Annotated in this window: 42 protein-coding genes and 1 other RNA gene (1 of these 43 running past the window's edge); 27 read left to right on the top strand and 16 right to left on the bottom strand. The window is 45.1% G+C overall.

The features are described from left to right. Nucleotides 1-200, top strand: the 3' end of a protein-coding gene (locus tag QUA83_RS16180) for a DUF2294 domain-containing protein (RefSeq protein WP_333294245.1). It extends 217 nt beyond the left edge of the window; 200 of the gene's 417 nt are visible here — the last part of the coding sequence; its start codon lies off the left edge, out of view; its stop codon occupies nt 198-200. On the opposite strand, the gene QUA83_RS16175 is transcribed toward QUA83_RS16180, so the two are convergent. After that, complete coding sequence (locus QUA83_RS16175; protein ID WP_333294243.1) at nt 169-627, bottom strand: response regulator; 459 nt, start codon at nt 625-627, stop codon at nt 169-171. The genes QUA83_RS16180 and QUA83_RS16175 overlap by 32 nt on opposite strands. 541 nt (nt 628-1168) lie before the next feature. On the opposite strand from QUA83_RS16175, the gene QUA83_RS16170 reads away from it, so the two are divergent. Both QUA83_RS16170 and QUA83_RS16165 read left to right on the top strand, forming a co-directional pair. Beyond that, on the top strand, nt 1169-1972 hold the full coding sequence (locus QUA83_RS16170; protein WP_333294241.1) for a DUF2267 domain-containing protein: 804 nt from the start codon (nt 1169-1171) through the stop codon (nt 1970-1972). A gap of 403 nt (nt 1973-2375) precedes the next feature. Further along, nucleotides 2376-5027 (top strand): EAL domain-containing protein, encoded by a 2652-nt coding sequence (locus tag QUA83_RS16165; protein ID WP_333294239.1) that lies wholly within the window; start codon nt 2376-2378, stop codon nt 5025-5027. A gap of 616 nt (nt 5028-5643) precedes the next feature. On the opposite strand, the gene QUA83_RS16160 is transcribed toward QUA83_RS16165, so the two are convergent. Both QUA83_RS16160 and QUA83_RS16155 read right to left on the bottom strand, forming a co-directional pair. Next, complete coding sequence (locus tag QUA83_RS16160; protein ID WP_333294236.1) at nt 5644-7296, bottom strand: alpha-amylase family glycosyl hydrolase; 1653 nt, start codon at nt 7294-7296, stop codon at nt 5644-5646. Nucleotides 7297-7781: 485 nt separating this feature from the next. Next, on the bottom strand, nt 7782-8501 hold the full coding sequence (locus QUA83_RS16155) for a response regulator transcription factor (protein WP_333294235.1): 720 nt from the start codon (nt 8499-8501) through the stop codon (nt 7782-7784). Between the two features lie 398 nt (nt 8502-8899). Here QUA83_RS16155 and QUA83_RS16150 point away from each other — a divergent pair, with 398 nt between their 5' ends. Further along, on the top strand, nt 8900-10768 hold the full coding sequence (locus tag QUA83_RS16150) for a PAS domain-containing sensor histidine kinase (RefSeq protein WP_333294233.1): 1869 nt from the start codon (nt 8900-8902) through the stop codon (nt 10766-10768). Nucleotides 10769-11142: 374 nt separating this feature from the next. Here the strand turns inward: QUA83_RS16150 and QUA83_RS16145 are convergent, their stop codons facing one another. Next, nucleotides 11143-11670 carry an orange carotenoid protein N-terminal domain-containing protein gene (locus tag QUA83_RS16145; protein ID WP_333294231.1) on the bottom strand — a complete coding sequence of 176 codons (528 nt, stop codon included), beginning with the start codon at nt 11668-11670 and terminating at the stop codon, nt 11143-11145. 327 nt (nt 11671-11997) lie between these two features. Here QUA83_RS16145 and QUA83_RS16140 point away from each other — a divergent pair, with 327 nt between their 5' ends. After that, entirely contained in the window at nt 11998-12363 is a 366-nt protein-coding gene (locus tag QUA83_RS16140; RefSeq protein WP_333294229.1) for a hypothetical protein, read from the top strand. A gap of 187 nt (nt 12364-12550) precedes the next feature. On the opposite strand, the gene QUA83_RS16135 is transcribed toward QUA83_RS16140, so the two are convergent. Together QUA83_RS16135 and QUA83_RS16130 are read right to left on the bottom strand one after the other, a co-directional pair. Further along, nucleotides 12551-13714: a glycerate kinase gene (locus QUA83_RS16135; RefSeq protein ID WP_333294227.1), complete on the bottom strand. Its 1164-nt coding sequence runs from the start codon at nt 13712-13714 to the stop codon at nt 12551-12553. Between the two features lie 96 nt (nt 13715-13810). Then, nucleotides 13811-14143, bottom strand: a complete 333-nt coding sequence (locus tag QUA83_RS16130) for a DUF565 domain-containing protein (protein WP_333294226.1) — start codon at nt 14141-14143, stop codon at nt 13811-13813. 361 nt (nt 14144-14504) lie between these two features. Between QUA83_RS16130 and QUA83_RS16125 the strand changes: the two genes are divergently transcribed. The 13 genes from QUA83_RS16125 (at nt 14505) to nuoK (ending at nt 26493) form a co-directional block, all read left to right on the top strand. Then, on the top strand, nt 14505-15083 hold the full coding sequence (locus tag QUA83_RS16125) for a hypothetical protein (protein ID WP_333294223.1): 579 nt from the start codon (nt 14505-14507) through the stop codon (nt 15081-15083). Nucleotides 15084-15571: 488 nt separating this feature from the next. Beyond that, nucleotides 15572-17578, top strand: coding sequence for a glycosyltransferase family 39 protein (locus QUA83_RS16120; RefSeq protein WP_333294220.1), 2007 nt, complete (start codon nt 15572-15574; stop codon nt 17576-17578). Between the two features lie 42 nt (nt 17579-17620). Then, nucleotides 17621-18148, top strand: a complete 528-nt coding sequence (locus tag QUA83_RS16115; RefSeq protein WP_333294218.1) for a GNAT family N-acetyltransferase — start codon at nt 17621-17623, stop codon at nt 18146-18148. A gap of 137 nt (nt 18149-18285) precedes the next feature. Next, entirely contained in the window at nt 18286-18525 is a 240-nt protein-coding gene (locus QUA83_RS16110) for a hypothetical protein (protein ID WP_333153451.1), read from the top strand. A gap of 222 nt (nt 18526-18747) precedes the next feature. Continuing rightward, nucleotides 18748-19404: a serine protease gene (locus QUA83_RS16105; RefSeq protein WP_333153450.1), complete on the top strand. Its 657-nt coding sequence runs from the start codon at nt 18748-18750 to the stop codon at nt 19402-19404. 2 nt (nt 19405-19406) lie between these two features. Further along, complete coding sequence (locus tag QUA83_RS16100; protein WP_228050324.1) at nt 19407-19985, top strand: type II toxin-antitoxin system Phd/YefM family antitoxin; 579 nt, start codon at nt 19407-19409, stop codon at nt 19983-19985. After that, nucleotides 19979-20245: a Txe/YoeB family addiction module toxin gene (locus tag QUA83_RS16095; RefSeq protein WP_333153449.1), complete on the top strand. Its 267-nt coding sequence runs from the start codon at nt 19979-19981 to the stop codon at nt 20243-20245. Before QUA83_RS16100 ends, QUA83_RS16095 begins: the two co-directional genes overlap by 7 nt. Nucleotides 20246-20361: 116 nt before the next feature. After that, nucleotides 20362-22137 (top strand): protein kinase domain-containing protein, encoded by a 1776-nt coding sequence (locus QUA83_RS16090; RefSeq protein WP_333294213.1) that lies wholly within the window; start codon nt 20362-20364, stop codon nt 22135-22137. Between the two features lie 238 nt (nt 22138-22375). Beyond that, nucleotides 22376-22772, top strand: a transfer-messenger RNA (tmRNA) gene (gene ssrA, locus QUA83_RS16085). A gap of 603 nt (nt 22773-23375) precedes the next feature. After that, nucleotides 23376-24494: an NADH-quinone oxidoreductase subunit NuoH gene (nuoH, locus tag QUA83_RS16080; protein ID WP_333294211.1), complete on the top strand. Its 1119-nt coding sequence runs from the start codon at nt 23376-23378 to the stop codon at nt 24492-24494. 103 nt (nt 24495-24597) lie between these two features. Next, nucleotides 24598-25173 carry an NAD(P)H-quinone oxidoreductase subunit I gene (gene ndhI / locus QUA83_RS16075; RefSeq protein WP_333294208.1) on the top strand — a complete coding sequence of 192 codons (576 nt, stop codon included), beginning with the start codon at nt 24598-24600 and terminating at the stop codon, nt 25171-25173. Nucleotides 25174-25370: 197 nt separating this feature from the next. Continuing rightward, entirely contained in the window at nt 25371-25994 is a 624-nt protein-coding gene (locus QUA83_RS16070) for an NADH-quinone oxidoreductase subunit J (RefSeq protein ID WP_333042048.1), read from the top strand. Nucleotides 25995-26187: 193 nt separating this feature from the next. Continuing rightward, nucleotides 26188-26493 carry an NADH-quinone oxidoreductase subunit NuoK gene (gene nuoK / locus QUA83_RS16065; RefSeq protein WP_228042566.1) on the top strand — a complete coding sequence of 102 codons (306 nt, stop codon included), beginning with the start codon at nt 26188-26190 and terminating at the stop codon, nt 26491-26493. A 105-nt stretch (nt 26494-26598) separates the two neighbouring features. Here the strand turns inward: nuoK and folB are convergent, their stop codons facing one another. Both folB and QUA83_RS16055 read right to left on the bottom strand, forming a co-directional pair. Beyond that, nucleotides 26599-26955, bottom strand: coding sequence for a dihydroneopterin aldolase (folB, locus tag QUA83_RS16060; RefSeq protein ID WP_333294205.1), 357 nt, complete (start codon nt 26953-26955; stop codon nt 26599-26601). Nucleotides 26956-27116: 161 nt separating this feature from the next. Continuing rightward, nucleotides 27117-28484 carry a serine/threonine-protein kinase gene (locus tag QUA83_RS16055; RefSeq protein ID WP_333294204.1) on the bottom strand — a complete coding sequence of 456 codons (1368 nt, stop codon included), beginning with the start codon at nt 28482-28484 and terminating at the stop codon, nt 27117-27119. Nucleotides 28485-29469: 985 nt separating this feature from the next. Between QUA83_RS16055 and QUA83_RS16050 the strand changes: the two genes are divergently transcribed. Continuing rightward, nucleotides 29470-32364 (top strand): ATP-binding protein, encoded by a 2895-nt coding sequence (locus QUA83_RS16050; RefSeq protein ID WP_333294201.1) that lies wholly within the window; start codon nt 29470-29472, stop codon nt 32362-32364. Beyond that, entirely contained in the window at nt 32361-34178 is a 1818-nt protein-coding gene (locus tag QUA83_RS16045; protein ID WP_333294199.1) for an EAL domain-containing protein, read from the top strand. Before QUA83_RS16050 ends, QUA83_RS16045 begins: the two co-directional genes overlap by 4 nt. Before the next feature lie 10 nt (nt 34179-34188). Here QUA83_RS16045 and QUA83_RS16040 read toward each other — a convergent pair whose 3' ends face one another. Continuing rightward, nucleotides 34189-37407, bottom strand: a complete 3219-nt coding sequence (locus QUA83_RS16040) for a PAS domain-containing protein (RefSeq protein WP_333294196.1) — start codon at nt 37405-37407, stop codon at nt 34189-34191. Nucleotides 37408-37767: 360 nt separating this feature from the next. On the opposite strand from QUA83_RS16040, the gene QUA83_RS16035 reads away from it, so the two are divergent. Then, entirely contained in the window at nt 37768-39153 is a 1386-nt protein-coding gene (locus QUA83_RS16035; protein WP_333294194.1) for a response regulator, read from the top strand. Nucleotides 39154-39864: 711 nt separating this feature from the next. Here the strand turns inward: QUA83_RS16035 and QUA83_RS16030 are convergent. Continuing rightward, nucleotides 39865-41148, bottom strand: a complete 1284-nt coding sequence (locus QUA83_RS16030; RefSeq protein WP_333294192.1) for a glutamate-5-semialdehyde dehydrogenase — start codon at nt 41146-41148, stop codon at nt 39865-39867. Between the two features lie 226 nt (nt 41149-41374). Between QUA83_RS16030 and QUA83_RS16025 the strand changes: the two genes are divergently transcribed. Continuing rightward, on the top strand, nt 41375-43099 hold the full coding sequence (locus QUA83_RS16025) for a zinc metalloprotease HtpX (RefSeq protein WP_333294190.1): 1725 nt from the start codon (nt 41375-41377) through the stop codon (nt 43097-43099). Nucleotides 43100-43426: 327 nt separating this feature from the next. On the opposite strand, the gene QUA83_RS16020 is transcribed toward QUA83_RS16025, so the two are convergent. From QUA83_RS16020 to QUA83_RS15995, 6 genes are all read right to left on the bottom strand, one after another. After that, nucleotides 43427-44500, bottom strand: coding sequence for a class I SAM-dependent methyltransferase (locus tag QUA83_RS16020; RefSeq protein WP_333294187.1), 1074 nt, complete (start codon nt 44498-44500; stop codon nt 43427-43429). A gap of 118 nt (nt 44501-44618) precedes the next feature. Beyond that, on the bottom strand, nt 44619-45341 hold the full coding sequence (locus QUA83_RS16015; RefSeq protein WP_333294185.1) for a peptidylprolyl isomerase: 723 nt from the start codon (nt 45339-45341) through the stop codon (nt 44619-44621). A 98-nt stretch (nt 45342-45439) separates the two neighbouring features. Then, entirely contained in the window at nt 45440-46183 is a 744-nt protein-coding gene (locus tag QUA83_RS16010; RefSeq protein WP_333294183.1) for a hypothetical protein, read from the bottom strand. Nucleotides 46184-46334: 151 nt separating this feature from the next. Further along, nucleotides 46335-46856 (bottom strand): DUF4242 domain-containing protein, encoded by a 522-nt coding sequence (locus tag QUA83_RS16005; protein ID WP_333209738.1) that lies wholly within the window; start codon nt 46854-46856, stop codon nt 46335-46337. A 245-nt stretch (nt 46857-47101) separates the two neighbouring features. Further along, nucleotides 47102-48310, bottom strand: coding sequence for a flavin monoamine oxidase family protein (locus QUA83_RS16000; RefSeq protein WP_333294182.1), 1209 nt, complete (start codon nt 48308-48310; stop codon nt 47102-47104). A gap of 194 nt (nt 48311-48504) precedes the next feature. Then, the gene (locus QUA83_RS15995) at nt 48505-51639 is read right to left on the bottom strand and encodes a BTAD domain-containing putative transcriptional regulator (protein WP_333294179.1); all 3135 of its coding nucleotides are present in this window, start codon (nt 51637-51639) and stop codon (nt 48505-48507) included. 401 nt (nt 51640-52040) lie between these two features. On the opposite strand from QUA83_RS15995, the gene QUA83_RS15990 reads away from it, so the two are divergent. From QUA83_RS15990 to QUA83_RS15970, 5 genes are all read left to right on the top strand, one after another. Continuing rightward, complete coding sequence (locus QUA83_RS15990; protein ID WP_333294177.1) at nt 52041-52886, top strand: SMP-30/gluconolactonase/LRE family protein; 846 nt, start codon at nt 52041-52043, stop codon at nt 52884-52886. 124 nt (nt 52887-53010) lie between these two features. Next, nucleotides 53011-54738, top strand: a complete 1728-nt coding sequence (locus tag QUA83_RS15985) for a hypothetical protein (RefSeq protein WP_333294174.1) — start codon at nt 53011-53013, stop codon at nt 54736-54738. Nucleotides 54739-54773: 35 nt separating this feature from the next. After that, nucleotides 54774-54932: a hypothetical protein gene (locus tag QUA83_RS15980; protein WP_333294172.1), complete on the top strand. Its 159-nt coding sequence runs from the start codon at nt 54774-54776 to the stop codon at nt 54930-54932. A 98-nt stretch (nt 54933-55030) separates the two neighbouring features. After that, nucleotides 55031-55627, top strand: a complete 597-nt coding sequence (locus QUA83_RS15975; RefSeq protein ID WP_333294169.1) for a Uma2 family endonuclease — start codon at nt 55031-55033, stop codon at nt 55625-55627. 308 nt (nt 55628-55935) lie between these two features. Continuing rightward, entirely contained in the window at nt 55936-57399 is a 1464-nt protein-coding gene (locus tag QUA83_RS15970; protein ID WP_333294168.1) for a DUF1565 domain-containing protein, read from the top strand. The last annotated feature ends 272 nt before the right edge of the window (nt 57400-57671 follow it).

Here is a 57671-nt window from a genome sequence, read left to right as displayed (position 1 = left end):
GAACACAATTAGAATCGCTTCTGGAATTGCAACTGAAAGAATTAATCCAAAAGGTTTTGGGCGTGGGAGTCACTGATTTGCTCCGCGATGCGACCTTGGAGACAGGCCGCACTGGAACGATCGCAATTTTGGACTCTGCACCTCAATTTCGTGATTCTAACTATAAATCTAAAACTCAACCAAAAGCATTGGAGAGTTAATGTGCTGGCGAATAACTCTTTCTAAATCTTTGATGTTAAAAGGTTTGGAAAGGTATTCCACGCAGCCTGCTTGGAGAATTCGAGCGCGGTCTTCTGGTTTGGCTAGTGCTGTGACAGCAACAATCGGAATATGTCTGATAGCGGGGTTTTGTTGCACGCGCTTTACTACTTCCATACCGTCTATATCCGGCAGGCAAATGTCGAGTACGATTAGGTCGGGTTGTCGATCTAATGCTGCTGAAAGAGCTGCGTACCCGTCAACTGCTCCCACGCACTCGCAGCCGATTAAATCGAGTATTTGTGTCAGCAGCTCTAAGTTGTCCTGATTGTCGTCTACAGCCAACACTAAAGGACGCTTTTCAACCGGGGGTTGACCGCTAATGCAAGACGAGGATTCCAATTTATTGTTCCAATGAGGGTAATTCATAAATGCCGATCGCAACGATCAAAAAAGTTGTTACCGAGGCATTCTTCAAGTGGCGATGCGGCACTTGAAACAGATTGGCTCGATTTGTAGCTCTCCGATGACCAGTTTTTGGTCTAACCCGATACAATATCGCTACACGCTGCGGGCAAAACAACCGCAGTTGATTAACCATTGTATCTGCTTCATTCTACCTCTCCCAGCGGCCATTACCCACTTAGGCGCTCTTTGTGCGTCAGCCTTGGTAAAAATACGCAAAAAATACGGAAAATATTACCAATAAAGCATCCTCGCTTAATAGCATTGAAGAGTGGCGACAGCTTTTTAGGATATTAACCACATTAGACATGGGTTCTCATACAGGGATCTACCTAAAGTAAGATTCTAACCGATACTTAATTTTAATAACTTCCACCTGCTGAGAGATACTTGATTACTCTACTTTATACTTCAATATTTTTAAGTAGTAATCATCACAATTTAAGCCAGTAAAAAATTTCAGTTTTTACATGAGCTTTACCGGATATTAACCTAGGAGGTTTCGATGACAATTGCAATCAGAGACGACCTGACTTACATTTTGCTCAAAAAGATTGGCAGCGGCAACGGCAGGGGAGAGTCAGAAATTAGGAATGCAGCGGAAGAATATGTGGGTCACACGGTGGCGGAAGCGGAATTGCTCGGTCATTTGGACTACCTCAACCAAAGGGAATTTATCAAAGCTCAGTTTAGTGGCGAGCCTTATGGAGGAGCTGAGTTATTGCCGCCTTTAGTGGCATTCCAAGAAGCTGACTTAACAGAAAAAGGCCGCAAACTGTTACACAAAATGGAGACGAATCCTCCGACCTCCCTCCACCAGGAAGGATCGGCAGTTCCTATCGCTTCAAAGGATATGCCGTTTTTGGAAAAAGTGATGGTAAAAGGTCACTTGGAGGATATTTTTGATGCCCGCGACATTACCGAAGTAGTGTACCGGATCATGCGCGATGTGATGACAAAAGAAGCCATCGAGCACGTGGAATCTGAATTGCACAAAGAAGTTTTGCCTACGGATGACAAAACCCTGCAACAAGAAATAGCAGACCTCTGGAAAGATACCAATCCGCTGGTGGGATTGCTCAGCCGGGTGCGTCAACCTTTGACCGGCGCGCCTGCACCTTTGGGGATTGATGGCAATTTGTTTGCACGGAGGGTGGAACTAGAAGGCGCACTTCCTTCGGGAGTAAAACCGGAAACTGCGATCGCGGCTGTATTTTCGGCAACGAAGGATGAGCTGTCCGAGGATCGAATTCAGGAAATAGCTGGCTTTTTGCCGGACAGAATTCGGGGAATTTGGGAGTCGGCTTAATAAGACCTTTTAAGGTATAAATACTTACTAGCCGATTTGAGCAACCAGTATTCTCCCTCCAGAGGGCAGAATACTGGTTGCTCAAATCGGTTTTTCTATACCTTTTGTGTTCTAGCTCTGCAATTGCTTTGTAGTGAGGACTTGAGTCGCGATCGAACTCGATCGGGACTCAAGTCCTCACTAATTGTCAGATCCCTCTTGCCTTGCCTTGTAAGTGCTGTGAAAAACCCGGTTTATCACCCGAATTTGTCTAAAAAGCGGAAATATCCCCAGAAACCGAGTTTCGCGCTCTTGGGTTGGGTCAAGCCCCTAGACGGAGCCAAAGTATTGTAATGTATAATACAGGGCAAGTTAAGACTGTGGCTCGCAAAAATGCTGTCAACAGCCCGGGAGATCAAAAGGCATGACCCGCACCAAAGTTACACAAATGTCACGATCGACTTTAGAACAAGAGATTTTACTCAATCGAATTACCAATCGCATCCGCAACTCTTTAGAACTCCAAGAGATTTTGACGACCACAGCGCGAGAAATCCGCAGCTTTTTAGAGAGCGATCGAGTAAAAGTTTATCGCTTTGAGACCGACGGTAGCGGCGAGGTCATTGCTGAGTCCATCAACGGTGACAATTTGCCATCTATGCTGGGTTTGCGCTTTCCACCAGGCGACATTCCCCATAGTGCTCGGGAAATGTTTCTCAAAGCGCGGCAGCGAGTGATTGTAGATGTGGAATTGAAGCATCAAACAATTAATCGGTTAGATTGTCCCGAAACCGGCAAAACTTTAGCAGTTGAAGATATTAGCTATCGTCCTGTAGACCCCTGTCACGCTGAATATCTGAAGGCTATGGGGGCACGTTCTTCTCTGACGGTGCCGATTTTGCATCAAAATCACCTTTGGGGGCTGTTGGTGTCTCACCATAGCCAACCAAAACGGTTTAGCGATCGAGAATTGAAAATGGTGCAGTTGCTTGTCGATCAACTTTCAATTGCGATCGCCCAATCTTTTCTGCTGAGTCAAGCTAGACAGCAAGCGCGCGACGAAGCCGTTATCAACCAAATTACCAGTTTGCTGCATTCTCCTCTGGAACTAAACGAAATTCGGAAAGCAGTTCTCGAACAAACTGTCAAGCATTTGCGTGGTTCAGGAGGGCGACTCTACATTGCAGCCGAGTTTGGCGATCGGCCCGCTTTGCTTTATACCTGTGGCCAGCAGCCTGCGGACATCGACCTTGAACTTAGCCCGTTTTGGCAGCAGATTATGGGGAGGGCAAACCAAGACGATCGAGCACAAACTGCTAATCATACAAGCCAATTAGGTATTTTTGAAAATCTCTATTCCCAGCATTACAGCTCAATTGACAGCAATGTTTCCAGTTTGATCGTACCGCACTTGTACGCAATTTCTGATATTTCTAAAGAACCTCAACTTAAATCTGTATCTGCCAATTTAGTCGCAGCTTCCATTCGATCATTTTTGGCAGTACCGCTGCAATACCGCCAACAGTGCATCGGGTGTCTCACCGTTTTTCGCAGCCCTATACAAACCGAAATTTTGTGGGCGGGCCGTTGCAGTTCGGACGCGCGGCACGATCGTCCCCGACAGTCATTTGCAGCTTGGAAAGAAATCAAAACCGGCGAAGCTCAAAAGTGGACTAGCGAGGAACAGAAGCTAGCACAATCTTTAGGAACTCACCTGTACATGGCTGCCATGCAGAGGCGTGTCGAGGCGATGATCCGACATCAAGCTTCTCACGACCAATTAACGGGTTTACCTAATAGATTACTGTTTAATGAAAGGCTGTCTTTAGCTTTAGCTAGCGCTCACCAAAATGGAGAAATGCTGGCGGTAATCTTTCTAGATTTGGACAGATTTAAAAATGTTAACGATACTCTCGGTCATCCAGTGGGCGATTTGTTGCTGCAAAGTGTATCTCGGCGTTTGACTAACTGTTTGCGCGTCGGGGATTCGATGGCTCGTTGGGGCGGAGATGAATTTACTGTGCTGCTTTACAATATCAACACCCCGGAGGAAGCAACTAAAATTTGCAAGCTAATTATCCAGAGTTTAAGCAGTCCTTTTAATTTTGAGGGTTTGGAACTTTATATTAAGGCTAGCTTGGGAATTGCTTTGGCTCCTTATGACGGAGAAGATGCAGAAACTTTGCTGAAAAATGCTGATGCTGCGATGTACAAAGCTAAACAGAAAGGTCGCAATAATTATCAGTTTTACACGCAGGCGATCGGCAGTAAAGTCTCAGAAGATCTTAACTTAGAAAATCATCTGTACAAAGCTCTAAATAAATCTGAGTTTGTCCTGCACTATCAACCGCAAATAAATTTAAATACTGGCAAAATAGTGGGGATGGAAGCTCTGATTCGCTGGGAGCATCCCGAACGGGGTTTGATTCCTCCCGATCGATTTATTCCCTTAGCTGAGGAAACAGGATTAATCTGCCAAATTGACGAATGGGTGATGCGGACTGCTTGTTTGCAAAATCGAGCGTGGCAGTTACTGGGATTGCCGCCGATGCGGATAGCAGTGAATTTATCAGCCCGCCAGTTTCTGCAATCTCACACGGTACAAACCATCGCTGAAATTTTATCAGAAACCAAGTTAAATCCCGAATATTTAGAAATAGAAATTACCGAAAGCATTGCCATGACAGATGTGAGCTTTACGGTGTCGGTATTGCAGCAGTTGCAGGACATGGGAATTCACATTTCTCTGGACGATTTTGGCACGGGTTATTCTTCGCTGTGGTCTCTGAAAAACTTTCCCCTCAATAATTTAAAAATAGACAAATCTTTCGTGGCTGATTTGGTGACGGGCAGCAGCGGTGCTACTATTGTGAAACTGGCGATCGCCTTGGGACAGGGCCTGAATTTACAGGTGATTGCTGAGGGAGTGGAAACAGCAGAACAGTTGGCGTTTTTGCGATCGCATCAGTGCGATATGGGCCAGGGTTACTTCTTTAGCAAACCAATACCGGCGGCGGCTATAACCCAATTGTGCTTAGAAAATCAATCTGGGAACAAAAAAGAGCTTCTCTTTTGAGCCATATCTGTAGGGAAACGGCAATGCCGTCTCCGGCGTCCGGATTCGGGACACCGCACCGTGCCTTTCGTCGTGTCAACTTAGCGTTAAACCCGCACTCCGGCAACCCGCCAGGGGTTGAAACCCCTGCCTCAAAGCTGAAGTCCTCTGAAGAGGACTGAAAAACTCATTAGTCTGGACTTCCCCCGTACAAATGTAATAAAATGTCTAAAACATTTACCAATTATAGGTTTCAATTGTTGAGTGAAAAAACTGTACCCAAGTTAAAGCAATAGCCGTTTTGGCGATCGCGCAGAACGCAATAGATTCAATATAATTGGCGTAAGCTTGCAGGCGTGAATAACCTACATGGCTACAGACATTTTACTCAACAATTGAAACTTTTGCAATGATAGGCTTTTGAGCCTATGTAAGTATATTTGCAGGGGGAAGTCCAGATTAGTCCTCTTCAGAGGACTTCAGCTATTAGACAGGGACTTCAGTCCCTGGCGGACTGCCGGGTGGGAGGACTGACGGACTGATAGCTTAAGTTGACACGACGAAAGGCAGTGCCGTTTCCCTACATAATGATTATTTTGGGGTAGGGAAACGGCGAAAGCCTTTGTCCTCGGTTGCCTTACTGCCAAACAAACACTTTCGCTTCGTATTCCGGCAAGTCAATCATAATATTGTCATCGCCCGATTCAATGTCATAATTCCCCGTCCATTCGTGCCAAGTTCCGTTGGCAGGGAAGTGGGGAACGCTGTAACCTGCCAGATAATTTTCCGACATATTCGCCACTACTACAACTCTCGAACCTTCATCGTTCCAGCGAGTGTAAGCAAAAACTTTCGAGTCGGGGTCTTCGTGGAAAAACTCGATGTTTTCTGTGTAAAGTGCTTGGTTATTTTTACGCAGGTGAATCAAGCCTTTGTAGTATTCCCACAAACCTTTATTCAGGTCATTTCCTAGCAGCGTCCAGTCAATTTTAGATTGCTCAATAGTTTTGCCTTTGTATTCGCCAAATTCTTCGCCCATCCAAATCAGCGGCACGCCAACTGCTGTCATTAACAGCACGGTTCCCAACTTCGCCCGCTTGAAGGCGGCTTCATCCAAAATTCCGCGATCGCCCAATTCGGCAAAAACGCGATCATGGTCGTGATTACTCAAATAATTGACTACATTCGTAGCACCCAAGTAACCTTGCCGCTTGCAGTCGATTACCTCTTTGAGCCGTTCTAAATCAAAATTGTCCCCGCACAGTTGTGGAATTATCGAGTGATAGAAACTGTCGTGCCAGCAGCCGTCCATCGGCCCGTCTAGATTAGTGATGCTGGGATCGTCGGGAATGTATTCGGCAACGGTATAAAACGGTTTGGGGCCGGCGACATTTTTGGCTTCTTGAACTACCCAGTGCATGAAATCGTAGTTAGCAATTTGTCGCGCCGCGTCGAAACGAATGCCGTCGAGATGATATTCTTGAATCCAGAAGCGGACTGTATCGCCAGCAAATTGGCGCGCCGGGAAAGTTCCTAAGTTTTCGTCGTAGAATTCGTAGTTAAATTCCGGGCCCCAATTGTTGTCTGGATCGCGGGGTTCGTGGTGATACCAATAATCGTGATCGATTTGAGTGAGGGGGCTCGATGCTTCCGAGTGGTTGTAAATCCCGTCCATGATGACGCGAATCCCGCGCCCGTGACACTCGTCTATCAGGTTTTTGAGTTCTTCTGTGGTTCCGTAGCTGGACTCGGTAGCGAAGAAGTAGCGGGGGTTGTAGCCCCAACTGTAGTCGCCTGGGTATTCTTTGAGGGGCATGAGTTCGATCGCGTTGACGCCGAGTTCGACTAGGTAATCGAGTTTTTCGACGACGTGTTTGTACTGGCCGCGGGCCAGGGGATCGGCTTCACCACCGGAAAAGTCGGCAATGTGCATTTCGTAAATCACTAATTCCCGATCGGCGGGTAGCGGTTTGTCGTCGTGTTTCCAGACGTAGGTATCGACAATGCGATCGCCGTCTTTGATCCGAACAATGCCGTTTTGAGTGGGATTGTCGATGTCAGTCGCGTAGGGATCGACCACATCTACCCACTGATCTGCTTCCAGAAACCAGCTTTTCGACTGAACGCGAAATTTGTATTGATAAACGCCATCCTCCAACTCAACTCGCGTGCGAAAATAACCCTCTTCGTCCTTTTCCATCGGAATCTCTTCCCAATTAGAAAAAGAGCCAATCAAGGCAGCTCCTTTGTTGTAGGGAGCAAATAACTTGAATTCAATTGGGGCGGCCATAATACCTCTTTCTAAAATATTTCAGTAGCAGTTGATACTTTTAATTTCGCAAAACTAAGCGAACTCAGCATCACTCTGCGGATATAATTTATTTAAGGCTTAACTATTCCTAAAAGTATCGTAATCTTGCCGCTGCCTGCGCTTTTTATGAAGTGAAATCGCGCAATATTGGCAGTGCGAGTGAAATTTATCTAACTGGGGATCGCTCAACAATAAGTATTAGTAATAAGATATTTTTTTGGCATCTATCTTAAGGTAGATTGACTGGTTAAAAGATTAAAAAAAATATCTGTACAGGGATAGATGCGGGTTTAAATCTTAGCACTTTTTTAACAATAAACAATTCCTGGGCTGGTGCACACTGCCTACCCTAATTTTTTGGTAACAATTAGTTAGTCGGTGTACACTGCACACCCTTAATCAGTGACCGTAAGGTGCGCTCAGCGCACCCTACTTTTAACTTGATTTTGCCTGATGATAAAGCTTCATCCAACCAAGCCAGAACGCAGGGCGAGAACGGCTGCCTGAGTGCGGTCATCAGCGCACAACTTGTTCAAAATATTTCGGACGTGAGTCTTGACCGTACCGACAGTAATGTAAAGCTTTTCGGCGATTGCAGCATTGCTGTAACCCTGTACGATCAGTTCCAAAACCTCTAATTCCCGCTCGGTTAAAGGATAAGTCTCAATGATGTGACTAAACTCAGGTTCGGCAGCCTTAATTGTGACTCTTTTACCCTCAGCCTTCGGTTCTTCCGGCGCGGGTTCCTGAGTACGAGCTTGTTTCAGGACGATACGGGCGATCGCCGGATCGATCCAAGAGTTACCTTCGTGAGTTACTTTTACTACATCTAATAACTGATCGAAGCTAATATCTTTCATGCAGTAAGAATCAGCTCCGGCGGCAAAAGCTGCCAGAACTTCTTCTTCATTGTCCTGAAAAGTCAGAATCAAAATTTTTGTATCGGGATCGGACTCCGCTACGGATTTTTTGAACTTTTGTGTAAGTTCAATGCCATCAAAATCCGGCAAGCCAATATCTACAATTGCCACGTCAGGTTTTGAAGACTGAAGCAGTTTCAATCCGTCAGTAGCGTTAGCTGCATCGCCGACAACTTCTATGGTGTCACGCTGTTGTAAAGCTGTGCGGATGCCGACTCTTGTCAGGTCATGGTCTTCTACCAAAGCAACGCGAATTTTACTCATCTTTCTTCCAATAGTCCGCTAAACTTTTAAAATATCGTCAACTGACTCAGCTAAACTGAGTAAATTTGAGAATGTGTCCTGATTTAGGGTTTTACAGGCTGCACATCATTTTTAAGCATACTCATGCAGCCGCCAAGAATGCAAGTTAATTTTTAAGTTATTTTGCGGCGATGCCTGCACGAGCCTTCCTCGGGACAGGTAAGCTCTCAATGTTTCAACAGTTTAACTAAATTATCTCATTGTCCGCCCGTTGATAGAGGTAAAGATACCACTACCCCGATAGATTTAAAGTATAAAAAATTTTGATGCACTTGGGCCCTCAAAATCAATAAAGCTAGCAGCACGAGTCTTTAATCGGTGTTAGGGCTCTAGTCCAACGCTTATTTATATAACCTGTTATGACTCAGTATCACGGCAATAAGTCTTTTCCCTCGGAGTTTTCCGACTCGGAAATCTTACACAAAGTATCTGAAATAACATCGCCCCAACCGCAAGTTGGCGAGTGCGAAACTCAGGACGATCGCCTGTGGTCGGCAATTCCTCAGATAGTTTGGAAAACAAATGCCGACGGTTCGGCGACTTATTTCTGTCCGCGCTGGGAGGAGTACACGGGCTTACCAGCAGCAGCAGCTTTGGGTTTCGGCTATCTCGCGCGCGTCCACCCAGAAGACCGCCCTCGTCTATTGGCGAGATCGCACACTTCTAAGTTCCCGCCGCAAAGCTACGAAATTATATTTCGTCTGCAGACGCGAGAGGGCACTTACCGCTGGAACGTGGCCAAAGGAGGGCCCGCTAACCCCGACAGTCAGGAAGTTTTGGAGTGGGTGGGAACCTACACAGATATGGAGCCGATCAAACAAACTCAAGCCGAGGCCCAAGCAGAACAAGAGTTTTGGCGCCATCAAGCGCGATCGGAAGCTAACTTCAAAGATGAAAAATGGTGCGAAGCCCGGACGGTAATAGAGGCTGGGCAGGAGTTACAGGTGATAGAGCAGTTTACAAATATATTGAGCCAGCGGGCGGGTAGCTTGTGCCAGTTGTTGCAAGGCATTGCGGATGCGACTGTACAGGCGATCGCAGGAGCGGAATTTTGCTTAGTTGCTCTCCTGGAGTACGATTGCAGCGGCCTCAAACTCAGCGCTGTCGGGGGCACGGAAAACTTTGGTGAGGGCAAAACCCCGTATGTGCAAAACAAGATGCTGTGGAAAGCATTTGCGACGGGAGAGTCTGTACTGTGGCGGTCAGAGTGCCACCAAGGCTGGCTGCCGGCGGCGGCTTGTGCAGCGGCGATCGACTCCGGGTCAAGCGGGCGTTTGGGTGTGTTGGCCATCGGCAACGGGAAAGACAGCATGGCGATGGACAGGCATACTCAGCAACTGCTGGCGGTGATGGGAAAACAAGCGGCGATCGCAATTAACAACGCGCTGGCGATCGAAAAATTAAAAAAGCAGGAACAGCTTTTAGACTTGCAAAACGAGCTGCTAATTCGCCAGCAGGAAGAACTGGAAAATCAGGCGCGACGCATTCAACAGCAAAAATTGCAACTGCTAGAAGCAGCCAAATTAAAATCGCAATTTTTGGGCATCATGTCCCACGAATTGCGAACTCCCATGAATTCGATTATCGGCTTTTCCCAATTGCTGCTGCGCCAGCACAAACAAATGCTGACCGCCCAGCAAACAGAAATGGTGGGGCGCATTTTAAATAACGGCAAAAATCTGCTACTGCTGATTAACGATATCCTCGACCTCTCCAAAATCGAGAGTGGCCGCACAGAATTAAAAATTGAAAAATTTGATTTAGCGCATTTAGTAATGGATGTCGCCTTGGAATTCGGAAATCAAGCCACCGATAAGAATGTGGCAATGTCCGTCAGCGTGTGCTTGCAGCATCAGTTTATAGTTAATGACAAGTTGCGCCTGCGGCAAATTTTGGTCAATCTCGTTTCCAACGCGGTTAAATTCACACATGAGGGCAGCATCTACATTGAGGTGCGGGAATTAAATTGCGATCGGCTAATTATCACCGTTCGGGATACAGGAATCGGCATCTGTGAAAAGAATCTTCCCTACATTTTTGACAAGTTCCACCAAGGCGACCAAACCACAACTCGCCAATATCCAGGCACCGGTTTAGGACTAGCTATTTGTGCTTCTTTAGTCAAGATGATCGACGGTACAATTACTGCCGAAAGTCAACCCAAAAAAGGTTCGACATTTCGCATGGAATTCCCGCGAAAAGTTTACCCGAAAAAACTCACTTGCTGACTGAAAACCTTTTTGTATTTATCAGAATTGCCGATGTTAAAGGAGCCTCTCATATGTGTAAAAACCCTTCTTCTGGCTCCTTCCTTCTTCCTCTTTCCTCCTGCCTCCTGCTTCAAAACTCCAATTTCTAGCTGGGCTGCAAAAATGAGATGATCCCGGTTTTCACGGCTCCTAGAAAAACTTTCGTCCCTCTTTAAGACACGAAAGAATAAATAGGACTAAGAGCAAAAAAAGGTTTTACCTACTAATTATAGCGGTAGGGTGCGCCGAGACGCACCCTACATATAGAGGTTTTGGGTAATTCCTTTATTCTTGACTCCCTCTCTGCTAGGAGGAGAGTTTGTGTCGGATAGGTTGCAACAGCCGACTCTTATCTAAAGACTAGAAGTTTTCCCTACTTGGGCCTGAGTAGCAATTGGTTTAACATCGGTGTAGCCCATATTATTAGCTACGTCGCGCAGCACCGAAATTTGCTGTTCAAAATCAAGACCTTCAATTTGACCCAACACGCCATTGACAGCCTCAGTTGCCTCATATCCTTCGGGGATATCGACAATTGTTTCTCCCATACCAATAGCCCAAGCATACCAAACCACCAACTGATTGTTAGCAGTTAAAGCTCCATAAGCGTGAGAATACGGCGTGTCGTCGCGGTTGACAATTCCTCGCATTATATTCAGTTGTTCGTCATGGGAAAGCTTGTAAAAATCATCCAGCAACATGGGAGCTAATTCTGGTTCGGCAGCGGCGGGAGCTGCTGGTGTAATTGAATCTCCCATTTTTTCATAAACAAAGTAGAGCAGCGCCAGCTTTTCATCTGTACCCAACCCGTTGATTGTCTGAACGATGTTTTGAGTGTCGTTGGAGAGAGAGTGAGGATTGGTCGCGGCTGGTGAGTTCATAAACAAAGTTCCTTAAAAATGCTTTCAGAATATATAAATATCAAGATTTGTAAGTGCCCGTCACCATCCCCAAGAGGTAATACGATTTTAGATTTTAAATTTGAGATTTTAGATGAAACAATCTGGAATGACAGATGATGTATGGGTTTGAAGCTTGCATATAGTTGGATTAGTTTAGGAAACTCGTGTAATGTTGACCAGCCACATTAGAATAAATCAGCCTTGAGATAGAAGCCCGCGATACATCTACGGGTAGATGAAAAAGCAACGAAATAGAATCACAATAAATACAGTAAATTGTTAAATAAAACTAGAAAGGAGTCGGCTATGTCTCAAATCAATACAGAACCAAATAACACTGAAAGCTTTGACGCTCAGCAGATCACTGAAAGCGCGGAAGCTGGAGAACAAAAGTTGCCGACAGTTGATGTATCAGCAGACTACGAAGCTTCAAAAGAATTCAGCGTTAGTGACATCGATCGCACGGGTGCCGGCGCTCAAGCTGCCGCCGCTGCAACTGCACCTAAGTTTCCTATTCCCGCTGCTAAAGATATCGCAACGCCGGCAGATAAAAGCGGCACTCCCGCTGATTTTCGTTCGATGGCTAAGGAAATTAAGCCCACAGGTACACCGGGCGAAGTTACCGACGATGTGATGCAGAAAGCGATCGATCTTGGTACTCCCGGCAGTTAATTTAGAAATTCTCTATCCTCGACGGAGAACCTCTGTATTCTAGAGTGCTTATGGCGCGCCTTACCCCTCTAATTCGCGCGTCAAACCACTTTTTTTTGCATAAGTCCTGCAAGTGAGTGCACGATAAGCTGCAATACAGTAGGGACACAACCTTGTTGTGTCCTTAAAGCGTTAATTTTAAGTCTCCCTAATCGCTTAATTTTAAGTCGATCGCCCGACAGATTTTGCCGACAGTGCGATCGCCCAAAACTTCAATTACCAAATCCACGCGATCGCCCTCCTCAACCATCGACTTAATAAATAACTCGGGATGCAGCGCTTTCCAGAAATATTCGACAAACCGATTAATTTCGGCCTCTGACATTCCCGACTTCCCCGTCGCCATCATTTCCCGTTCCGCCTGATTGCGCCACACTTGAGAAATGCGATAATCTTGGGGATACAAAACCATCAACCGATCTAATCGGTTCCACAGCGGCAGATAGTCGTGCAGCTTCGCATTCATATCGCGCGCAAACTGACAGTCGCCCTCTGTGGAAATTGGAAACGGTGCACCCGCCAAAAACTCGTTTAATTTGGCATCAACCACCGGATTCACACCGACAAACCAACCTTCAAAAAGTACAATATCCGCACCGGAAATAATTTCGGGTTGACTTCTATCTCCTGCACCTCCATAGGCAGATTTGTCAAACCTAGGAATTTCTATATTTTGATTAATTATATTCGGTTTGAGGGCATCAGATTTGGGATTGTCAACTGCTGCTAATTCGCGAGTTTGAGAACCGCGCAACTTGTCTAAAACTGCTATTCCCAAGTCAATATCGTGAGTGCCGGGGGGGCCGCGCCAAATTAAACGCGGGTCTGCTTTTTGGAGTTGTTGGCGATCGGCATAAGTCTTATAAAGATCGTCTAAAGAAAGGCTGACAGTAGAATATCCCAATTTTCCCAGAATCAGCCTCAAAACTTGGCATAAAGTAGTTTTTCCCGTTCCTTGCCCTCCTAAAATTCCTTGAATTAAAGGACGGTTTAAACTTTGTTTGGCAGTCGATAATTGCATTGCCAGCGGCAGCCAAAGATTCCACAAAGTTTCGAGGAAAACAGTTGACTTTATCGGGAAAGTATGCAGTTCGTCAAGAAGAGAAAAGAATAAATCGGTTTTGCAGCGGACAACATCGGCTACATTGTCGGGAGTAATCCCAAAAGCGCGCGTTAGCGAAGCCCTCGAAGAGGAGCGCACATCATCCGCAAGTTCCCAAAAAGCCAGGTGATGGAAGTCGGGAGCGATCGGGCGATCGCCGGCTTGCCATCGACGTAAAATTTCAACAGGGGTTACAGTCGATCGATCCATATCCTAAAAACTCTCTATACGGGGGCGGGTTTTGTACAAATATTATCCGCAACTGACAAATATTTCATCCTAAGCCCGCGCCGATTCAAAAAGTTTTTAAGAGCCTAGTTTGAAAGCCTCCACAAATAAATTGTAAGTCACGCCAATTTTCAGAGCATTGAGCATATCCACCCAAAAAGAACGGGCTACAGGCCGCGGGCCACCGTAAACCAGCCAGCTAACGAACTCCGTCAACAACACCAACAGCCCGGCGGCGATAATATCCCAATCCGCAGATTGTCCTGCGATCGTCGAAATAGCTGTTCCCAAAAAAGTGCCGAATAGCAGACTAATTAGCAGGAGCGAAATCCGCCGCCAAGGATTGCTCAGCCACCCTCGGAAGCGATCGCCCAGAACATCAATCAATCTGTTAATTCGGGTATTCTGCATAAAAGTTATACCATTTGAGATTTGAGATTTGAGATTTGAGATGCGGAATTACTGATGAATATTGGGGTTGGGAGTACGGGCATAGAGTGGCACTCTTTTTTTCAACTGCTATTAAAAGCTATACCGATAAGTCAACAAATGCCCCTCCCGACCAACTCCAAATCCTTACCGGAGTCAGTATGTCGCCCTCTAAAATCTCAAATTTAACATCTAAGATGGTATTGAGCGATCGGCGACTTATAGCCGAGAACGCTCAAGTAATTAAGTGTAACTGTATCTTGTGGCACAGCAGACCCTGGTTTTACATTAAAAATAGTTAAGACTCATTCCGGGTGCAGTCTATCCTTTAAGCCTAAAATCTATGAATCTTAAAATTTACCAGATCGTAATTGGAGTGTCGATCGTCCTAATTACAGGAATGTTTCTAGGACGTTTTGAAATCACTATCTCCAACGGTTCCCATCAGTCCAGCGATTGGCCCTCACAAGCCACCGCACTCCCCCCAATACCCCCCGTTTCCCCAGTCGCGACAGCTTCTGCAGACACCGCCAGCGAGCCCAAACCCGACTCAACACCAACTCCCCCAGAGTCAGAGGAGGAATTGCTTTCCTCAATCCCTGTAGATGCTAAAGCCTCCGGCCGTTTGCGCGTCAGCAACCGCAGCGAACACCCAGTGCGAGTGGCCCTGCTGTCTAAACGGCAAGCCAAGGAATCCTACGGCAAACCCGCGCACTGGGATTTTGCGCCGGGGGAAGGCGGCGGCAAGGGACTGATGCTATCGCTGCCGGAGGGCAAGTTACAAGTCAAACGGGGAGACATTCTGGTGGTTTTTGCTCAGGATGGTTCTCGCCGCTACTGGGGGCCTTTCGTCGCCGGGGAGACACCCTCGCCGGCTTGGAACAGCACAGCCGGAGAATGGCAATTAATTTTGCAGCCGTGAACGCTTAGCTGCAGGTGCGGAGATTTTGGTCGAGAAAGCCGATTGATCCGGTCTTGTTGAGAAGGGTTCCGCTATGGGAGTTAACCTCAGATAGCAGCATCCTTCTCAAGAACAGGCAAGATGCCTGTTCCACAAAGAGTGAATTTTCTTGTGGGGAGTAGGGGTTGGGCAGGAGAGCCCGAACAGGCAAGATGCCTGTTCCACAGAGAGTGAGTTTTCTTGTGGGGAGTAGGGTTGGGCCGGAGATCCCGCCCATGAAATGCTTGTTGAGAATGGTGCAACATCTGAGTTTAACTGATATCTTGCACCATTGTCAGCAACAGGCTTTCCGGCCTGTTCCACAAAGAGTGAATTTTCTTGTGGGGAGTAGGGGTTGGGCAGGAGAGCCCGCCCATCAAAGCCTTGTTGAGAATGGTGTAACATCTGAGTTTAACCGGATGCGATCGACTGCCTAGTTTCGAGAATGCGAATCTTTCGGTAGACTCTCTATGCGAGTTACAATTTTAAATCTAAAATCGCAGGAAGTTTGGGTGAAGGAAGTTATTAAAAGTTTGTCAAAGTTTAGGAATCGCCCGATCGCACCTTTGCTGCTATCGATTTTATGGCTGTTCGCGATCGCTTGGGTAGGTTTCTTGTGGAATCTCGGTAACATTGGTTTAGTTGACGAAACGGAACCGTTATTTGCCGAAGCTGCACGTCAAATGACGCTGACAGGGGATTGGATCACTCCTTATTTCAACGGCGAAACCAGGTTTGACAAGCCGCCGTTGATTTACTGGCTGATGGCGGTGGCTTACCGCACGCTGGGCGTTAACGAATGGGCCGTGCGTCTTCCGTCGGCTTTGTGTGCGATCGGTCTGACTTGCCTCGGATTTTATACCTTATGGAAGGAAGAAGGAAGAAGGAAGAAGGAAGAAGGAAGAAGGAAGGAGGAAGAAGGAAGAAGAAAGGAGGAAGAAGGGCACGACACGGATTCGGACACGGATACACGGATGAATGTAACTGTCTTTCCTCCCTCACTCCCTCACTCTCCCACTCCCCCACTCTCCCCCTCTCCTAGTATTCCTATTTTTCTTTCTACTCCTTGGATTGGTGCTGCCCTAATAGCTTTAAATCCCCAAACTATTGCCTGGGGACGGACTGGCGTTTCCGATATGCTATTAGTTAGTTGTATGTGTTCGGCACTACTCGCATTTTTTCTCGGTTACACTCTAGAAGAACAGAGAGAAAAAGCAGAATTTTCCCCGGTTTCCGCTTCCCGATTTCCCAATAAGTGGTATCTGACTTTTTACGTACTAATTGCCTTAGCAATTCTGGCTAAAGGGCCTGTGGGAATTGTAGTGCCAGCGCTGATTGTTGGCAGCTTCGGGCTTTATTTGGGAAATTTTCGGCAACTTTGGCGCGAAATGCGTCCGGTATCGGGAATCTTGATTATTCTGGCGATCGCCCTGCCTTGGTACATTTTGGTTATTTTAGACAACGGTCAAACTTATATTGACAGCTTTTTCGGCTATCACAATTTCCAGCGTTTTACTGGAGTAGTCAACAAGCACTCGGCGCCTTGGTATTTTTACTTTTTTGTAGTGCTAGTGGGTTTTGCACCTTGGTCGATTTATTTGCCGGTGGCGATCGCCCGCACCCGTTTTTGGCAGCGCAGTTACTGGCGTCGTCAACCGCGATCGGCTCAGTTGAGTTTATTTGCCCTATTTTGGTTCGGCTGCATCTTTGGCTTTTTTACGATCGCCGTGACCAAATTGCCGAGTTATGTATTGCCTTTAATCCCCGCCGCTGCGATTTTAGTAACGCTGCTGTGGAGCGATATTATTGCAGGCAATGAACCCGAAAACAGGCGGATAAAGTTAGAAAAAAAACCGAATTCTTTACCGCGAGGGCTGTTAGTTACATACATTTTCAATGTCGTATTTTTATTAATTATAGCGGGAGCAACTTTCTACTGCTACAACTGGCTCGGAGACGACCCGGCTATGCCCAATTTTCCCCAAGCAATTCAGCAGTCGGGATTGCTGATTGTCGGCGGTGCGATTTGGATAACTACAGCGCTGGCGATCGCACTTTTACTTTGGCAGCGGCAACAGCGCTGGATTTTGGTTGCTAACCTCATCGGCTTAGTAGCATTTATCATCTTTGGTCTTACTCCCGCCTACAAAGTGGTCGATATCAACCGCCAGTTACCTCTGAGACAGTTAGCGCAGGTTGCCGTTCAACAAAAACTGCCGGGGGAAGAGTTTATTATGGTTGGTTTCTGGAAACCAAGTCTGGTTTTTTATACCCAAGGGCCGGTGACTTACTACCGAGCTGTCACAAAGGCGATCGACTACATTAAGGAATCTAAAAACCCAACTTCTCCCTCTATTTTGTTGCTGGGATATCCAGAGAAATTTGTGCAATTAGGATTGCAGCCAAATCAATATCAATTGTTGGACAGTCGGGGGGCTTACCAACTCGCCAGGGTTCCGAGAACAGCATTTCGATAGTGCCTACAGTGCGATCTCATACTTGTTAAAGAAGGTAGAAAAATGATTAAAACTAACAATCTTCAACTACTTGCCGTCGAAAGGATTCACATAGAAGCTTTATTGCGGAATAAAAGCGAGCTTGCAGCAATTTTAAATGTCGTAGTGCCTAATAGCTGGCCTCATTTCCCGGAAGCATTTTCCCTCCCTGCTGACGAATCTTGCGAATCCAATCCGCCTCCAACTGACTGGGGCAATTACTTCTTTATTCATCCAAAAAATGAAGTGCTTGTCGGCAATGGAGGTTTCAAAGGCTCACCTGATGAGTCGGGAACTATAGAGATAGGTTATGAAATTGCTTCCGAATATTGGAATCGCGGATTTGCAACTGAGGCGGCACAGGGAATGATCGATTATGCTTTCGCTCACGAGGAGGTTAAAGCAGTCATCGCCCACACTTTAGCTGAAAAAAATGCCTCGAATAGGGTGTTGCAAAAAGTGGGAATGAAGTTCATTGCAGAGGTGGACTATCCTGAAGAAGGCAAGATATGGCGATGGCAAATAAGCAGGGATGAATATCATCCGACTTGAACCGTAACGCCGTTTGGCTGTTTAAGCCACTGGTTTTGGGGGTAATTTGAAGGTTCTCGGTTGGAGCATTAAATCTGCCCGATTGAATAAAAGCTATAATCTAGTCACTACCTAAAACCCGAAGCTCGGAGCCTACAATGGTTTCAATTCTCAACAAACCCTCCTCGTTAATCCATGAGATTTGCATTAAAAAAGTCGAGCGGTGGAAGTTGTTAAAATTTAGTGAATCGCTCCAACAGCGCAGGGAACAATTGTTAGAGAAAAAAAAGGCAGATCAACTAATGGCAGAAGAGGTAGCGGAACTCGACGCCATTGGGGAATTAGATCGTATCTTTACCCACATCAATGCAATGATGGCGGCTCAAGATGTCAATTAGCGATCCGACGAGACAGGCGGTTCGAGAAAGAGCGAGCTATTGCTGCGGCAATTGATACTCGGATCAGGTATGATGTTGAAGTTGCGGTACGATTTACTTAACTTAGAAACATAACTTTGGCGAAAGTGCGGTATGATCTATCAATGAGAGTGTTATTATACTGCTGGTGTGGTATAATTAATACTTATATGGCAAGTTCATACTTTAATCGTAAGAAGTCAAATGTCATACTCATCTCTCGCAAACATAGTATTTGCGGTCGGACGAACAGGAGCAAATGGGGTATCGCTGCTTGGTACAGCAACTCTACTAAATAGTCCTGGAAAGTTTGTTACGGCTGCCCATGTTACTAATAAAGATGAGCAGAATCTAGTCGTGGTTGTAAAACCTGATAATTCGAGCATCAATGACTATCAAGATACTTCTGATGATCGAGTTCAGATGATACCGGTTCGCATTGAAGCTATTGATCCTTTCACAGATTTGTGTATTTTGTCGGCTGATATTGATTGGTTCTCTAATATATCGATGGGTAGTACAGATCTTCTAAATTTTGGCAGTGTTGTTGATATTTTTGGTTATCCTCACGCAGATCATGGAAGATTGGTACTCACTCATCAACGAACTGAGATAGGTGCCAGAATCTTAATTAAAAATGGAATAGTCAAAACGAAGCATGTCGTCCTGAACACTCAGGCTCGCCCAGGTCAATCTGGAAGCCCTATATTCTCTGCACAAACTACAGTGCTTGTTGCTATCCTGATTGGGTCATATGCTCCGGGTGGTGGAGGTGGTATTTCATTGGGTGGAGTAGATCCGCATACCCTCCATCAGACTACTCATGCGGTCTCTGTTGAGTACGTTAGGGAAATGTTGTAGATATGGAAAATAAATTAGAACAATTATTTCAGGTTGATAAGGAAGAGTGGCTCACAACGCTGCCTAAATACCAACAAATAAGGATCAAGGAGCTAGTGGATTCCACTAACTCTTACGAAGAGGCAGCAAAACAGTGGCTGAATGCAATGCCAGAGAACACATTCCCATTTGGAGCCGAACAAGCGAGAAATCTATTTATTGAAAAAGTCCGGGATGAAATTGAAAAATTCTTAAGCGGCGATGAAAAATACGCTGATAAACACAAACAGCTAGTTTCTTCGTCAGAGGTACTACAAAAAACTCTTGTGAGTTCTGTTTCAGCAGCAATCGCCCCAGTAATAGGTACAGCAGCAGTCTACATCATGCCTGTTGTTGTTCTTGTATTCATGACAATGACTAAGATTGCGGATCAACCCATTGTTATTGCAGGACAGAGTAGCAATGCAGTGTTATTTTCTGAAGCTGACTCGGCATCGGTGCAAGAAACACTGTATCTTCTCTCAGTGCCAGGGATGCGGGAATCGATTCTGGAAGGAATGGCAACGCCGATCGAGGAGTGCGCTAGGGAGTTGGAGTGGTGAATTGGAATCTGGTATATACCAAACAGGCACAGAAAGATGCCAAAAAGCTCGCTTCTAGCAATTTACGAGACAAAGCGCAAGAGTTACTCGACATCATTCAAACCAATCCGTTTCAGAATCCGCCACCCTATGAGAAATTGGTGGGAGATTTGGAAGGTGCATATTCACGGCGAATCAACATTCAGCATCGTCTGGTGTACGAGGTGATTGAGTCCGAGAATACGGTAAGAATTTTGCGGATGTGGACGCATTATGAGTAGTGTTTCTAACAGGTTAACTAATACAGGGGTAGATCGATCGCCCTTTAGACTGGTAACTTAGCCCACCATACGTGCCATAATCAGCCATATTATCTGGTACGCGATCGCCTGAACCTATGGATGCGCTAATCGGCAAAACTTTACAGGGTGGAAAGTACACCCTCGAACAAGAATTGGGAAGAGGCGGCTTTGGAATAACTTTCAGGGCAAATCACCGCTATTTAGGACAGCCTGTAGTCATTAAAACCCTCAACGAATCTCTGCGGCAGCAACCCAATTTTGCTGAGTTCGATCGCAAGTTTCAAGACGAAGCGAGGCGGTTGGCTTCCTGCGTTCATCCGAATATTGTCCGCGTCAGCGATTTCTTTGTCGAAGACGGGCAGCCTTACATGGTGATGGACTACATAGCCGGTCAGAATTTGGGCGATGTCGTATTCCCAAATCGGCCGCTGCCAGAAGAACTCGCTATTCTCTACATAACTCAAATTGGCGCTGCTTTAAAAGTTGTTCATCAAAAGGGTTTGCTGCACCGAGATATCAAGCCGCAAAACATTCTGCTACGCCAAAACACCCAAGAAGTTGTGCTGATCGATTTTGGCATTGCTCGCGAGTTTACTCCCGGTGCAACCCAAAGTCACACTAATATGGTGTCCGACGGCTACGCGCCCCCTGAACAGTATTTCGCCCAAGGAAAATATACGCCCGCCACAGATGTTTACGGTATGGCGGCGACGCTTTACACTTTACTGACAGCACAAGTGCCAGTGGCTGCAATTTTGCGTACCAGTCAGCCAATGCCTTCACCCCGCGATTTGCAGCCTCAGCTAAGTGCGGCTGTCAGCCAAGCGGTGATGCGGGGGATGACGGTAGAAGCTCAAAATCGCCCTGCTACCGTGGATGAGTGGCTGTCGCTGCTGCACGGGCAGCCTCATGGTGCTGCGTCGCCGAGCACCGGGCCGACGGTGGCGGTGATTCCGGGACACGGGCCTCAGTCGCCGGCGGGTTCCAGAACAGCGCCTGCTGTGGTGTCTTCTGGGGACAACAACCGCAAGGTTTGGTGGATTTTGGGGTTCGTGACGATCGCACTTATTGTTGCAGGTTTGGTCGGTATTGCTAGGGTTTTCTTCAACCGGCCGTCTTCGGAACCCGCACCTGTGGCCCAGGACGATCGCACTTCGACCCCTGCAGATCCAGACGCGCGCTCAAACCCCGCACCAATTCCCGCGCCGACACAAACGCCTTTCTCGCCGACTCCCAGAGAAACTCCGCAGGCTGCTGAAACTCCGCCGCCCAATGCTGAAAATCCAGCGCCTGCTGAAACTCCAGCGCCCGCTGCTGAAACTCCAACACCAGCCCCAACTCCAACACCAGCGCCAACTCCCGAAGCTGTCGAACCCACACCAACAGAAAAACTTGTTGACAAAGAGTTGCCGCCAGATCGATCGCCCGCACCCAGCGAACAACCGGGAACCAGTTATCAGAAGACTCCCACAATCCCTGGGTATGCGGTGGGTACGGCGGAAAGTCAGATTTTAGCCGAATTGGGAGAACCGACTGACTCTCAAGCGCGGGGCTATTGGCCAAATACTCGCACCGCACTTTATGAAATATTGCCAAATCGGATTACTCTCGGCTACATTTACGATCGCGATTCAAGCGAGCTAGTACAAACAGAGGGTTCTTTTGCCCAGTCGGTGGACGATTTGGTGGTGCGAACCGCCTTAAACGGGATGGTGGGCGGCGCCAGCAGGGAGATTTTGCAGGGCTTGCGCGACGTACAGCAGCGCCGGAGTAATCGGTTTACGTTTAGGAAGGGTTCCCTCGAAGGGATGATCGAACGCAACGAGCGCGATCGGATTTACATCGGCGTCTGGGACGAGAACTTGCATTAAACTTGGCAGCGCTGAAATCATGCACCCTTGTCAATAAACCTTGAAAGGGCGGGCAAGATGCCCACCCCACAGGAAAACTCAACTCTTGTGGAACAGGCATCTTGCCTGTTCAAAAAAATGGTGCAAGATGTAAATATTCCCGACTCAGCTTTGTGCCAAAATCGAAAATCTAAAATCCCAAAAAAATCGCTTGACTTGACGCAACACGAAATATTGTCTATAATAAGAGAACACACGAGGGGCTGTAATGGTTTCGACAGGGTGGCGAAAGCTGCTCCGTGATGCAGGTCGAGAGGGAGTCTACTCTCGTTAATATCGGCTCAAACAAAAAAGTAAATGCGAACAACATCGTTCCTTTCGCTCGTGTAAACAAAACTGTTGCTGTAGCCTAAAAACTTCTTAAGCCCAGTTTAGAGCGTCTGCAACCTAACTCCGTTAACGGCAGCAGAACAACCCCCAACGGATGCCCTAGCTAAACGTTTCTAGTCGGCTAGCTAGGAAAGCAATCACTAGAAAATCCCCCCATTTGGGATAAAGATGGTTCCCGCCCCGAGGATTAGAGGGGATAAACCTGTGAACGATCGGAAGGTAAATACCCGCTTTGGACGGCAGTTCGATTCTGCCCAGTTCCATAAAAAAAGTGACGTAAAATCAATGGTTTAAGCCATTTGAAAGCCACTTTACAGTATTAAAAGGGCTCAGAGTTAAATCTGAGCCCTTTTGTTTGGGCTATATCTCGCTTATAGCTGAGTCTAGATACCCCTAAATCCCAGGGCGGTTTCATTCTCAGGAAAATCATGGTTTTGTAGGGGTAGTGCTAAGAGTGCCTACCCCCACCGACGATCGAATGGCCGTTTTAGGCATCGGGGCAACCACGGGGGGTTTGCCCCTACAGATATTGTTTCCCCCTCTTATTCATGGGGCTAGGGGAGATCGATGTTTGAGACAGGAGAGTGCGTAAGTCCAGAGTGATTGCTGACTCAAAATCGATCGACCAATCAACAGTCAACCGTCAACAGTCAACCGTCAACAGTCAACCATAAATTACCCACCCATTAGCTACGCTGCAGGCTCATATAATTAGAACTTCACCCTGTGTGTGCGTTCTTGGAGCCGGTCGGGCGATATACTATTAGGCGGTAAAGCATTAAAAATCTTTACAAAGACCCCGATTTCTAAGCCTACTCCTACAAAGGACGGGTGAAAAATTATATGCTGAGCGCTCAAAAGCTGGAAAAATGAACCCAGGAATTGACTTACAAGGAAGTTTTGTAGAAGCCCTGATGAATTTGGGCTTACCGGCGGACATCGCCCAAGTGCTTTGGCTACCGCTGCCAATGTTGCTGATGATTGTCGCTGCCGTTTTCGGGGTACTCACTAGCGTCTGGCTGGAACGGAAAATTTCCGCCGCCGCTCAACAGCGGGTAGGCCCGGAATTCATCGGCCCTCTGGGAGTGCTAGCACCCGTTGCTGACGGTCTGAAGTTGGTATTCAAAGAAGACATTGTACCGGCCAAAGCTGACGCGCTGCTGTTCACGCTGGGCCCGGTAATTGTGGTGATTCCAGTTTTTCTGTCTTACTTAATCGTGCCCTTCGGAGAGCATATGCTGATCGCCGATATGGGGACAGCAATATTTCTGTGGATTGCTCTGTCTAGCATTCAGCCGATCGGCTTGCTGATGTCCGGCTATGCTTCAAACAACAAATACGCCCTCCTCGGAGGACTCAGAGCCGCCGCTCAATCCCTCAGCTACGAAATTCCCCTTGCTTTGGCAGTATTGGCAGTTGTAATGATGTCCAATAGCCTCAGTACGATCGACATCGTACAGCAGCAAGCCGACTACGGCATTCTCGGCTGGAATATCTGGCGGCAACCAGCAGGTTTCCTGATTTTCTGGATCGCAGCACTAGCAGAATGCGAACGGTTGCCCTTTGACCTCCCGGAAGCAGAAGAAGAATTGGTAGCAGGATATCAGACTGAGTATACAGGCATGAAATTTGCCTTGTACTATATCGCTTCCTACGTTAACCTCGTCCTTTCTTGCCTGCTAGTAGCAGTTTTGTACCTCGGCGGCTGGGAGTGTCCGATTCCTGTCGGAGTCCTGACAAATGCCCTGGGATTGAGCGAAACGACTCCTTGGTTGCAGGTAATTACCGGCTTGCTGGGCATTACAATGACCATGCTGAAAGCGTACTTTTTCCTGTTTCTGGCAGTTCTGCTCCGCTGGACTCTGCCGCGAGTTCGGATCGACCAATTGCTAAATTTGGGATGGAAGTTTTTACTTCCTGTTGCTCTAGTTAATTTGCTATTGACCGCAGCTTTGAAACTTGCCTTTCCCTTTGCTTTTGGCGGTTAATTAATAATAGGTAAAGGGCAACAGCTCAACAAAAATAGCTGTTAACCAATTACCTATTATCAATTAGCACTTACCAAAAACTCAAGTACAGAGAGAGAACACCATGCTAAAATTCCTCAATCAAGTAGGCGAATACGCCAAAGAGACTCTTCAAGCTGCTAAGTATATCGGTCAAGGGCTATCTGTTACCTTTGACCACATGAGACGCCGACCGATTACGGTGCAGTATCCTTACGAAAAATTAATTCCTTCCGAACGTTTTCGGGGCAGAATTCACTTTGAATTTGACAAGTGCATCTCCTGCGAAGTTTGCGTTCGGGTGTGTCCGATCAACTTACCTGTAGTGGATTGGGAATTTAACAAAGAAACTAAGAAGAAGCAACTCAAGCACTACAGTATCGATTTCGGAGTGTGTATCTTCTGCGGCAACTGCGTAGAATATTGTCCGACTAATTGTTTGTCGATGACAGAAGAGTATGAGTTAGCCACCTACGAACGTCATGAATTGAATTATGACAACGTGGCGCTGGGACGTTTGCCCTACAAGGTTACAGATGACCCGATGGTGACACCGATGCGCGAATTCGCTTATTTGCCGAAAGGTGCGATCGACCCCCATGAAGTTTCCTACACCGATCGCCGCGCCGGTCTGCGTCCAGAGGAAATTATCGAAAAGTAGGTAAGGGGGCATGGGGCATGGGGCATGGGGCATGAGGCATAGTTAGTAGTTAGTGGTTAATGGTTAATGATTACTTGTTAGTAGTTTTTCTAATAACAAATAACAAATTTCCCATGCCCAATGCCCAATGCCCAATGCCCAATGCCCAATGCCCAATGCCCAATGCCCAATGCCCAATTAACAGAGGATAAAAAATTGTGAATCTAGCCGAAGGGGTTCAAATTGTTTCGTTTGGCATACTGTCCGTAATGATGATTGCAGGAGCACTAGGAGTAGTGCTGTTCTCAAATATCGTTTACTCAGCTTTTTTGCTGTGCGGCGTATTTACCAGCATTGCCGGCTTGTACCTGTTGCTGAATGCCGACTTTGTAGCAGCAGCGCAGGTATTGATTTATGTTGGCGCTGTTAACGTCTTGATTTTGTTTGCGATTATGTTGGTGAACAAGCGCGAAGATTTCCGCACTATTCCCAACGCTTGGGTGCGTCAAATAGCAACAGCAGTAGTTTGCGTAGGCTTGTTTGCACTGTTGGGTACGATGGTGGTGTCTACTCCTTGGGCTATTGTCGCGACGACAGGAGCACCGGCCGAAAGTTCGATCGTTACAATCGCCAAACATTTCTTCACCGACTTTTTGCTGCCTTTCGAGTTAGCATCAGTGTTTTTGTTGATGGCAATGGTAGGGGCAATTGTCTTGGCGCGCCGCGATTTCTTCCCGGATGAACTGTCAAAGAAGCTATCCGAAACACCCGCTTTGAGTTTGCCGGAAAGACCTCGCGAATTAGTTTCTGCCGGAGATGTGTCTTCGCCAGAATCTAAGTAAAAGTAGTGAGTCTAAATGATTCGTACAATTAAGGTAGGGGCAATTTCCCCGTGGTTGCCCAGTTCGGAGGTAGGTACGGAACACTACCCCTACTGTATGAATGATTTAGACACGCTATAGTAGGGTGTTCACTGCACCTATCTCTCTGTCTTGTAGTAATGTTGATTGAGAAAGACTCAAAAAATTTATGCAACTGCAACTCCAGTATTTCCTGTTATTAGCCGCCGCACTTTTCTGTATTGGTATTTACGGTTTGATTACCAGCAGAAATGCAGTGCGCGTGTTGATGTCGATCGAGTTGATGCTGAATGCTGTCAATCTCAATTTGATGGGTTTCTCCAATTATCTCGACCCGGTACAAATTAAGGGCCAAGTATTTACCGTGTTTGTAGTTACGGTAGCGGCGGCTGAGGCTGCCGTAGGTTTGGCAATTGTTTTGGCGATTTATCGCAACCGCAATACCGTAGACATGGAAGAATTTAACTTGCTGAAGTGGTAATTAATTAATAGTCATCAGTCATCAGTCATCAGTCATTAGCGACAAACTAATGCAGATTAAAGACTGATGACTAAGGACTAAGGACTAAGGACTAAGGACTAAGGACTAATGACTTCTAGTAATTTCTAGAGTAATTCTACCCCCGAAATCAGGGATGGGGGCAGCAGGTTTCGAGAGTTGTAGTTTAACTTTCTCGACTAACGGTAGTTGTAAAAGCGCTTGAACAATAGTATCTGCTAGGCGTTCGATTAATAAAAATTTCGACTCTTGGACTAGCTTTTGAATCAGAGTAATTGCGCTGCGGTAATCAAGAGTATGTTGAATATCATCACTTTTTCCAGCTTCCGATAAATCCAGCCAGAGAGTAACATCCACTTCAAACCACTGGCCCAAAACTTGCTCTTCCGGCAGATAGCCCGTATATCCGTAGCAGCGAATTCCTGTAAGTTGAATAGAATCCATTTTGCAATAAACTAAAAGTGCGTTGTTCTATACCAATTTGTATTAAACCAGATAAAGTTCTCTTTCTCTTCCCTCTCTTTTTTTGCCCTTTGCCCTCTTCATCTTCCCTCTGCGCCCTCTGCGCCCTCTGCGGTTAAATCACTCTGATTCTATCTTAAATTTCATAACTCTCCTCCTTTCTCCAACTTGTCCAGTAAATCCTCAGCAACTTCATACCATTTCCGCCTAATTTCAGCATCTTCTGGCTTTTCTGTCAAGGTACGACCTTGGAATTCGGGATATTTATTGTAATATAATTCATCCACTTTTTGATAGAATATATCTTGATTAATGTTGAGATTTTTGCGCCGTTTACCAATCTTTTCTTGACGAATTATTTCGGCTTCCTCTAAGGATGTATCGGGAGGTTGCTGGCGCGAAGTAAATTTAGGTAAATCCGGCAACTTTGGCAACGTGAAACCCGATTTGACTACACTAAAAGCTAAAATTCCTGGCACCAAAAGCACACTTAAACTCCCTAGGGTTTTCCAAGGAATTAACTTGAATGTGCTGTTGTTGTTAACAATTTGAGGATTTTGGTGAACAGGAGTATGATTACTGGTAGCAGTTTGAGTGGTGTTTTTGAAAGGGCGGCCGACAAAGTTCATTGTCACCATTTGGGAAATTATACTGCCAATTTGAGAGAGTTTTGGATCTTTGAGTGCTTCGCGGACTTCTTTTGCGGATTGGTAGCGATCGCCCGGTTGTTCTGCTAACATCCGATCCAATACCGTGGCTAAATTAGGGCTGACACTGACGTGCGATCGCCAATCCCAAGTTTTATTATTGATATCGTACAATTTTTGAGGCTTTTTGCCGCTTAGCAGTACCAAAGCCGTCACGGCTAAAGCATACAAATCGCTAGCGGCAGAAACTTTACCCAGTCGCATTTGTTCGGCTGGCGAATAACCCTGTTTGCCGATCGCCGTATCCGATTGTCCGTTAAACTGAAGTACGGCATTGGCTGCGATTTGTTTGACTGAACCGAAATCAATTAAAAAGGGTAGTTTGTCAGCATCATGCTGAATAATATTATCCGGGGAAATATCGCGGTGAATTAAATTTTTCGAGTGGATGTATTCTAAAACGGGTAAAAGCTGAAATAGCAGTTGAGTAACTTCGGCTTCGGTAAAATTTTTACCTTGCTGCTGACGCGATATCAATATTTCTTCGTAGGTTTGACCTTTGATATAATCTTGGACTAAAAATAAAGATGGATTCCCGCCCAAATCCGTTCGCAGGAGTTCTCGAAAGCGGGGAATTTGCGGGTGTTGGAGGTTGTAAAGCATACTCGCTTCGCGATCGAACAATTCGGCAGCTTTCGGGCTGTGAACCACCGGAGAAAACTCTTTGAGTACGCAATGTTCGTTGTAGCGGTTGATGTCTTCGGCGAGATAAGTGCGGCCGAAGCCACCTCGGCCCAATTCGCGGAGGATGCGGTAGCGTTTTTCGAGAGTCGAACCAGGGGTGAGGAGGGAGGAGTTAGACATAAACCACGGCAAATTGTTCGATTTGGGGAGTCGCCGAGCACAGTATAGCTCATTGTAGCTAAGTTTGTTTGAATGCGAGCGAAGGAAGGGCGATCGCCCCAGCAATATCAATCCTCTACTCAATAGCTTTACCGATCGTTTGATGATGTAGACTCTCCCTCATCATTATCAAAAAAACGACTAAACTAAGCGCTATTTCTGGACTAGCTTTTAACTAGAATTGCTTCTCATCCTGATACTGTCGTCAAATCGAGGTGAAGTCAACTGGCTGTGCATATTCTGCACAATTGTATCCCAGTAGGTGATTCAGCTTTTGGGGAGATGTCTAATGTTTCTGCTCCCAATGGCAACTTGAGTAATTTTACTGAATTCTGTCTGCTCTGGAAATAGCGATCGCCTCTAAGGAGACTTATACAAAATATAAACATTTTGTCAATGCGTAAGTTCTAGAAGTTAAGATGCTGGAGAGAGGTCTTTTCTGAGATTTAGCAACAATTCTATATATAAATTGTTAAAAAATGTATTACTCTATGGTCTATAAAAATAAAATATTTACCAAAGGTAGGAGTCTTCCGTAGAGAAGAGGATTGAATAGTTATAGGACTAGAGTCTGTTACATTACATGAATTTTTATGTACTGTAATAAAGATGACATTAATTAGTATGTTCTTTCAACTAGAATAAATATTCAGCAAAAGACAGCGTAATATTGATATTAGTCAGGTACCTGCTGGGCAAATTATAAAAAAGTCTCAATCAGTTACTGAATGACGGCAACTCCAAAAATTCCGTTAGGCATGATCTTGGTTCGGCCTTTTATCCTAAATATTTTTGTGGGTGTAGGAATAACGGGGTATGTCTCTTTACATAATGGACAAACAGCTACTAAGGAAATTGTCAAATTCTACCATGAGGTTAGAGCGCAGATTGACAATCATTTTAATAGCTCTTTAAAAATAAATTATTATCTATTACTTATTAGATTATGAACAAGCCCTTACACCAGCGCCTCACCGAACCCATAAATTTAATGGCATTGTTGTTGATTTTTATATTTCCTTTTGCTCTGGTAGTTTATCAATTAATTGCTGAGATTGATATTAAAATTGAATTTGCTCAAGAAGAAAAAGTCGGCTTGGCTTATAACTATCCGTTGAAAAATTTGCTTGTCGCTGTTATTGAACACCGCACGCAAGTTAATCAATATTTAAATGGGGACAAGTCTTTAGCCCCTGCGATCGCCACGGCAACAGAAAAGATCGAGACGGCAATCCAAAACCTCAATGCCGTGGAAAAACAGCTATCGCCCCAATTTAAAACTAGCCCGCAATGCCTAGCGCTCAAAACTTCCATTAATGGCAACTGGCAGCGATTAAAAAAGCAAAAATTAAACTTATCTCCTACCCAAAGCTGGCAAGCACATACAACTGTTGTTAACGATATCCTCGATTTAATTGCACACATCGGAGATGTTTCTAATCTCATTCTCGACCCATCTTTAGACAGTTATTATTTAATGGATACCGTTGTCACGCAGCTACCATTAACGATAGAGAATACGGCTCAAGCTAAAGATATCGGTGCAAATATCGCCGCTCAACACGCTAAACAAAAAATTGCAGACAGCGATCGAGCCAAACTTTTGATTATTAGGAGTTTAATTGCACCGCCTATACAAGCAGTCGAAAGAGGCTTGCAAATTTCTGCTAATGCTAATCCTCAAATTCAGCGGCAGCTATCCACTAGCGTGCGCGAAAATTTCAAGAATATCAAAAGATTTATTGACTTACTCGACAAAGATATCATTAATGCCAATAACATCAACTTAAAGCCATTCGTATATACAGCGGCAGCCAAAACTGCCCTAGAGTCCCAATTAAAACTTTACGATACAGCTTTTCCACTTTTAGATCGTTTATTGGAACAGCGACTGAATCAGTTAGTTGGTAGAAAATATCAAATCCTCGGGTTTGCACTGCTAGTGTTAGCGGTAGTTACTTACATTTTTATGGCTTTGGTCAGCAACCGCAAAAAGCGCCAACAATTTGAAAAAGAATTGCAAGCTGCTGAAGCCAAATATCGCAGTATTTTTAAAAATTCAATTCACGGAATTTTTCAAATTACACCAGCCGGCGAATATCTTAGCGCTAATCCAGCCTTGGCTGAAATTTATGGTTACAATTCTCCTGATGAATTAATTGGCAAATTAACCAATCTTAACCAACAACTTTATATCGATCCCAACCGCCGAGAAGAATTCGTAAAAATTATAGGCGATTGCGGCAGTGTTGCCGACTTTGAATCTCAAGTTTATCGCCGCGACGGTAGTATTATTTGGATTTCAGAAAATGCTCGCGCTATTTGTGATGAAAATGGCAATATTCTCTACTACGAAGGTACAGTAGAAGACATTACCGAATACAAACGTGCCGAACAAGAAATTTATGCCGCCAAAGAAGCCGCAGAAAATGCCAACCGCGCCAAAAGCGAATTTCTGGCTAACATGAGTCACGAACTGCGAACCCCACTCAACGGTATCTTAGGCTATGCCCAAATCCTCAAACGTTCTGTCAAACTAGGAGAACACGAACAAAATAGCGTTGAAATTATCTACCAGTGCGGTTCTCACCTGCTAACTTTAATTAACGATATTCTCGATTTGTCTAAAATAGAAGCTCAAAAAATGGAACTCTACCCCACAGAATTTCATTTTCCCGCTTTTCTGCAGGCCGTTGCCGAAATTTGTCGCATTCGCGCTGAACAAAAAAGTCTCAAATTTAGCTACCAACCCGATCCCGATTTACCCATTGCCATTCATGCCGACGAAAAGCGCTTGCGACAAGCATTAATTAACCTTATTGGTAACGCCATCAAATTTACAAAAATAGGAGACATAAGTTTTAGTGTCAGTGTAATTGAAAAGACTATTAATTTTTCCCATCAAACTTGCTGTAAAATTCGCTTCAGTGTTAAAGATACAGGAGTCGGAATTAAACCCGAAGAAATGGCCAAAATATTTTTACCTTTTGAACAAGTTGGATCTCGCAAAAATCAAGCAGAAGGAACGGGATTAGGACTGGCAATCACTCAAAAAATTATTCAATTAATGGGTAGTACCATTCAAGTCACCAGTCAATTACAAATGGGCAGTATTTTTGGGTTTGATTTAGAATTATTAGAAGCTACAGAATGGGTTAATAAAAGTTCTCAAACTGACAAAGGTAAAATTATTGGATTTAAAGGAAATCCCCAAAAAATTCTCGTGATTGACGATCGTTGGGAAAATCGCTCGGTCATTGTTAATTTACTGACTCCTCTAGGATTTGAAGTAATAGAAGCGACTAACGGTAAACAAGGATTGAACATAGCCATTCAGGCTAAACCAGATTTAGTGATTACAGATTTAGTTATGCCAGAAATGGATGGATTTCAATTGATGGAATACTGGAAAACAAGCTTAGAATTAAAAGATATTAAAATAATTGTTTCTTCGGCGAGTGTTTTTGAAACAGACCAAAATCAAAGCTTACAAGCTGGAGCTGTTGATTTTTTAGCCAAACCAGTTCAAGCTGAAGAACTTTTAGAAAAGTTAGAACTTCATTTACAAATAGAGTGGATTTATGAAGCTGTATCATTGATGCCTTCAGGCAGGAAACCCAATTACGATAAAATTGTTCCTCCTCCTCCAGAAGCATTAGATAAACTGTTTAATTTAGCGTTGCGAGGTAATTTGAAAGAGATTATAAAACAGACAGAAACTCTTGAAGAAACCGATCCAAAATATATGTCATTTGCGTTAAAATTGCGGCAGTTAGCTAAAGAGTTTCAAGAGAAAAAAATTTTGGAAATGCTCACTCAATACAAGGAAATAAATTTATGAAAAATTTAAATTCTTACTCAAATACAATTTTGGTAGTGGATGATGTCCCTGCTAATTTAGGAATCTTAGCGGATTTCCTCAGTGAAGCTAGTTTTGAGGTTTTGGTCGCTCAAGATGGAGAAAGTGCTATTCAAAAAATAAATTATGTGATTCCCGACCTAATTTTATTAGATATAATGATGCCCGGAATAAACGGATTTGAAACTTATGAACGCTTGAAACTAAACCCCCTATGGAGTAAAATTCCTGTAATTTTTATTACGGCTCTTTCGGAAACAGATAATGTTGTCAGAGGTTTATCTTTAGGAGCAGTAGATTATATTATTAAACCTTTTCAAAAAGAAGAGGTTTTAGCGAGAATTAAAACTCATTTAGAACTGCGAGATTTAACTAAAACTATTGAAGTTAAAAATCAGCATTTATTGCAAGAAATTGGTGAACATACTAAGGCTCGTGCAGACTTAAAACAGCTAAATCAAGAATTAGAAATCAGAGTCAAGGAACGAACAGCAGAACTTTCTCAAACGCTGCAAGACTTGTACAGAAGTCAAGCTCAATTAGAGCATAATGCCTTTTATGACTCCTTAACAGGTTTGCCAAATCGAGACTGGTTGATTAAGCGATTGCAGGAGCTAATTGCAGCAAATTCAAGTTATTCTGTTTTGTTTATTGACTTAGATCGCTTTAAAATTATTAATGATAGCCTGGGACATTTAGCAGGAGATGAGCTACTAAAGTGCGTAGCAAAGCGGATGCAAGGATGTTTAAAATCTTCCCAAACTGCAACGCGCATGGGTGGGGATGAATTTGTGATTTTAGTAGAAATAGAAACAGGGATTGCAGTTGCTCAAGAACTATTAGAACAGTTCAAGTTACCCTTTAAGTTTAATGACTATGAAGCGATAGTCGAAGCGAGTATTGGCATAACTTCTAGTGCAATGGATTATCAACAACCGATGGATATCCTTAGAGATGTGGATATTGCGATGTATCGAGCCAAAAAGCAGGGAAGTGGTAACTATCAGGTTTTCGATCCGCAGATGCAAGCGGATGCGATCGCACGCCTCGAACTGGAACAAGACTTGCGAAAAGCGATCGCTCAACAAGAATTTTGCTTGTACTATCAACCTATTGTTTCCCTCGTTACTGGAGAAATTAAAGGTTTTGAAGCTTTAATCCGCTGGAATCATCCCAAAGGCATAATTTCACCCGATCAATTTATCCCTGTTGCTGAAGAAACAGGATTAATTAATCCTTTAGGTTGGTGGATTTTACGGGAAGCTTGCAACCAGTTACGACGTTGGCAAGAGGAATTGCCTGACTTGCCTTTGAAAATGAACGTTAACTTTTCTCCCATTCAATTCCAACAAGTTAATTTATTTGAAAAAATTGCAGAAATTTTACAACAAACTGGGATAAAGAAAAACACTTTAAATATAGAAATCACTGAAAGTTGTCTCTTAAAAACAACAAGTTTAAACTTGGAATTGTTAAAAGCTATTGGTGTTGGGATATGTATCGATGATTTTTGTACTGGCTACTCTTCATTAAGTTTACTCAAAGATTTGCCAATTGATACTTTAAAAATTGATCGTTCCTTTTTGCAAAACCTGACTCGAAATCCCAACGATACAAGTTTAATTCAAACAATTATATTATTAGGTAAAAATTTAAATATGGAAATTGTTGCTGAAGGATTGGAAACTCAAGAACAAATAGAAATTATTCGAGAACTAGGATGTATTTTCGGACAAGGTTACTTTTTCTCTCGCCCCTTAGATAGTCATAAGGCCACGCGGTTTATCGGCTTATAATTAAATCGCGTTATTTTGAACCATCAATTTGATTTTTGTTATCGGCTTTGTAATCGTTGATAAATAACCGTAATTGTTTTTCCTGAAAGCTTGCAGCCAATTCACCTACCCGTTCGGCAAAGGGAATATATTTTGCATCCAAATTTTTTAACTGTTCAACTTGTTGAGTCACAGCTTTTAAATTACCTCTCATAACCAAATCGTATAAAATTACCAGTTCTTCATCTGGTGGGGGTACTAACGAAGAAGCAGAATCCGATCGCACGGATTGATTGACATTTTGATTGAGGTGAGATGACTCTTGATATACCCAAGATATCCCTAAATGCTTTTGTAGCAATACAAATAACTCAGCCGCCTGTACGGGTTTGGGTAAAAAAGCATTTGCCCCCATATCTAAACTCTTATGCTGGTCAGCTTCAAACACGCTAGCTGAAGAAACGATAATGACTAAATCTTTAAATTTAGGTTGAGAGCGGAGACGGCTTACTAACTCGAAACCATCCATTTCTGGCATTACTAAATCAGTAATAATAGCATGAAAATGGCCACAAGCGACTTGTTTTAAAGCTTCTTTGGCATTCGTAGCTTCTAGCACTTCAAAGCCAAGGGGTGCTAACAAATTAACGACCACAGATCGATTTTCCCACTGATCGTCAACTGCGAGAATTTTCAGTTTATTTCCCTGATAGCCAGCGATCGCAGCTTGTCGCTGAATTGCCGATTCCCATTTACTAGCAGAAGGTAAATCTAAATCAAACCAAAATTGGCTGCCAGCATTTAACTGACTGGCCGCTCGAATACTACCCCCCATCATTTCGATAATTTTTAAGCTAATTGCCAATCCCAAACCCGTTCCTTCTGACATCTTACCGGTATTGCCTACCTGTTCAAAAGGTTGAAAAATTTTCTGCATTTTCTCTTCGCCGATCCCAACTCCAGTATCTTCAATTTGAAAGTGGATAGTGTTGATGGCGTTTAATTCCTTCGAGTTAGGTTCTAAGGCTACTGATTTTATGAGTTGAACTTTGAAAGTAACGCCCCCTCGATCGGTAAATTTGACCGCATTACCTAAGAGATTAATTAAAACCTGCCTTAAGCGTTTTTCATCCCCTTGCACGTTGTCGGGCAAAGAAGAATCTAATTGACAAATAAAACTGATGGCTTTTTGTTCCGATCTGAGGCGAAAGATTTGGCTGACATCCTCTAAAAATGCCCAAAAATGAAATTGCGTCGGGTAAAGTTCTATTTTTCTGGCTTCGATTTTAGAAAAGTCGAGGATGTCGTTAATTAAAGTGAGCAAATGAGAGCCACATTGATAAATAATTTTTAGACTACTCACCTCTTGATGGTCTAAGTTTTTTGAACGCATGAGGATTTGAGCGTAGCCTAAAATCCCGTTGAGTGGTGTGCGAAGTTCGTGGCTCATGTTTGCCAAAAATTCGCTTTTGGCTTTGTTAGCAGCATCGGCAGCTTCCTTGGCTATTTGCAATTCTATTTCTGCTTGTTTGCGATCGGTAATATCGGTGTGAGAACCGACTAAACGTAGGGGTTGGCCTTCCGCATCCCGCTCGACAACCCGACCTCGCGATAGTATCCACCTGTAGCTACCGTTTTTGTGCCGCATCTGAAATTCCCAACTATAAGGTTCATTAGTTCCACTTTTTAAATAGTCTTCTAAAGAGTCTAATATTGGGTGTAAATTATCGGGGTGAACCAGTGTTTCCCAAGAGCTAAATAGGTTAACAATTTCGCTGTCTTGATAGCCTAGCATGGCTTTCCATTGGGGTGAAAAATAGATGGCGTTTGTTTGGATTCGCCAGTCCCAGATGCCTTCATTAACGCTTTCTAGAGTTAATTGATACCTTTCTTCGCTTTGCCGGAGTGTCTCTTGTATCTGTTGGCGATCGCGCATTTCTTGCTCTAATGCTTGAGTTCTTTCTGCGACTTTTTGTTCTAAGGAGTGGGAATAATCTTCTAATTGTGCGTAGGACTGCTTGAGTTGCTGGCTCATTAAATTGAAAGCAGTCGCTAAAGCGCTGATTTCTTGAACGGAGGAAGCCGTTACTTTTTGCTCAAAGTCACCGCCAGCGATCGCGCTTGTGGCTTTACCCAAACGCCGAATCGGTCGGGCTATCCATTCAGAAGTCACAATTCCCAAAACAGTTGCCAAAAATAGTGCCAAAAGACATAATAAAATCGTCGTATGTCTACTCCTGTTAATTTTTTCCATAAAATCATTTTCTGGAATCGCAATGACAATTAACCAATCAATACCTTTACCATCTTGAAAAGGAACAACTTGTACGAATTGTTTTTGCCCGTTCAATAAAAATTCTAACTGTTGAGAAGTTTTAATTTCATTGAGATTGTTAAATCGCTCTCTTAAATATTTCGCAGTATCTTTAGTGAGAAGATCTTTACTATCAATGGCTTGAAATCTTTGCTGATCTCGATAGGGTTTTTCTGCGGTAGAAGTAGCCACTAGCATTCCGCTTCGCTCGACAATAAAAGTTTGTCCACTTTTCCCAACTTTTAAAGTTTGCAAAAAATTCCCGATCAGAGATAAACGTAGAGTTGTAAATAAGACGCCAAGAACTTTTCCATTCTTGTCAAAAACTGGCTGACTTCTCGCCATTACAGGGGTATGAATAGTCTCGCCAAAATAAATTGGACTCCAGGTAGGTTTGCCTGCTTTTAATGTCTGTTTGTAAGCTTGCATTTTTCGCGGATCGAAATTATTCACAACCTTGAGTAATTTCTGTCTCTCCCCTTGACTGCCTACAGAATAAATATATAGCTGATTCGTATTTCTTGTCCCTGTAGCATGAATTTCTAGTTTTCCTTCATCCTTAGTCTGAATAGCTACACCTTGACCTTTTTCATTGATAATTACTATGCCATTTACGCTATTAAATCGATTTTTTTGTCGCCAAATATGACGTTCCCACGCTCTCATATCTTCCATGCTCAATTGGCCCAAACTAACAGCATCAGCATTAATTTGATTAACTAAATGGGGACTAGCAAGATAGGTTTGCAAATTCTGCTCAATTCTCGTAGCAATTTCACGGCGCAACTGTGCCGCTACATCATTCACAGCTTTCTGTCCATTTTGTAACGAAAAATATCCGGTTAACCCTACTGCTGTAAAGATTTGTAAAACAAAAGGAACAATTAAGACACGGCGTAGCGGCATTTTCTGGAACTTAGCAACATTTGTACGCATAACTTTTTAGGAAAAATGTATTTGTCTATACTCTAGAGCAACAGACTATTCACCAGACGTAGGAATCTTCTGTAGAGAAAGGGATAGGAAAGCCATAAGACTAGAGTGCGTTACAAAAACTTTACGTTAAAATAAAAAAGATTACATTGGTTAGCATCCTCGTTGAACTATAATATGATGATACACCAATGGGACAAGGTTGAATTTTTCCCGACCCCTAGATAGTCAGAACGTCACGCAGCTTATAATTGAAAAATCCTGCTGCAGATTGACTCTGCAAACAGGCAGCTTAGATAGTCAGAACGCCACGCGGCCTATAATTAAAAACCAAGTAAAAACCAAGGAGAAGGCTAAATCTTTATGAATAATTTATCTTTCTCAAAAAACGTTATCTTAATTGTAGATGATAATCCTACAAACTTAGGTGTTATATTTAACGTTTTAGATGAGGCAGGACTAGAAGTTTTAGTAGCGCAAGATGGAGAAAGTGCGCTGCAAAAAATAGAATATGTCACCCCAGATTTAATTTTATTAGATATTATGATGCCGGGAATCGACGGATTTGAAACCTGTTCTCGACTGAAAAGCAATCCATCAACCTCAGAAATTCCGATCATTTTTATGACGGCTCTTGGCAACACCGATCAAAAAGTCAAAGGGTTGAGTCTTGGGGCTGTAGATTATATCACTAAACCCTTTCAAAAAGAAGAAGTATTAGCTCGAATTCAAGTTCATTTAGAGTTGCGAAACTTGACCAAAGATCTGGCAAGCAAAAATCAATTGCTCCAAGAAAAAATTGAAGAAAAAACGACTTTAGAAAAAACTTTACAACAATTGAATCAAGAATTAGAAAAACGAGTTGAAGACCGAACCTCTGAACTAAAACAAGCTCTACAGACCATACAACAAGCTCAACTCCAATTAATCCAAAGCGAAAAAATGTCTACCCTCGGTCAATTAGTGGCTGGAGTGGCTCATGAAATTAATAATCCAGTAGGTTTTATCAAGGGAAACCTGACTCATGCTGAAACTTATATTCAAGATTTATTAGAAATTGTTCATCTTTATCAGCAACAGTTTCCCTCTCCAGGTGCAGCGATTGCAACTCGTGCCGAAGAAGTGGATTTAGAGTATCTCATACAAGACTTACCCGAGCTTATTTCATCCATGAAAGTGGGCGTAGAACGGATTCGTCAAATTAGTGTATCTTTAAGAACTTTTTCCCGCGCTGATAGTACATCAAAAGTAGAAGCTAACCTGCATGAAGGGATTGACAGTGCATTACTAATTCTACAACATCGATTAAAAGCAAATGATACACGTACGAAAATAGAAGTGGTTAAAGAATATGGAAAGTTACCTCTAGTACCGTGCTACCCCGGACAGATAAATCAGGTATTTATTAACATTATTGCTAATGCAATTGATGCTTTAGAAGATTCTCTTCTGAAGCCAAATTTGGAAGAAATTAAAGCAAATCCCAGACAAATTACGATTTGCACTGAAGTTGACCCCCACCGAAATATCGCCATGATTCACATTAAAGATAACGGTTTGGGAATGCCGGAAGAGGTACGCACTAAAATATTTGATTATCTATTTACAACCAAGCCAGCAGAAAAAGGTACGGGATTGGGTTTATCAATTAGTCATCAGATTGTTGTAGAAAAACATTGTGGTCAACTGAGTTGCTTTTCAGAACAGGGTGTTGGGACAGAGTTCATTATTGAAATTCCTTTAGCCTAAAGGGAGAGCGTAGGAATTAACGAATTTATTGGAGACTAAACCGACACAGCAGGCAACGTCTCTACTCAGTCAATGAGAGCATTCATTTAGACGCGCTATCTAGCGGTTCAAAGCAGGATTTATCAACGCCCTTGGAGAAATGATGATTTTCATCCCCGCAGTTCCCCCAGCCAATCAATAAAAATTAAGAGAAGCCGCTAGGACTTACGCATTGACAAAATGTTTATATTTTGTAGTTTATATTTTGTATAACTGCCCCTAGAGGCGATCGCTATTTCCAGAGCAGACAGAATTCAGTAAAAATTACTCAAGTTGTCATTGGGAGCAGAAACATTAGACATCTCCCCAAAAGCTGAATCACATACTGGGACACAATTGTGCAGAATATGCACAGCCAGTTGACTTCACCTCGATTTGACGACAGCATCAAGATGAGAAGCAATTCTACTTCTCTATTGCTGTTGCTAAACCTTCTGCTGTTTGGGCGAGCGAGCGCAGCTTTGACGAACTGATTGTATGCGCTTGCGAGATTTGCTGAATTTCGTAAGGGTTAATTGTGATGCTAGCGCACATCTGTTTCACAACTCAATACTGTTGTTATTATACCATTTATCAAAACTCATGCAACATTTGTTAGGGTTGATAAAATGTAGTATTGTCCCTTTTTTTAATGCTATTGTAGCGATGTTTTTCGCAAATAGTATTACTTTTTTACAAATCTCGATGTGTAAATTCCTTCGCATCCTTCCCCACGTAACTAGCGGCAACATGGCCATCTCCAACAACTCGATACTTATAGGTAATCAACCCCTCTAAACCAACAGGCCCGCGAGGCGGCATTTGCTGCGTGCTAATCCCCACTTCTGCACCGAAACCGTAGCGGAAACCGTCGGCAAATCGAGTCGAACAATTGTGATAAACTCCGGCCGCATCGACTCCATTTAAAAATGTTTCGGCGGCTTCGCTGTCTTCGGTGACAATGACATCTGTATGTCTGGAACCGTAAGTATTAATGTGATTAATTGCCTCTTCCACAGAATCTACTATTTTGATTGATAAAATCAAATCGCTGTATTCTGTAGACCAATCGGTTTCTGTCGCTTCGGCAATATTTTCTAGGAGAGCGCGAGTTTTTTCGTCTCCCCGCAATTCAACTTTTTTCTGCTGCAAAGCTTCGGCAACAGCGGGCAGGAATTTGGGGGCGATCGCACTGTGAACTAACAAGGTTTCAATGGCATTGCAGGCGGCTGGATACTGGGTTTTTGCATCTACAGAAATCTCTACTGCTTTCTGAATATCCGCTGCTTTGTCTGCGTACAAATGACAAATTCCGTCGGCGTGTCCCAACACGGGAATCCGCGTATTTTCCTGCACGAACCGCACGAAGGAATTAGAACCTCTGGGAATAATCAAATCTACATATTCATCCATTTTCAGCAGTTCGATTGTTTCTTCCCGCGTCGTGAGCAACTGCACGACTTCTGGATTAACCGCTGTTTCTGCTAATGCTTGATGGATCACTTTTGTCAAGATTTCGCAGGAACGGACTGCCTCTTTGCCGCCTTTGAGAATGACGCCATTTCCCGATTTGATTGCCAAGGATACTATCTGAATTAAAGCTTCTGGGCGCGCTTCAAAAATAATGCCTAAAACGCCCAAAGGACAGGTGATGCGCTTCAGAATTAATCCTGTATCCAATTCACGGTGAATTTGCACGACACCTACGGGATCTGGGAGTTTCGCAACGTCGCGCACGCCCGCGATCGCACTTTTCAACTTGCTCTCATCCAACTTTAGGCGATCGTACAGCGGTTTCGCAATTCCATCCGCGCTTGCAGCCTTGCAGTCAGCAGCATTCGCCGCCACAATATCCGGCGCAGCAGCTTCTAAAGCTTTCGCAATAGCTTCAATAGCTTGATTTTTGGCAGTAGCGGACAAAACTGCCAACTTTCTAGCAGATACGCGCGTTTTTTGGGCAATTTCAATAATAGACATGGCAGTAACTTTTAAATAGTTTTGATTGTTTGGTTTTGAATTTTGAGTTTTGAATTGAATCCGCACAAATAAATTTCGGGGCGGTTTTCAGTCTTAACAATTCTAGAGGAAATTCTATATTTTTGTTGAGACCCCTTATAGCACTCCGCATTCACAGGTTAAAACAGTGAAGTATAGATAAAATCCCACGGTCATTTCCATTTGTCAATAACCTTTGGAGATTATTATGTCATCTCATGCCCCTTTACGCAAGGCAGGGCGAGCCGCCAAAGCAGGCGTTAAACTCATACAGAAAACTGGCGGAAATCTCGTTTTAGCTTCCGGCGTCACCCTCAGCCTGCTGTTTGGTATGGTGTTAGCGCTATCTTTAGCCTCAGTTTTGATTCTCAGCAGTCCCGATCCAGTTACCGGATTGGCGATCGCACTTCCCATAACTCTGATTTTTAACATCGCTGCTTTTTTCCTATCGCCTTACTTGATGGACTTAAGCCAAAATTGGCTATACCATACTCGCTGGGTTTCCCTAGCAGAAATTGAAAGCCTAAGTCCCGAAACAGCGAAAGTTATTAAGAAGGTTTGCAAGCAGAAAAAACTCTCTTCTCCGCGTTTAGGAATTATCGACGACCAAAACCCTACTGCTTTTACTTACGGTTCCTTTCCAAACAGCGCTCGCTTAGTCGTCAGTCAAGGTCTTTTTACCTATTTAGACGACGAAGAAATTGCCACTGTTTACGCCCACGAACTCGGTCACATCGTCCACTGGGACTTTGCAGTAATGACTTTAGCTTCGACTTTGGTGCAGATTACTTATTTAATTTACACTACAACTCAAAGAATGGGTCGAAGTGGTGGCGAAAAAGCTAAAGATGCGGCGGGTACGGTAGCTGCTGTTGCTTATTTATTTTACATCGCTGGCACTTATTTATTGCTGTATTTGTCCCGGACACGAGAATATTTTGCAGACCATTTTGCTGCCGAAACTACTGGCAACCCCAATGCTTTGTCTCGCGCTTTGGTAAAAATTGCTTACGGTATTTTGGAAGAAGGACAAAGGGCAACAGAACCCAGCATTTTGTTAGAAGGAACTCGCGCTTTAGGCATTTACGATGCCAAAGCTGCCACATCTACTGGCACTGCTTACAGGATTTCTTCGGAACCAGAAAAGATTGGGCGAGTGTTTCTGTGGGATATGTTTAATCCGTGGGGTTGGTGGATGGAGTTGAACTCGACTCACCCGCTGACGGGTAAACGAGTTCGCGCTTTGAGCACTTATGCCGAACAATTAGGCTTGGATATTGAGTTTGACATGGGCCGGATTGTCGGCGAAGGCAACGATTTGAGCAAGCGGAGATTGTACGGCAATTTTGTGTTCGATGTGCTGCTATACAGTGCAGAAACTCTGGGCTTAGCGGTGGGTTTTGCGATCGGCATTTCCCTGTATGCTGTAAACCCGATGATGATGGTTGCTTGTCCTTTAATTGGTTTGGGTACGGGAATTTTGCTCAAGACTTTGGTCATGTTCCCGAATTACGAAGAAGCAGAACGCTTAGATGTTTTAACCTTAATGTCTGACCCTTATGCAAGCCCTTTACGGGGTCAGCCGGCGCAACTACAAGGCGAATTAATTGGTCGCGGCGATGCGGGTTATGCCTTCGGTTCAGATTTGAAATTGCAAGATAGAACGGGAATGCTTTATCTGCGATATGCTTCTCGTTTTGGGCCAATTGGTAATTTTATGTTTGGCATGAAACGGGTTGAAAGTTTGATTGGAATGGATGTTAGCGCATTGGGTTGGTTCCGCCGGGGTGTTGCACCTTGGATGGATTTGATTCAGCTTGAAAGCGATAGCGGTACGACGGTTAAGAGTTATCACCGCTTCTGGTCTTTTGTGATGGGTATCGGTGCGCTCGTTCTTGGTATTGCGGCGCTATTTGTTTCATTTTCAGCTTAACAGTTGAACAGAATAAAGTCCTCACTATAAATAGGTTCATAGTGAAGACTTTATTCGTCTTAAGTCAGGGTTAATGACTAAAGCATTCGTGTCCACTTAAACTGTTGACTGATTGACCTCTTCCTAAGTAGAATCCCTGGATGTTAAAGCAGGGGTTTAACTGAGGACTGAGGACTGTTAAGTGGTTGAGCTGATTTGAATTCCGGTGTGGAAGACAATTGCTTCAGATCGATAAATACCGAAAATTGGCTGGTATCCAACAAGCCGGAATTAGGCTGTTTTTTCTTCTGCGATTTTTGACCGATCGCACAAATATTGCACATGATTTTAGCTCTTTTTGATGATATAATAGTTGTTCTGAATGTCATGAGCCAGCCGCTTGATTTCAACGCTGCTAAACCCAGATTCACTCAACATTTGCAGCGCTTTTTCTTGGCCCCACATGGTGCCCAATCCCATGCCGCCGTAGGCTAAAGAAACTGTCATGCAGTGCATACAAGAAATGGTGTATAGTAACGGCGCAATGGGATGCTCTAGATTACCGCCGACATCCGTTGTGGCGCGGATATCTTGCATCAGGTAAACGCCATCAGGACGCAACGCTTTGTAGATGTTTTGCAGTACAATATCGGGTCTGGCTTGATCGTGAATTGCATCAAATGTGGTGATCCAATGGTAGCGATCGCATTCATCCAATGTTGTGGCATCCTTGACCTCAAACTGGATATTGCTTAATTGCCGCAGTTGGGCTTCGGTGTTGGCATGGGCAATGGCTTCTCCCGAAAAATCATAGCCTGTGAATCGGCTATTCGGAAAGGCGACCGCCAGCTTGTTGAGTGCTCGTCCGCTGCCGCAGCCAACATCCAATACATCAATGCCTTGCTGCAACGCTTCGGTAAGTCCAGGAATTAGTGGCAGAATGTGGTCAAATAACGCCGATACCACGGTTTGACCGCTATCTTCTGCCATCACCGCGTGAAAACGTTTGAACTCGGAGTAAGGCACACCGCCGCCTTTGTAGAAGCAATCGATAATTTGATCCTCCACCGAACCTAACAGCGGAATGTATTGAGTAAAGGGGGCAATGTTGTCCGAAGCCACAGCGCGTGTCAGGAATGCTGCATATTCTGTCGGCAAAGTGTAGGTTTTGTCGATCGAATTATAATCCACTAAGCGACCCGTTACCATTGCACCGAGCCATTCCCTCACGTAGCGTTCGTTCAATCCGGCAGCATCGGCAATTTGTTGACTGGTAGAGGGCGGCAATTCTGCCATTGTGTCGAATAGTTCGGTGCGATGCCCGATGGAAATCATGACTGCGAGTGCGCCACTGTTGAGAATGTCCAGCATCCGTTCGGCGAATGCTTCTGCTTTGGTTTGCTCGAATGTTTGTGTCATCATAATTTAATGGTGATGGTATTCAAAAGTTTCTATTTGGAAGATGAGGTTTCGGCAGAGATTATATTGTTGACGGTTGTTTCTGAACGATTTAACCGCAGAGAACGCAGAGAACGCAGAGTTAGAAAATAGAGATACGCATCTGTTCTTGCACCCAATTTTCAAACAGTTCGCGCAGCAAACGTTGACGCATGGCTACATCGAACTGCGCCGGAATCAATGTTTCTAATCTGACAATTACCAGCCATTCTTCTATGCGGATAGGATGCCAAAGCTGACCGGGCCCGCTTATCGTCAACAGATGCGCCAAATTGGGGTGGATTGTGCCGAGTTCCGCCGGGCCAAGAATCCCATTGACTTGAGCTTCTGGGCCTTGGGAATACTCGCGCGCCAGTTCGGCAAAGGATTGCTCTTTTTCTTGAATCCGAAAATACAGTTCTCGCGCAATTTCTGCATCTTTAACCCGAATCAAAGAATAAATGACTCGATCTAGCGATCGCTTGCGTTTCAGAAAATATGACTCTAGTTTGTGATGCCAAGTTTGGTGTTTGAATTTCTCAATTTTGAGCAGCCGGGGGATGAAAACAGTCTCTAAAAATTCCAGACTCATCCCGTGCTGTTGTAGCCAAATCTGTCGTGTGGTTTCGTCGATCAGTTGATTTTGTTCGTAGAACTGCTGGCTGGCATTCACGATTTCTTCAGCGGTGCAATCAATGGGGGCGATCGCTTCATCAATGATGCTCTCGCGGTATAATTGGGGCAGCATTTGGTAGCTGGCAAGTCGAGGAACTATCTCCTCCCCAGAGATGGTGCGATTGCGGATTTGTAATAAAACTGCGGTCATAGCTGTCTGGCTTCAATTAAAGTCATTTGAACGAACAATTGATAGGGTAAGGTGCACAGTGTGCACCCTACAGATAGAGTTTTTACATCCAGGACTTTCTAGTTGGGAATCGGAGTCAAGGTAACAGAGTAATTAGTGTTACCTGTGAATTGAGAGGCTTGAAGATAGTAGTTAGTTGCAGGAGCCAAGTTTCGGACAAATCCTTCTGAAATAGTGCCTCGCTTAACCACACTTCCAATTACCTCACCTGCATCGACGACGCGATTGTTGTTTGTGTCTTGAATCAATCGGAGATCGGCATCAGCGCTGAGATTATTGAGACCAAAGTGATAAAATCCCTGGGTATTGACAGCGAGATGGATAGTATCGGTGGTGTCGGTGTTACCCACAGAACCTTGATGAGTTCTTGGTTTGTCGTTGGAAAAGACGGCACCGAAATCATCTTCTATGGCGAGGACTTTGCTGGGTGTACCGGCCGCGTCAGCCGATACTCTCAAATTGTATGGAGTATCGTTGAACGCACGGTTCCGATTGACTTGCACCACGTAATTGCCTGCATCAACGTCAGCAACTGCTGAGGACAAGTTGATTACTTCATCCAAACGCAATCGATCGGAAATAGCAATTTGCTTATCGTTACCATCAACTAAGCCATTGCCATTGAAATCGCGAAATAGTTGAACATTCAGATCGTCGGTCATACCAACCAGCCCAAGGTTGATATTTTTATCGCTATCCAGACGGAAACTGTAGGTGTCTTTGCTGTTGAGATTACTGATAGTGCGGCGCGGAACTACTACGGCATTATTAGATGGCAAGGTACCAAGGTCAAATTCAGCCATTTTATTTCTCCTTAAAGTGTAAAGGGATGAGTTAATTTGCTGGTTGTTTGATTAACTTGATATCAATCTAACGAGGCGATCGTTCCGAAACCGTTCCGAAAGCGTTCTCGAAGCGTTCCCAAAGCAGCCAAGCGCGATCGTCCGCGCGAATTCAAGGTTTGAGAACTTCGGCACACCAAACGCAATCGAAGGGAATCCCAGCTTTACCGTGGGCTTCTCGAATCACTTCCGCATCGGGCGCGTTCAGTTCGCACACCACACGAGTTTTATCCAGCAACGCATAGGAACGCACCCATTCAATACCCCGTTCCTGATAGCACGCTAAAATTAATCGCTGGGCTTCCTTCCACTCTTCATCGGTAAAGCCATTCGGATAGCTTCCCTCCCACACCTTGAGGATGGGTTCGTTCCATACAGGTGGCACACCTTCAGGTTCAATAACTTGGGCTGTCCAAACCTTGCTAAATCCAACATCGGCTTGGCGATAAGCTTGTCGCACAGACTCTGCATCTGGTGCCTCAAAGGTGCAAATCATGCGATCGCGATCGGCTGATAGTAAAGAGTAGTGCCACTTGGCATTCCTTGCCCCAAGACAATCCAAAACTCGCGTATCAGCTAACATTTCTGCGGTGATGGGTTGATCGGCAACGGTTTCAACTTTGATAAGAGACATAATTACTTCCTCTTAGTTAGTAATGACTGTTAACTGTTGACTGTTAACTAATGACTCATGACTAATTGTAGCGATTGAGGATTTTCCCCACTCTCACCCCAATTTTCTCAGCGCCTCGCACTGGACAAAGTGAGCGAGTTGTCACCCCCCACCTCCCCAGCATAAACGTGGGTACAGTCTGCTCTACGATCGCATTCTCAACCAATCTGTAAATGATAGTGCGATCGCACAAAAATATCAGAAAATTAAGTTCTTGCCTGATGGATCTCTTGAGCAGTCCTCAATCCAGATACTAATGCGCCCTGCATCCATCCCTTCGCAGTAGAAGTGTGTTCTCCAGCAAAATAGACTTTCCCTTCCGACCGTCCAAGTTCATCAAAAAACGTTTTTTCTTGCTCTTCAGTCGGGTATGCCCAACCTGACTTCGACCAAGGGTCTTTAGCCCAAGAATAACTGGTCGTCTTGCCCTGATAAGCAGTTACACCAGGGAGAATCTTTTCCCATCGCTGTAGTAATTGAGGGAATTGTTGGTCTGGGGCGAGGGCATCCATAGCGAGGGCATTTTCCCCTTTCAAATAAGCCTGCAAAATGCCTGTTTTTCCAGGAAAATCCCAAGTGGAGTGCCACAGTTCTTCAACACCATTATCAAACACCCCCCAACCATTCAATCCTTGTTTTTCCCAGAATCGTTCGGAGAATTCTACAAACATTCGTGTTGCTGAGCGATAGTTATAACCCCCACCTATAGCAAGCTGTTTTTGAGATGATAGTGGAGGCTGAAAATTGATCGTTCCCAAGACTGGCAAGGGAACAGTACATAGGACGCAATCTCCAGTGTATTGCTGTCCCGATTGGCACAAGACTTGAACCCCTGAAGAAGTTTGTTCAATGCGAGTAACGGCAGCTCCTAGATGAATTTTATCAACTAGATCGGTAGCAAATGCTTGTGGCAATCGATCTGAACCTTGATCAATTTTAACCAATTTCAATCTGCCTGCTCCTGGTATATTTTTAGCTAATTCATCAGTAGGAATAAGAAGACGTTGCCCCTTTTTAACAGAAATGTAAAGCCCATCTGGTGGGGAAAAAGGCTTTAGAGTCAAGCCAAAATGTTGAGCATAGCCAAGTGTTAGATTGTGAGTAGACGGAATTCTTGCTGCTCCCGCTTCTACGAAATGATTCTCACTAAATTTGTCTCTCAAGGTCAAAACTCTCCCTCCTACTCGCTCGCGGGCTTCTAAAACCGTTACTGTATGACCTACTGCTGCTAACTCGTAAGCGGCAACCAAACCAGACAACCCCGCTCCGACAACGATCACTTTCTGAGAGGATAGTCCTTTTTCTAATGCTCCTGGAGTTCGGGAGTTTTGGGCTTTAACTTGAGCATGGGCTATTACCGCACCAAACGTTACAGCGCTACTTAATAGAAATTGACGGCGATTCATTTTAAACATAGCAATCTAGCCAATAATTACTGTAATACTAAAGTTTGGCATAATTTATCAAAAAAGGGGAATATGAACCAATTATCAAACAAGCGGAAGAGTTTAAAAAAATTAGATGAGGGATATGAAGTAAAGTAAAGTTCCCTGTGATGAAGACCATCCCTAATTGCAGTTCGCTACAACTAATGACTAATAACTAATGACTAAATCTGTTCGATCGCCCGATCGACAGCAGTGCGGGCGCGGAAACTCAGCGCAGGACGATCGATGCGATCGCGCAGGGATTCAAACCGCGCAGTCGCCCCTTCTCGATCGCCCAAAGCTAAAGCACCCTGAATCAAAATCGCCCAAGCCAGAGCAATCTCGCTGGGATGATCGACCGTCTGAGCAGCTTCTAAAGCAGCTTCGGCGCGGGCTGTTGCCAAAAGAGGTCGATCGCACTCTAAATCCACTTGAGCCGCCCCAATCAGCACATAAGACAGCATCCGTTTGGCATCCACCTGTTGCAAAGTCGCGATCGCCCGTTCCAAAGCAGCATCGGCTCCAATTTGCTGAAGCTGATAGTTTGCTAAAGCTAAAAGTGCCTGGGCGATCGCACCTTCACTACCTTCGCCTTTAATTTTGGCTCCGACGATCGCCATTTCCTGACAATAAGGCAAGGCCGCAGCCGGATCGCCCGCTTCCAGTTCCGTCATCGCCAAATAGCTGAGGTTATAAAACTCGCACCAGTGATCCTGCTGGGCCGCCGCCGATCGCCACGCCTGTTGCCACAAAACTCGCGCTTGGGCATAGTTCCCGTGATGGCGCTGTACGGCACCCAACCCTTGGTCAATTCCGATGTTCTTCAAACCAACTCTCTCAGCCAGGGACTGCGCCTCTAGCAACAATGCTTCTGCCCGCGCCATTTCCCGTCCAATTTCCGCCAAGCAAGACCCGCCATAGGCCAGCAATCGCACGGCAGTAGCTGGACTCGATGCCCGACTTACCTCTGCTGCCCGCAGCGAGTGTTGGTGAACGTTGGCGAAGTTGCTGCGATCGAAATGCAGGATCACCAAGGCCTCAAGTCCCGTGGCTTCTGCTTCTTCTAAGCCGAGAGCATTTGCTTCATCGATTAAGCGGTGCACCTCGCTGTCGAGTTGAGAAACTCGATCGCCCGTAACGCCTGCGATCGCACCAACCCGCAGCAATTTTAAATGCAATTCAATGCGAGTGCGGTCGTCAAGTCCTTGACACTGCTCAATTCCAAGCTGAGCTAATTCTGATGCTTCCGTGTAGGCAAACAATTTCAGGCAGCGTTCGGCGGCACAGAAGGCGCTAGACGCTGCTAATTCTCGATCGCCCCCGATGGCCGCGTGACGGGCAATATCGCCAGCCCAGGCGTTGTCTGGTGTGGAGAGTTGATGCAACTTATGAGCAATTTGCAAATGGATCAAATGGCGACGCGGTTGTGACAACTGGCGATAGACAGTCTGACGCACAATATCGTGAGCAAAGTCATAGCCCATTTCGTCACCAAGAGAGGCGCTGGGACGGATAATGGTTTGTTGTTCGAGCTGTTCGATCGCCATCAGCAATTTCGGCAGCGGATAGTCTGCCACATGAGCCACCGCTGTCGGTTTGAAGCTGCGCCCCAATGCAGCGGCCCAAGGCAAAAATTCGCGAGCCGTGTCATCCAATTGGTGGAGGCGATCACGGATCAAAGCCTCTAAATTATCAGCATGAGTAGACCGATCCTGGGACAATGCCCGGGCAACTTCCAGCGCAAACAGGGGATTCCCCCCACTATCGATAAATACGCGCTCCACCGCTTCTGGAGATAGCTCTAACGGATTAACCGCTTGCTGTCGGCGAATCAATTCAGCCGTTTGTTGTCGATCGAAAGGATGCAATTCCAGCGTTAGCAGCCGTCGCTCTCGTCTGAGTGCCTGCACCACCCGCGAGATGCCCGCATTCTCCTCTACTTCCCTGGAACGCCCGGTGCAGGCGAATAAAACCGGCTTATGACTCAGCAAGCGGATGGCGTAGTGCAGCAATGCCGATGAGGCTTCATCGATCCACTGAATGTCATCTAGAATGACGATTAACGCAGCCTCACTGGCAGATTGAGCCAGCAATTGTACCACCGCATCAAACAGATGACTGCGTTCGCGCAAGCGTGCCGGAGGCATATCGGGCGGAGCTTTCCCAGGTTGAGCGAGCTCTGGGAGCAAGAAACCTAGCTCTGGCGGAATGTTGCCTGTGGAGGGCATCGCGATCGACCGCAAAGCATCAATCCAAATACCGTAGGGTCGCACCATCTCGGCGGCAAATCCGCGTCCCCACAGCACTTGAACCGCCTGTGCCGTGGCTCGTAGCTCTTCGAGCAAGCGAGTTTTACCGATTCCGGGTTCGCCCGCGAGCAAGAGCACTGGCGATGCCTCAGCGGTGGCGTTCGCGCTGCAGTTCGCAAGCAGTATCGGCTTTGCCCACTGCTGAATCGATGCCCATTCGCGATCGCGTCCCACTAAAGGCGACAAAGCTAAAGGTGAGGGAAACAAATTCGTTTGGGGTGGCCCGGCAGAGTGAGACGAGGGTTGAATGTCGGGCGCTTCGTCTTCGAGCAACAGTTGCTCGTAGAGCTTGCGAGTGATCGCACTAGGGTCAACTCCTAGTTCCTCGCGCAGCAAAGTCATACAGCGATGGTAGACTTGGAGTGCATTGGCGCGATCGCCGTTCAAATGGTGCGATCGCATCAAAGCTGCGTAGCTGGTTTCGTGCAATGGATCGATCTCCAGTAAGCGCTGTGCAGAGCGGATTGCAGCCCGATAATCACCCTGAGCTTCCGAGAGGCGAGTCAGAGATTCGAGAGCATGGAGCAATTTCTGTCGCAGGTGTTCGCGTTCTGGAAAAATCCACTCATCCTCACAACTCGGCAGCAAATCACCGCCGTAAAGCGCGATCGCTTGCTCCCAGGCTGTTCTGGCACCGTTAACATCTGCGGCTCGTTCCGCTGCTTCTGCTGCGGCGAATGCCCGTTCAAACTCAGCCACATCCAGCACGAAAGACGCATGGGGATTCCATTGCAGGGTTTTGGCATCTGCCAGCAGGTAGCGATCGGCATCGGGGAGTCCGTGACGCAGGTGATGCAACTCCCGGCGCAAGTTGGTGCGAGCTTGGGCCTCGGTGGAATCGGCCCAGAATTGAAAGGCAAGCCGCTGACGGGTTTGGGGGATATCGCGATGCAGTACCAGGTAAGCCAACAAAGCTTGCGGGCGCTCTGTGGTGACACCGACAACGGGCTTGTCTGCACAGGAAAGGCAGAATCCGCCTAGTAGTTTGATATCTAAGGTAGAAAGCATATAGCTAGATATTATTTGTGATTTTAATCCATGCTCCGGCGTGTTAAATTCAGGAATCTCAGCAGGTGGCGATCGCTAATTGAAATGACATTGCTATACTATGTTATCCGCGCGGCTGTCTGTTTGAAGCCACACTTTTGTATTCTTAATATAAATGTAAGATAGATGCGGTACGATCGATTTCACTACCGCTCTCACTCAATGCAATTAACAAGGCCAACATGATCGCCAAAATTGCTACCCTCAGCCTCTTGTTTATAGTTTTGACTCTCGCATTCAGCAACAGGCTTTTCAAAAATCATCTGTTAAAACCTTTCACTGACAGCAATTTGTCCAACCAATTAACATCTGATTTGACAATTTTGACCGCCCAAACGGAAAACCAGGACAAAAAAAATACCATGCAAAGTATTCTTGATGATAGCGCAAAATTAGAAAAACTAGCTGGCAATTTCCAATTTATAGAAGGCCCTATTTGGCATCCAGACGGCTTTTTGCTGTTCAGTGATATTCCCGCCAATATTATCTATAAATTCGGCTCAAATCAGCAAGTTGAGGTATTTCGCCGCCCTTCGGGAAAAGCCAACGGGAATACTTTAGACAAAGAAAACCGCCTACTTACTGGCGAACACGAAAATCGCCGCGTATCCCGCACAGAAAAAGACGGCAAAGTTATCACCTTGGCGGATAGATACGAGGGCAAGCGGCTCAACAGCCCGAACGATTTGGTGGTTAAATCTGATGGCAGCATTTATTTTACAGATCCGTCCTATGGTGTTAGTAAAGAGCAGGAAGAATTGGGCTTTTACGGTGTTTACAGGCTGGCACAAGACGGAAAATTAACTCTGCTGGTTAAGGATTTGGTGCTACCCAATGGCATCGCCTTTTCACCAGATGAGCAAAAACTTTATGTCAACAATTCGGAAGCGGGATACATTGCTGTTTTCGATGTAAAACCGGACGGAAATGTTACCAACCAGCAGCTTTTTGCGGAGTTAAAAGATGCTAGTCAAGGCGGAGTTCCCGACGGTTTAAAAGTTGATGTAGAGGGGAATGTTTACAGCACTGGGCCGGGGGGAGTGTGGATTTTTTCGCCGGATGGCAAGCTTTTGGGGAAGATTTCTGTGCCTGAGACGGCGACTAATTTGGCATGGGGAGAAAGCGATCGCAAAACGCTTTATATCACGGGAAGTACAAGTCTGTATCGGATTCGCCTTAAAATTCCGGGCGTGCGGGTTGGAAAATAATCTAAAATCGGGCGAAGTTGAAAGTAAAGCGGTTTTTATTAGGGGTAATTGACCGGGCATGATATAATCTTAGGTTGGAGAATCAGTCCTTCCCGATTCTTTAATCTCAAATCTCCAATCTCAAATGGTATTAATAGCTCGGTTGCACAAATTTCTAACTGCTACAGTCGATCGCACATCCCGATCGCACACAATATTTTGGTTAACTCTCAGCCTGACATTTGCCGCCATCTATGCTATTTTAGGGTTGAAGCAAGCCTTTAGCGGTGAGTATATCGTGCAAGACGATGCGAGGCAGCACGTTTTCTGGATGATGCGGTTTGTCGATCCTGAATTATTCCCCAACGATTTCATTGCTAATTACTTTCAATCAGTCGCCCCCGCAGGATACAGCACGCTCTACAAATTAGCAGCAACAATTGGCATTCAACCGCTATTATTTCACAAAATATTGCCGCTATTTCTCGGCTTAATCTCCACCTATTACTGTTTTGGTCTTTGCCTAGAAATGCTGCCAGTGCCGATGACTGGATTTATTGCATCTTTGCTTTTAAATCAGCATATGTGGATGACTGATGATTTGGCTTCCACAACGCCAAGAGCTTTTATATATCCGATATTTCTGGCTTTTTTATATTATTTGTCGCGCAGTTCGTTGCTGCCGTGTTTAGGGGCGATCGCGCTGATCGGACTATTCTATCCTCCTTACGCCTTGGTTGCTGCCGGAATTTTAGTTTTGCGGCTGCTATGCTGGGAAAAGGGCGGTTTGCGCTTGTCGGGCGATCGAACTAATTACCTATTTTGCACTACAGGTTTGGGATTAATATTTTTAGTAATGCTGCCCTATGCCTTAGATAACTCTGAATTTGGCCCAACTTATACTGCAGCAGAAGCGAAGCAAATGGGCGAATTTGCACCAGGTGGCAGAAATGCTTTTTTTCGCTCAAATCCCAAAGATTATTGGTTGACAGGGCGGGGTAGCGGGATGTTTCCCAAGTCGCTGTTTACGCCTGTAACTCACTGTGTCGCGCTGTTATTTCCGCTGCTGCTATTTTTGCGATCGGCTTTTCCCTTAGCAAATCAGATTCAAAGCCAAATCTGGCTTTTGCTTCAGCTATTTTTAGCATCATCGGCGATGTTTTTTGCGGCTCACGCCACCATTTTTAAGCTGTATCAACCAGGTCGCTATACAGCCTATAGCTTGCGATTTATTGTAGTTTTCATAACTGCGATCGCCCTAACTTTAATTATTGATGGAGTCGGTTCTTGGGCATTAAAAAGCGCAACAACCTTTGATGTAAAAAACTTAGTTGCACTAATTACGACAGCGATAATCGCTGTCGCAGTGGTGCTTTATCCCTGCTTGGTCGAAAAATTTCCCACAGTCGGGTATGTAGAAGGTAAAATGCCTGGTTTGTACAAATTTTTTGAGCAACAACCTAAAGATATCTTGATTGCTTCAATCGCGGGAGAGACTGACCATCTGCCAACATTTAGTCAGCGTTCAGTTCTGGTGGCAAAAGAATATGCAGTGCCGTATCAGAAAGGCTACTACAGCAAATATCAGCAGCGACTTAACGATTTAATTCGCGCTCAATACACTCCCGATCAAGCTGTATTGCAAAATTTTATAAATCAATATGGAGTTGATTTTTGGATGCTCGATCGCAATGCTTTGACTCTTCAGTATATAAAGGATGATGGCTGGCTAAATCAATTTGATTCTACACCGGAGGCGAGGCTTTCTCTAGAACAAGGGAAAATTCCCGCCTTAGCTTCAGCAATAACAAGTTGTGCTGTTTTTCATAATGAAATTCTAGTGGTGTTGGATGCGTCTTGTATTGTGAAATAGGCTGGTAATTAAGGCGAGGCAGAGCCTTGGGATATGTGTTCTTAGGAAGAGCCAGGGAAGTAGAAAGAACTATTCGGATTCTGAAGCTACATTTGCTGCATGGAGCTTCTGTAGGAGCGATCGCACAATGCGTTATAACTCACATCTTGCACCATTCTCAAGAACAGGCAAGATGCCTGTTCCACAAAGAGTGAATTTTCGGAGCAGGCAAGATGCCTGTTCCTAAACAAATAATTGAGAATGGTGCCAACATCTCAGTTATAATGCCAATAAGAGATAATGGTGCGAGTCAATGACACAAGTTCTCGATCGGGAAACTCTCGATGGGCGAGTGGTGCTCAACGGCACTTGGGAGCAATTCAAGTTAATCCAGAAGGTTTCGGAAGATTCCCCAGGCATAAAGTTGTCTTTTTTCGCAGGGGCGATCGAGATTCTGATGCCGGGATTCCAACACGAAAATTTTTCGGAAATCATTGGTTACTTAGTGACCACTTTTCTGCTGCAACAAGGTATTAAGTTTTACCCTTCTGGTTCAATGACTCAGGAGAAAGCGGGAGAAGCTTCTACTCAAGCAGACAAATCGTTTTGTTTGGGAGAACCTAAGTTGATTCCCGATTTGTCGATCGAGGTGGTTTATACTAGCGGTGGACTGAGCAAGTTGCCAAAATATCGAGCTTTGGGCGTGCCTGAAATCTGGTTTTGGGAAGATCGTACGCTGCGGCTGTATCATCTCCGGGAAGATGGCTACGAGCAAGTAATTCAGAGTCAACTGTCAGGATTGGAAACGCTGGATATCGATTTGCTAAGACGCTGCATTTTGATGGGTGAAACTGATTTGGCTGAAGCGGTTAAGGTTTTTGGGCAGGGAATCTCGATGGATCGTACATGACAGCAAAACCTTCGATTTTCCGGTGGAGGCGATCGAAATTTTAGTGGTTTTGGCAACATCTGGAAAAAATAGCATCCCTATATCCGGCACTTCTTAAATAAGTCTGGTTCTGCTGTTGCTGGGAACGAGAAATACAGTCTTTTGTAGGGGGAATCCCCCTGTGGTTGCAACTCCTAATTGGTAATATTGCAGATATCGTGCAATTAAATAACCCCCGCAATCAAAGCTGAATATAGATTCGGGGTCAAGTTCACAGACAATGAAAATTGCACAAAAGCTCGATCGCCAATTATCTCTTGGGCAAAAACATGACAACACTTTACGTCAACCCGCAAACAGGCAGCGATTCCGCAGTCGGCAGCCAATCAGCCCCATTCAAAACTATAGCCCGCGCGATCGTCAGTCGCGCTGCATCGGGAACTACGATTCAGTTAGCACCGGGAACTTACAGCGCTGCTAGTGGCGAAAAATTCCCTTTGGAAATTCCATCGGGAGTAAAGGTTATTGGCAATGAAACTAACAAAGGTAGAGGCATTCTGATTCAAGGCAGTGGCAAATTTGTCAGTCCCACCGCTGCAGGCCAAAATATCACGATACTGCTAGCAACTAATTCGGAATTGCGCGGAGTAACTGTCACGAATCTCGATAGTCGCGGCACGGGAGTCTGGATTGAGTCAACTTCTCCGACTGTGGCTAACTGCACTTTCACACTTTGCAAGCGCGAAGGTGTTTTTGCCACGGGCAGCGCTAATCCTGCGATTCTCGACAACATATTTGTCGCAAACTCTGCGGCTGGGGTGATTATGGCGGGAACTGCTAAGGGAGTAATGCGGCGCAATATTTTTCAAAAGACGGGTTTCGGCATTTCTTTGCAAGCTCAGTCGGCTCCTTTGATTGCTGATAACCAAATTTTGGAAAATCGCTCCGGTATAGTTTTAGCGGGGGAATCTCAGCCGATTTTACGCAATAATCGCATCGAAAAAAATACCGAAGACGGTTTGACTGCGGTGGGTAAGTCGCTGCCAGATATGGGGAATGCTCAAGATTTGGGCGGCAATATCTTTCAGAATAACGGCGAATTTGACTTGCAAAATGCGACTGGGGGTAAGATTTTTGCGGGTGGAAATCAGCTCAATTCTTCGCGGGTGAAAGGTTTATTTGATTTGGGCAATGTGACGCCAACTCCGACTCCTGGCGGGGGAAAGTTCAGCGACATCAGCACGCACTGGGCTAAGGATTTTATCGATCGCTTGGCAAAGATGAATATTGTTAGCGGGTTTCCCAACGGCACTTTTCAACCTTACGAGATTGTAACTAGAGCTCAGTATGCGGCTATGTTGGCGAAGGCGTTTGAATTGATGCCACGCCGTGAGGCGACGGTTTTTAAGGATGTGGCGGCGGATTTTTGGGCCAAAGGAGCGATCGACCAAGCTAATCGAGCTGGCTTTTTGGTTGGATATCCAGACAGCACGTTTCGCCCGCAGCAGAATTTGACTAGAGTTCAGGCGATCGTATCTTTGGTAAACGGCTTGCAGTTGGGCGGCGGCAACCCCAATTCTTTGAGCGTGTATGTCGATCGAGCTCAGATTCCCAGTTTTGCCACCGACGAGATAGCAACCGCCACAGAGCGCAAAATCGTGGTCAACTATCCCGCGCGCGAAAAGCTTTCCCCCGCCCACGACATCACCCGTGGCGAGATATCCGCCCTCATCTACCAAACTCTGGTAGCCACAAAGCGGGCCGAGCCAATTAACTCTCCCTACATCGTCTAAGGGAATTGCGAGACAAGGGAGAGGATAACTTGGGGCACAAAGAACTTATATCTTGCACCATTCTTAAGAACAGGCAGGATGCCTGTTCCACAAAGAGTAGATTTTCTTGTGGGGTGTAGGGGTTGGGCAGGAGAGCCCGCCCTGAAATGATTATGGAGAATGGTGCAATATCTCAGAAGAACCAACCCATCTCCCCCTGAGAGGTGTAGGTTTTTTACAACTAGGAGGAGTTACAAGCATAAAAGGCATCCACAGGAGTGTGAGGGAAGGAA

Origin of the sequence: Microcoleus sp. K1-B1, assembly GCF_036704705.1 — a bacterium.
Classification (GTDB): Bacteria; Cyanobacteriota; Cyanobacteriia; order Cyanobacteriales; family Microcoleaceae; genus Microcoleus.
Note: the sequence above shows the minus strand (reverse complement) of the source record. Positions and strands in the feature narration are given on the sequence as shown.

What these genes read in the sequence shown, in the direction of transcription:
- QUA83_RS16175 (WP_333294243.1), bottom strand. Translation starts at nt 627, where the DNA reads ATGAATTACCCTCATTGGAACAATAAATTGGAATCCTCGTCTTGCATT.
- QUA83_RS16170 (WP_333294241.1), top strand. Translation starts at nt 1,169, where the DNA reads ATGACAATTGCAATCAGAGACGACCTGACTTACATTTTGCTCAAAAAG.
- QUA83_RS16165 (WP_333294239.1), top strand. Translation starts at nt 2,376, where the DNA reads ATGACCCGCACCAAAGTTACACAAATGTCACGATCGACTTTAGAACAA.
- QUA83_RS16160 (WP_333294236.1), bottom strand. Translation starts at nt 7,296, where the DNA reads ATGGCCGCCCCAATTGAATTCAAGTTATTTGCTCCCTACAACAAAGGA.
- QUA83_RS16155 (WP_333294235.1), bottom strand. Translation starts at nt 8,501, where the DNA reads ATGAGTAAAATTCGCGTTGCTTTGGTAGAAGACCATGACCTGACAAGA.
- QUA83_RS16150 (WP_333294233.1), top strand. Translation starts at nt 8,900, where the DNA reads ATGACTCAGTATCACGGCAATAAGTCTTTTCCCTCGGAGTTTTCCGAC.
- QUA83_RS16145 (WP_333294231.1), bottom strand. Translation starts at nt 11,670, where the DNA reads ATGAACTCACCAGCCGCGACCAATCCTCACTCTCTCTCCAACGACACT.
- QUA83_RS16140 (WP_333294229.1), top strand. Translation starts at nt 11,998, where the DNA reads ATGTCTCAAATCAATACAGAACCAAATAACACTGAAAGCTTTGACGCT.
- QUA83_RS16135 (WP_333294227.1), bottom strand. Translation starts at nt 13,714, where the DNA reads ATGGATCGATCGACTGTAACCCCTGTTGAAATTTTACGTCGATGGCAA.
- QUA83_RS16130 (WP_333294226.1), bottom strand. Translation starts at nt 14,143, where the DNA reads ATGCAGAATACCCGAATTAACAGATTGATTGATGTTCTGGGCGATCGC.
- QUA83_RS16125 (WP_333294223.1), top strand. Translation starts at nt 14,505, where the DNA reads ATGAATCTTAAAATTTACCAGATCGTAATTGGAGTGTCGATCGTCCTA.
- QUA83_RS16120 (WP_333294220.1), top strand. Translation starts at nt 15,572, where the DNA reads ATGCGAGTTACAATTTTAAATCTAAAATCGCAGGAAGTTTGGGTGAAG.
- QUA83_RS16115 (WP_333294218.1), top strand. Translation starts at nt 17,621, where the DNA reads ATGATTAAAACTAACAATCTTCAACTACTTGCCGTCGAAAGGATTCAC.
- QUA83_RS16110 (WP_333153451.1), top strand. Translation starts at nt 18,286, where the DNA reads ATGGTTTCAATTCTCAACAAACCCTCCTCGTTAATCCATGAGATTTGC.
- QUA83_RS16105 (WP_333153450.1), top strand. Translation starts at nt 18,748, where the DNA reads ATGTCATACTCATCTCTCGCAAACATAGTATTTGCGGTCGGACGAACA.
- QUA83_RS16100 (WP_228050324.1), top strand. Translation starts at nt 19,407, where the DNA reads ATGGAAAATAAATTAGAACAATTATTTCAGGTTGATAAGGAAGAGTGG.
- QUA83_RS16090 (WP_333294213.1), top strand. Translation starts at nt 20,362, where the DNA reads ATGGATGCGCTAATCGGCAAAACTTTACAGGGTGGAAAGTACACCCTC.
- nuoH (WP_333294211.1), top strand. Translation starts at nt 23,376, where the DNA reads ATGAACCCAGGAATTGACTTACAAGGAAGTTTTGTAGAAGCCCTGATG.
- ndhI (WP_333294208.1), top strand. Translation starts at nt 24,598, where the DNA reads ATGCTAAAATTCCTCAATCAAGTAGGCGAATACGCCAAAGAGACTCTT.
- folB (WP_333294205.1), bottom strand. Translation starts at nt 26,955, where the DNA reads ATGGATTCTATTCAACTTACAGGAATTCGCTGCTACGGATATACGGGC.
- QUA83_RS16055 (WP_333294204.1), bottom strand. Translation starts at nt 28,484, where the DNA reads ATGTCTAACTCCTCCCTCCTCACCCCTGGTTCGACTCTCGAAAAACGC.
- QUA83_RS16050 (WP_333294201.1), top strand. Translation starts at nt 29,470, where the DNA reads ATGAACAAGCCCTTACACCAGCGCCTCACCGAACCCATAAATTTAATG.
- QUA83_RS16045 (WP_333294199.1), top strand. Translation starts at nt 32,361, where the DNA reads ATGAAAAATTTAAATTCTTACTCAAATACAATTTTGGTAGTGGATGAT.
- QUA83_RS16040 (WP_333294196.1), bottom strand. Translation starts at nt 37,407, where the DNA reads ATGCGTACAAATGTTGCTAAGTTCCAGAAAATGCCGCTACGCCGTGTC.
- QUA83_RS16035 (WP_333294194.1), top strand. Translation starts at nt 37,768, where the DNA reads ATGAATAATTTATCTTTCTCAAAAAACGTTATCTTAATTGTAGATGAT.
- QUA83_RS16030 (WP_333294192.1), bottom strand. Translation starts at nt 41,148, where the DNA reads ATGTCTATTATTGAAATTGCCCAAAAAACGCGCGTATCTGCTAGAAAG.
- QUA83_RS16025 (WP_333294190.1), top strand. Translation starts at nt 41,375, where the DNA reads ATGTCATCTCATGCCCCTTTACGCAAGGCAGGGCGAGCCGCCAAAGCA.
- QUA83_RS16020 (WP_333294187.1), bottom strand. Translation starts at nt 44,500, where the DNA reads ATGATGACACAAACATTCGAGCAAACCAAAGCAGAAGCATTCGCCGAA.
- QUA83_RS16015 (WP_333294185.1), bottom strand. Translation starts at nt 45,341, where the DNA reads ATGACCGCAGTTTTATTACAAATCCGCAATCGCACCATCTCTGGGGAG.
- QUA83_RS16010 (WP_333294183.1), bottom strand. Translation starts at nt 46,183, where the DNA reads ATGGCTGAATTTGACCTTGGTACCTTGCCATCTAATAATGCCGTAGTA.
- QUA83_RS16005 (WP_333209738.1), bottom strand. Translation starts at nt 46,856, where the DNA reads ATGTCTCTTATCAAAGTTGAAACCGTTGCCGATCAACCCATCACCGCA.
- QUA83_RS16000 (WP_333294182.1), bottom strand. Translation starts at nt 48,310, where the DNA reads ATGTTTAAAATGAATCGCCGTCAATTTCTATTAAGTAGCGCTGTAACG.
- QUA83_RS15995 (WP_333294179.1), bottom strand. Translation starts at nt 51,639, where the DNA reads ATGCTTTCTACCTTAGATATCAAACTACTAGGCGGATTCTGCCTTTCC.
- QUA83_RS15990 (WP_333294177.1), top strand. Translation starts at nt 52,041, where the DNA reads ATGCAAAGTATTCTTGATGATAGCGCAAAATTAGAAAAACTAGCTGGC.
- QUA83_RS15985 (WP_333294174.1), top strand. Translation starts at nt 53,011, where the DNA reads ATGGTATTAATAGCTCGGTTGCACAAATTTCTAACTGCTACAGTCGAT.
- QUA83_RS15975 (WP_333294169.1), top strand. Translation starts at nt 55,031, where the DNA reads ATGACACAAGTTCTCGATCGGGAAACTCTCGATGGGCGAGTGGTGCTC.
- QUA83_RS15970 (WP_333294168.1), top strand. Translation starts at nt 55,936, where the DNA reads ATGACAACACTTTACGTCAACCCGCAAACAGGCAGCGATTCCGCAGTC.